The sequence below is a fragment of the Mycolicibacterium austroafricanum genome (genome assembly GCF_902705885.1).
GTDB lineage: Bacteria > Actinomycetota > Actinomycetes > Mycobacteriales > Mycobacteriaceae > Mycobacterium > Mycobacterium vanbaalenii_A.
The window spans coordinates 56,052-112,629 of sequence record NZ_CACSIP010000067.1 but is presented as its reverse complement, the minus strand read 5'-3'; the positions used below and the strand labels follow the sequence as shown (position 1 = coordinate 112,629).

Genomic DNA, 56,578 nt, shown 5'->3' with positions numbered 1-56,578 from the left:
CGCCTTCCCTCAGTCCGGCCACCGCAGCGCGCCTTTCGGGGGTCATCACCGCCTCGAGGCGTTCGCGGTAATCCTTGCGCAGCTGAATCTGGTCCGGCGTGTAGTCGAAGTCCATCAGAGACTCGCCCCCAGTCGTACCGGCATACTCTTGACGCCCGGCACCATGGTGGCGCGAAGGCGGGTGACATCCCCGGTCAGTTCGATGGTCGGATAGGTACCCAGTAGCACCTCGAACATGATCCTGGCTTCCAGCCGCGCCAGCTGGGCCCCGAGGCAGGCGTGCTCGCCGGCTCCGAAGGCGATGTGCGGATTGGGATTGCGGGTGATGTCGAACACTTCACTGGTGGGCCCGAAGATCTCCTCGTCCCGATTGGCCGAGCCGTACAGCATCACTACCGTGTCGCCCGCCTTGATCTGCTGGCCGCGGATCTCGACGTCCTGGGTGGCCTGCCGTGCCATGTGGGTGACCGGGCTCGTGAACCGCAACATCTCTTCGATGGCCGTCGGCATCAGGTCGGGATTTGACCGCAACAGCGCGAACTGGTCGGGGTGCTCGATCAGCGCGAGAGTGCCGAGTGCGATCAGATTGCGGGTGGTCTCGTTTCCCGCGACGAGCAGCAGGAACGAGAAGTTGAGCAGGTCCGCGTCAGTGAGGCGCTCACCGTCGACCTCGGCGGCGGCCAGGATTGACAGAAGGTCGTCCTGCCCTGTCACCTTGCCGGATCTACGCAGCGCAATGAGCTCGGTGAAGTACTCGTACAGTTCGCCGAGCGCGACAAGGTGGTCCATTTCGATATCTGGATCCGCCGTGCCGACAGCCGCGTCCGACCATGTCCGGAACTTCTCCCAGTCCTCGGGCCGGGCGCCCAGCATTTCGGCGATCATCCGAGTCGGCAGTGGAGCGGCGATCTCCTCGGCGAACTCATAGGGACGGGACGGGTCGACATCGTCGATGATGCCCTTGACGATCTCCCGCACCTTGGGCTCCAGCAACGTCACCTGGCGGCGGGTGAACCCGGAGTTGATCAACTTGCGGAGCTGCCGGTGCCGGGGCGGATCGGTGAAGATCAGGTTCCCCTCCTGGACCGGCTCGGGCTGCGACGGATCCGGGATGGTTATCCCCTTCGTCGACGAGAACAGCAGCGGATGCCCTGACACGTAGCGGACGTCCTCGTACTTGAGCAGAGCCCAGAATTCGGTGGTTTCGTTCCACACCACGGGAGTCGAATTTCGGAGCTCTTGGTAGGCCGGGTAGGGGTTGCCGGCGTAAAAGTCCGGTGAATGGAGGGGGACTGTGGTTATCGGCACCGCGCGCCTTCCGATTGTCATGAGCCAGATCGGACACATCAAGAAGATCTGTCCGGCTGCTTCTGTGTCTACCGCACGGCACGGGAGAGTGTCAATTTCTGTTTATACAGCTCAACAGCACTTACGTTGACTCCCTGATGTCGATAGGTGTACACACAGACTGGAAATGTAGGTTTGCATGTGTATCGCGGTGTGGTCTTGAGGCCGCGCTCGCAAACCAGGAAGGCGCGACACCTTGATGGCTGACACACGTCCACTCGCCGACACCTACGGCCTCTTCATCGACGGCCGCTGGGTCGAGCCCGATGCCGGCCGCTATGACGTGGTCAATCCCGCCACGGAGAAGCCGATCGCGTCCGCACCCGACGCCAGCGTCGGTCAGGTGCGGGACGCGATCGGGGCGGCGAGGTCGGCGTTCGACTCCGGTCGTTGGAGCGCACTCGATCCTGCGGAACGCGCGCGATGCATCCAGCAGCTCAGCGATGCAATGCTGACACGTGCCGACGAGATCAACGCGTTGGCGCAAGCCGAATGGGGCTGCACGGCAAACGAACGCATCATCCATGTGGAGGGTCCGGCCTTCATGGTCGGTCATGCCGCGGAGCTCGCCTTGGAGCCGGCCGAGGCGCCGATGGACGCCTGGGGCGCGGCGGGGACGACACTGCTTCGCTACGAGCCGCTCGGCGTGGTGAGCATCCTGACCCCGTGGAACTTCCCGCACACCCTCAACGCCATGAAGGTCGGGGCGGCGCTGGCAGCGGGCAACACCGTGGTGCTCAAGCCGTCGCCGCTCACGCCGCTGGCCGGGTTGGCGCTGGCACGGATCATCGATGAAGAGACCGACATCCCCGCCGGCGTCGTCAACGTGGTCACCCCGACCAGCGTGGAGGCCAGCCGAGCTCTGACCGTGGACCCGCAGGTGGACCTCGTCAGCTTCACGGGAAGCTCCGCGGTGGGACGAAGAGTGATGGCCGGCGCCGCCGAGACCATGAAGCGCATCCTGCTGGAATGCGGTGGAAAATCCGCGTCCGTCCTGCTCGACGACGTCAACGTCGACGACGAGCTGCTGCAGCGCCTGCTGTTTGAAGGCTGCACGCTGCATGCCGGACAAGCCTGCATCCTCAACAGCCGACTGCTCGTCCCCGACGCCTTGCACGACGACATCGTGGGTCGATTGGTCGAACTCGCCAACGGTGTCGTGGTCGGTGATCCCAGTGACCCTGAAGTGACGATGGGCCCGCTCATCAGCCGTGAACACCTGGAGGGGGTCGAGGGGTTCGTCGCACAGGCCGAACGAGACGGAGCCACGGTGGTAACGGGCGGCGGTCGGCCGAAGCATCTGAAGAACGGCTTCTATTTCGAGCCGACCATCCTCACCGGTGCCACCGCCGATTCGTACATCGCCCAGGAGGAGGTGTTCGGGCCGGTGTTGACGGTGCTCCGCTACCGCGACGACGACGATGCTGTCACTATCGCCAACAACTCTCAGTACGGCCTCGGCGGCGCGGTGTGGGGCGGCGACATCGACCGTGCGCTGGCCGTCGCCCGGCGGATCCGGACCGGCCAGGTCTCCATCAACGGAACCATCCCGGGAGACGCTCCATTCGGCGGCTTCAAGCAGAGCGGCATCGGCCGCGAAGGTGGTGTGTTGGGATTGCGGTCGTACATGGAGCCGAAGGCCATCGGGGTGCCAACGTGAGCGGGCCGCTGGCCGGGCTGAGGGTGGTCGAAGTCGGTAGTGAGATCACCGGACCCTATTGCACGAAGCTCCTGGCGGATCTCGGCGCCGATGTCTGCAAGGTCGAGTCGATCTCAGGCGACCCGATTCGCCGCTGGGGCGCATTGTTGCCCGGAGACGTCGGACACAGTGGCCTCTTTGAGTATCTCAATGCCGGAAAGCGAGGGGCCACTGTCGAACTCGCGGCAACGGCCGACCTCGCGGCGCTGCACGAGTTGGTGGCCGGGGCAGACCTCCTGGTCGAGAATCTGTCGCCGGGCTCTCAGCTGCGGTGGGACTGGGGGCTCGATCCGGACAATCTGGCGAGGCTCAATCCACGGCTGACGGTGGTACGGATCTCGAGCTTCGGCCAGCACGGGCCGTCGCGGGACCGGGAGACCACACCGCTGACATTGCAAGCCGCTTCGGGTTGGGTCAACGAGCGGGATCCCGGACGGCCACCGGTGCAGGCCGGTGCCCGGATTCCCGAATACATCGCGGGCTCCTATGCGGCCATGGGCGCGTTGACCGGGTTGCGGATCTCCGCCGCCGGGGTCGGCCGGCCGGTGGAGGTGGACGTCTCGGTGTTCGAAGCGCTGCTGTCCACGCTGCCATACCCGATGTTGCTGGCCGAACGACTCGTCAAGATGGGGTTGCCCGGCAATGCCAAGGGAGCACCCATGCTGGGTATCGTGCGGGCATCAGACGGGTGGGTGGGGATCAACTGCCTGACCGGCCAGCATTGGCTGGACGTGTGTGCGATGGTGGGGTTGCCCGAGTTCGGTGAACATCAGATCGCGATCATGATCGGCGGTCCGGAACGCGAGGAGTTCTTCGAAAAGGCCAGCCCCTGGCTGCAGTCGATGACCGTTGCCGATCTCGTGGAATTGAGTCAGGCGTTGCGGATCCCGGCGGCACCGGTGACGGACGGAGAATCGATCCTCAGTTGCCCACAATATGCGGAGCGCGGTTTCTTCATCGACACTCGCAACGATCCTGCAGCCCGAAGGTTTGTCAGGCCGGGTGCACCCTTCAGGTTGTCGAAAACTCCGGCGGCGGTGCCGCGGCCGGCGCCGCCGCTCGGGGAGGCTGTGGCGGCCTGGGACGCCGAGACCGAATCGGTTTCACCCCGTCGGCACGGTGCCTTCTCAGCGTTGCCGCCATCAGATGTGACCCAACCCTTTGCCGGATTGAAGGTCTTCGACCTGAGTACCTTCTGGGCCGGCGCGTACCTCACCTGCTATCTCGGCGCGTACGGCGCAGACGTCGTCAAGGTGGAGTCGATCCAGCGCCCTGACGGGCACCGCTACTCGGGATCGCTGTTACGCGAAGGCGACGACTGGTACGAACGTGGACCGCTTTGGCAGGGCACGAATCTCAACAAGCGCGACCTCACCCTCGACCTCTCTTCTGAGACGGGGCGCGAGCTCGCTCTACGGATGGCCGCCGAAGCTGACGTGGTGGTGGAGAACTTCTCGCCGCGCGTCGTCGAGCAGTTCGGCCTCGACTACGACTCTCTGGTCAAGGTCAACGCCGACGTGATCATGGTGCGGATGCCCGGATTCGGTCTCGAGGGTCCGTGGCGTGACTATGTGGGATGGGCATTGAACATCGAGCAGCTTTCCGGGATGTCCTCGACGACAGGGTATGTCGACGGGCCGCCGTGCAACCTGCAGGGTCCCGCCGATCCTATTGCCGGTGTGCATGCGACGGTCGCTTTGCTTGCGGCGCTCGAACATCGCGCCCGAACAGGTGAAGGCCAACTGATCGAAGTGGCTCAGATCGAAGTCGGCGCGGCGGTCGCGGCCGAACCCGTCATCGAGTACTCACTGACTGGCCGGGTGCGGGCCAGGGAAGGCAATCGCCATCGCACGTATGTGCAAGGCGTCTACCCCACGGCCACCGACGATGAGTGGGTGGCGGTCTCGGTGCGCAACGACGCCGACTGGGCAGCTCTCGCGGAAGCGGTGGCTCAGCCAGAGCTTCTCTCGGACATTCGATTCGCCACTGAGGAGGCTCGTCTCGGCAACCATGAGGCGTTCGATGAAGTGCTCACCGCCTGGACCCGGACACGCACCTCCGCGGAAGTGGCCGATGAACTCAGCATGCGTGGCGTACCTGCCGAGCAGATTCTTCGTGCTGATCGCATGTATGACGTCGAGCAACTCGACGCTCGCAGCTTTTACCAGGAGCTCGAGCATCCGATCACCGGCCCGCACCGCTTCCCTGGCTGGCCTTTCCACATCGCTCCAGGCCCGAAACGGCACCATCGCACGGTGTCACCGACACTCGGTCAGCACAACGACGAGGTGCTGGCAGAGGTCGGCTTGTCGGTCCAGGACATCGCGTCGCTGAGGGACCGTCAGATCATCGGCGAGCGCTTGTTGAACTCCTGACGGAGCTTGCCTTTTTGTGACGCGGCAAGTGTTATACGATCTGCTTAGCCAGATGTAAACGACCATTTTCGTTGAGGTTAAATATATGCTCTCAGATTCGAGAGATCGTCTTTGCGTAGGGCGGGGCCCGCGCTTGATGGCCTTCGGTATCCGGACGACGACGGCCTAGGGGAGGGGATGAGCGCCTCGGCGGTTCTGCAGACGCGCTTCCCGCGGCTGGTGGGTGATGCAGCCAGACTGGTTGTGCTGCTGTCCCGCATCAACTTCAACCTGTCGGCTTAGGGTGGGCGAAATGAGCAGTGAGTACGCTCGTCCGCTGGCCGGTCTGACCACGGTGATCGTGATCGGATCAATCATCGCTCTGACGATCGCAATGTTCCGAGGAGACTTCACGCGGACGGCACCGGTCACGGTGATCTCCGACCGGGCCGGGTTGGTGATGAATCCCGACGCGAAGGTCAAGATGCGCGGGGTTCAGATCGGCTCCGTCAAGTCGATCGAATACCGGCCCGACGGAACCGCCGCCCTGAATCTGGCCATCCTCCGGGGCGAGATGCGCAACATTCCCGAGAATGTCCTGGTGGACATCGCTTCGACCACCGTGTTCGGCGCGAAATCCGTTCAGTTCCAGCCTCCTCCAGATCCGTCTGCCGGATCACTCCGATCAGGCCAGGTGTTGGTCGGACAACACGTCACCGTCGAAACCAACACGATTTTCCAACAGCTCACGCAACTGTTGCGCGAACTCGAGCCCACGAAGGTGAATGCGATCCTGGGTGCGCTGTCGCGAGCCTTCAGTGGGCGCGGCGAGAAGCTGGGGCAGGCGGTGAGCGACCTGAACGAGTTCCTGGCCGCGCTCGAGCCGAATTTGTCTGATCTGGGTCGCGATCTCGAGTTACTTCCGCCGGTGCTGGCTGCCTACGCCGACGCCGCGCCCGATCTGGTGGCGACTGCCCGAAACATCACCGTCACCAGCCGGACTCTTGTCGACCGGCAAGCCGAACTCGACGCATTCCTGGTTGCGGCAATCGGACTGGCCGACACCGGCACCGACGTCATCGGCGCCAACAGTGAGCCGCTGAAAGACCTTGTCCATCTGATTGTCCCGACCACCGAAATGCTCAACCGCAATCATGAACTGCTGGCGTGCACGGCGAAGGGGTTGGTTCCGCTGACGAAGAACCCACCGCTTCCCGAACCGGGCGTCTATACGCTCGCGGGTCTCAGGCCGGGAATCGAGCGTTACCGCTACCCCTCGCACCTACCGAAGGTCAATGCCACGGGCAGCCCGCAGTTGTGTCAGATGCTCGGTCTGCCTGAACTCGCGGCAGGTGAAGTGCCGCCTTTCGTGGTCACCGACATCGGCGCAAACCCTTGGGAGTACGGCAACCAGGGCATCATCCTCAACTCCGACGGCATCAAGAGGTGGCTGTTCGGAGACATCGACGGCCCACCCCGGAACAGCGCACAGATCGGAATGCCCGGATGAGGCTCGGCGCTGCGCTCAAGTTCATGGTGTTCGCCGTGATCATGACCGTGCTCACCGGATGCCTGATCATGGTCTTCGGCAACTTCCGTGGCGGGTCCGACAGCGAGTACTCCGCAGTCTTCGCTGACACGTCGCGGTTGAAAGCGGGGGACAGTGTCCGGGTCGCGGGTGTTGTGGTCGGCGCAGTCGACGACGTCGCATTGCAACAGGACCACAAGGTCGTGGTCACGTTCGGGGTCGATCGCAGTATCGTTCTCACCGAAGGAACTCAGGCGGCGGTGCGTTACCTCAATCTGGTGGGCGACCGCTACCTCGAGCTTCAGGACGCTCCCGGGTCTGCACGCTTGCTGGCCGCCGGCGCTCAGATCCCCATCGAACGGACCAAGCCGGCGCTCGACCTCGATCTGCTTCTGGGTGGGCTGAAGCCGGTGCTCCGCAGCCTGAACGCCACCGACGTCGACGCGTTCAGCTTCGCCCTGGTGCAGATCCTGCAGGGGCAGGGCGGCACCCTCGAATCGCTGTTCTCGCGGACCTCGTCCTTCACGGCGGCGATCGCCGACAACAGTGCCGTGGTGGCGCAGGCCATCGAGAAGCTCAACAGCGTGACGACAACCCTTGCAGACAACGGCCAGCAGTTCTCCGACTCGGTTGATCGATTACAGCGCCTGGTCACCGAGTTGGCGGCTGAGCGTGATCCGATCGGCACCGCCATCGAGCAACTCAGCGCGGGAACCGCATCCGTTGCAGACCTTCTCGCTGACGGCCGGGCGCCACTGGCTGGGACCGTCGATCAGCTGTCTCGCCTGGCGCCACTGCTCGACCAGGACAAGGAACGCATCGATGTCGCGTTGCAGAAGGCGCCCGAGAATTACCGAAAGCTGGTGCGCATCGGCTCTTACGGCAGCTTCATCAACTACTACTTCTGCGCTGCGACCATCCGCCTCAGTGATCTTCAGGGCCGCACCGTGGTGGCGCCGTGGATTCGGAACCCCGGCGGAAGATGTGGTGAACCCTGATGCTCAAGTACCGCGGGTCCCAGCTGATACGCCCCGGCCTGATCGGCGTGGTGGTCGTCCTGTTGATCATCACCGTCGGCCTCAACCCGGAACGTCTCGAGACGTGGGCGACTTCGGTCCGCTACCAGGCGATATTCGTTGAGGCGGGCGGTCTGGCCGAAGGTGCGGACGTCACGCTTTCGGGAACAACCGTCGGCAAGGTCAGTCGGGTGAGGTTGTCCCGAGGAGCGGCCGAGGTCACCATGAATGTCGACGCGACGGTGCAGTTGGGCGTCCAGACCACCGCTCACATCCGCACCGGAACGCTGCTGGGTGAACGTGTGGTAACCCTCGAGTCGCAGGGCGCGGAGACACTGCGGCCGAACGCGGTCATCCCGGTGTCCCGGACATCGTCGCCGTACTCGCTGACCGCTGCTGTCGATGAATTCACCGCGAACACGGCAGCGACCAACACCGAGCAGGTGAACCAGTCGCTGGACACGCTCGCGGCCACCCTCGACCACATCGCACCTCAGGTGGGGCCGACGATGGACGGCCTGACCGGGCTGTCGCGCTCGTTGAACCAGCAGGATGAGGACCTTCGTCAGTTGCTGAGGAGCGCGAGCGAGGTCACTGGCGTCCTGGCCGAACGTAGCCAGCAGGTGAATCAGCTCATCCTCAACGCCAACGACCTACTCGCGGTGCTGACCGAGCGTCGACAGCAGATCGTCACCCTGCTGGCCAGTACGTCGGCGGTGTCGCAACAGCTCAGCGGGCTGGTCGCCGACAACGAGCAGGAACTCGCGCCCGCGCTGGAACGACTCAACGCGGTGGCCGCGATGCTCGAGAAGAACCGCGACAACATCGCCAAGGCGATTCCCGGTCTGGCCAAATTCCAGCTCACTCAGGGCGAGACGGTGTCGAACGGTTTCTACTACACGGCGAACATTCCGAACCTGCTACCAGGGCAGTTGCTTCAGCCCTTCCTCGACTACGCCTTCGGCTTCCGGCGCGGGGTGAACGCAGGACAGCCGCCCGACAACGCCGGCCCGCGAGCGGAACTCCCGTTCCCGGTCAACGGCATCCCCGGAGGCTCCCGATGACGCGTCGTCTACTGACCATGATCACGGCGGCGGCCCTGGTGGTGTCCGCCTTCGGCGCAGGATTGCTGCTGGTGCACAGCGCCTTCTTCGGCCCCACCACGATCACCGCGAACTTCTCCAGCGCGGTCGGTATCTATCCCGGCGACGAGGTTCGGGTAGCAGGCGTGAAAGTGGGTACTATCGAACGAATTCAAGGAGAGCCCGAGCAGGTGGCGATGACGTTGGCCGTCGACCGCGGCGTGTCGGTCCCCGCCGAGGCACACGCGGTGATCGTGCCCCAGAATCTGATTTCCGCTCGGTACGTCCAGCTCACTCCGGCCTATGTCGACAGCGGTCCCGTGCTGAGCGACGGTGCTGTGATCCCCGTCGAACGAACGGCGGTCCCGCTGGAATGGGACGAGGTCAAAGAGCAGCTCATGCGTCTGGTGACCGACCTGGGGCCCGAGGACACCCTGTCCGGCAGTGCGATCGGCAGACTGATCGACAGCGCGGCCGATGCCATGGGCGGCAACGGCGACAAATTGCGCGACACTCTTGCCGAACTCTCTCGTGCAGCAAGGATTTTCGCCGACGGAAGCGGCAACATCGTCGATGTCATCGCCAATCTGGACAAGGTGGTGGGCGCCCTCAAAGATTCGAACACTCAGATCGTCCAGTTCCAGAACCGCCTGGCCACTCTCACCGAGGTGATCAACGGCAGTCGATCCGATCTCGACGCCGCGCTTCGCGACATCGCCGTCGCAGTGGGTGAGGTGAAGCGGTTCGTCGCGGGAAGCCGCAACCAGGCATCCGAGCAGGTCCACCGTCTCGCGAACGTGACCCAGACACTCGTCGACCACCGGACGGATCTCGAGAATCTATTGCACGGCGCGCCTACGGCATTCGCCAACTTCTACAACATGTACAACCCCGACACGGGGGCGGTGGCGGGTGCCTTCGCGTTGCAGAACTTCGCCAACCCACTGCAGTTCATCTGTTCGGCGATCGGTTCTGTCGAGAACGCCACGGCACCGGAAACCGCCAAGCTGTGTGCTCAGTATCTGGGTCCCATGCTCAACACGATCGACTTCAACTATCTGCCCTTCCCCGTCAACCCGTTCCTCGGACCGTCCGCGTCACCGGAACACATCATCTACTCGCCGCCGCAGCTGGACCCCGCGACGGGGGGGCCGCCACGAGCTCCCGAAACCCCTCCGGCCGTGTCGGCCTACACCGGTTCCGGTGATGTGCCTCCGCCGCCGGGTCATGTCCCGTTGCCCGGCGGTCAGGCGACTCCGGGTGTCGGGGATCTGCTTCTGCCTGTGACCGACCGACCGGCCGATCCGGCAGTACCGCCACAGGACCAGGCGCCACAGCCGCCGCTGCCCGCGGAGGCGCCGGGACCGGGACCGGGACCGGGAGCACCTCTACCATGACGCGACACCGGACCCGAACCTCCGCCTCCTGCATCGCGCTGGGGATTGCCGTTGCCGCGACGGGATGTTCGTTCAGCGGGTTGAACTCGGTCCCCCTGCCCGGTGTTGTCGGGCGTGGTCCTGATGCACAGATTTTCCAGGTCGAGTTGGCCAATGTCGGTACGCTCGAACCGAACTCACCAGTGATGATGGATGACGTCGTGGTCGGGAGCGTCAGCACGATGAGTGCAAACGACTGGCACGCCGACGTCGAGGTCTCGGTGCGGGAGGGCGTCGTGGTACCCGCGAATGTTGTCGCTACCGTGGGGCAGACCAGCTTGCTCGGCTCGATGCACCTGGCACTGGACCCGCCCCCCGGCGAGCCTCCGCAAGGCCGGCTGCCCGCCGGCGCGACGATCGACCTGAACACCTCATCGACCTATCCCTCGACCGAAGAGACCCTGTCCACGTTGTCGGCCCTTGTCAACGGTGGTGGCTTGGGGCAGATCGGTGATGTCATCCGCAACACCGGCGGTGCGCTGACCGGACGTACCGATGAAACGCGCGAGCTGTTGGCCCGGCTCAACGATCTCGCCGGTGTACTCGCCACCAACCGGACACACGTTGTCGAGTCCATTCGGAATCTCGATCGGTTGGCAGGCACATTCGCGGCGCAGCGCGATGTCCTCGACCGTGCACTGAAGGAGATTCCGCCGGCCCTCGATGTACTGGTCCGCCAGCGCTCGAACATCACCGAGGCGTTGCGAACTCTCGGAGCGTTCAGCGGAGTGCTCACCGATGTCGTCACCGACGTCCACGACGATTTGGTCACCAACCTCGAGAATCTCGAGCCGGTGCTGCGTGTGCTCGCCGACGTGGGTCCGGACCTCGACGCTGTGCTCGCTTACATGACGACCTATCCGCTCAGCCAGGACATCATCGACCGGGGTGTGCGCGGCGACTACATGAATCTCTTCGCGGTGATCGATCTGACGGTACCGCGGCTGCGTCGAACGATGCTGTTGGGCACGAGGTTCGGTGTTCCGCAGAACCCCCTCGTGCCGGCTCCCGGGGATCCGTGGTACCGGAACTACACATACGATCCGCTCGCCGTGCCCGTCGCGCCGGCGACGCAAAACCCGGGCGACGGATCGGCTGCGGTGCCTCCTCCCGAGTTGTTCGCCGAGAGTGCACCGTCGATGGCGGTCAATCCGCCGCCGCTTCTCCCACCGACACAACTCGGCGGCCCGCAGGCCCCCGTCTTCGCGGGCCCGTACGGTGCCCCGGCGGCATCGGCCGAGGGGGGAAGCTGATGCTGACCCGTTTCGTTCGCGTTCAACTCGTGCTCTTCTCGATCGCATCCGTCGTCGGTGTCATCGCGATGGGCCTTTTCTACCTCCAGGTGCCCACGTTGCTCGGAATCGGCCGCACGACGGTCACCATGGAGCTACCGGTCAGCGGTGGGCTGTACCGTTTCAGCAACGTGACACTGCGTGGCGTGCAGGTCGGCAAAGTCACCGCTGTCGATCTCGAGCCGACGAAGGTGGTGGCGACGATCTCGCTGAGCTCCGACGCTCGGATCCCGGTGGACAGTCAGGCGAATGTGCGCAGCATGTCGGCGGTCGGGGAGCAGTACATCGACCTCGTGCCACGCAGTGCCGACGGCCCCTATCTGGCGGACGGCTCAGTGATCCCGGTGAGCAAGGTGTCCGTGCCCGAGCAGATCGGTCCGGTGCTCGACCAGGCCAGCGCCTTGCTGGCCACCATCCCGAAGGACCGGCTGGGCGATCTCGTCGACGAAACCTACCGTGGGCTGGCTGGCGCGGGATACGACCTCGGCTCGCTGATTGACTCGGGTGCCCAGCTCAGCGGCGACGTCAACAGCGTCGCCGACAACGCGCAGCGGCTGACCGAGAATTCGGTTCCGCTGTTGGACGGTCAGGAGCAGAGTGCCGACGCCATTCGCTCATGGGCCCGCAACCTGGCCGGTGTCACCGACCAGATCCAGCAGAACGACCCGGATATCCGTACTCTGCTCGACGGCGGACCTGGCTTCGCGCAGGAAGTCGCGGGACTGCTCGACCAGGTCAAGCCGACTCTGCCGGTGTTTCTGGCCAATCTGACCTCGGTCGGCCAGGTGACCGTCACGTACCGGGCCGGAATCGAGCAGCTCCTCCTGATGCTTCCGCTGACATCGTCCGGAATCCAGTCCTACGCGATGCCGACCAACAATCCGACAGGTATCGCGTTGTCGGATTTCGGGATCAGCATCGCCGATCCGCCGGTCTGCACCGTGGGGTTCCTGCCTCCCTCGCAGTGGCGCTCGCCGGTGGACGAATCCGTGATCGACACCCCGGATGGGTTGTACTGCAAGCTACCTCAAGATTCGCCGATCAGTGTTCGAGGTGCCCGAAACGCGCCGTGCATGGAACATCCCGGGAAGCGCGCGCCGACCGTCCAGATCTGCAACAGCGACAAGGAATACCAGCCGCTGGCGATGCGGCAGCACGCCACCGGGCCGTACCCGTTCGACCCCAATCTCATCGCGCAGGGTATTCCGTTGGACAACAGGGTTGATGAAGGAGAACGCCTTTACGCCCCGATCGAGGGCACGCCGCCGCCTAATACAGTGCCGCCACCACCGGACCCCGAAGCTGCTCTGCCGCGGGACGCGGGCACACCGCCTGCAGCACCGGCGGCGTTCCAAGCCCCCGCCGCGACGCCGGGTCCCTCTGTCGCGGTCGCCCCCTACAACGTCGTCACCGGCCAGTACACCTCCCCAGACGGCGCGATAGGTTCGCAGACCGATCTGGTCAGCCCGGCGGAAACCTGGCAGGAACTCATGCCCCGGTAACCACCGTGGCGGCCAGTCAGGAGAGTTTCGTCAGACGGAACGGGATCCGAATCTCTACCGGATAACCACGCCCGCATGCACCGGGCACGCCGGCGGTGATGTCCTCGCCGACCAGTGTCGTTGAGGCGATGTCGACTTCGTTTCCCGTGTAGGGATAGAAGATGAAGAGCTGATCGCCAGAACTGACGGTTCCGTCCGGGCACTGCTGCCAACCAGGAATCGTCCGGCGCACTCGCCATGATTGCGTCTGGAAGTACATGTCGGCAGTCCAGCCCTGGTCGCTGGTCACTCGACCAGTGCACGACTGATAATTTTCGCAGACGGATTCGATGGACCACGTCGAGATCACGGGCAGTTGGTCACGATAGACACCGTCGGTCCTGGCCCAGTCGCCTTTGGACACAGCCTGATAGGTGCCGTTGAGCGCCGGTCCGTCCGGCATCGCCCACGCCGGCGCCGCAACCAATCCGAGCGCAATCGACAGGCACCCGCCCATGGTCGTGAGCGACCGTACACCCATCGTGTCCCCTTACGTCAGGCGTCCACCATCGCGGCGATGGTGTCGACCACGCACGCCGGCCGATCGGACCCCTCGACCTCGACGGTGACGCGTACCGTCGCGCGACCGCCCTTGTCGTTGCGATCCACTTTGATGAGTTCGGCGCCCGCTCGGATCCGGGAGTCGACGGGCACCGGCGCCGGGAATCGGAGCTTGTCCACGCCGTAGTTCACCTGCATCGACAAACCAGTCACCTTGTAGATCTGTTGTACCAGAATCGGCACCAGCGACAACGTCAGGTATCCGTGTGCGATCGTCCTGCCATAGGGTCCGCGAGCAGCCTTGTCGGGGTCGACGTGGATCCACTGATGATCGCCGGTGGCCTGGGCGAAGAGGTCGATCTCCTGCTGGGTGACCTGCCGCCAATCGCTGTACCCGAGATGCTCGCCGACGTGGGCTTCGAAGCCGGCGATCCCCTCGTACGTCGTCGGCGTCGGAGGGGCCTGCGTCATACCTTGACCTTCAGCCTCAACTGTTCGATGGCGTTGCCGCCCATGATCTTCGCCTTGGCTTCCTCGGAGATGCCGTCGAGTCGGTCGACGAAGCTGAGCGGATCACCGATGCCCTCCGGGTGCGGGAAGTCCGAGCCGAACATGACGTGGTCCTCGCCCATGATCTCGACGATGGACGCGACGTCGTCCTCGAGGAACGGATGGATGTAGACGTTGCGTTTGAACACCTCGACGGGATGCTCTTCGAACTCCTTGGGCATGACCCGGTAGGCCTTCTCCAGCTGGCGGAGCAGGTTCTTCACCCAGCCGCTGCCGTTCTCGACGACGAGTACCCGCAGATCGGGGAATCGGGAGAGCACACCGTGGCAGATCAGCGCCGCCAGTGTGTCCTCCATGGCCCGGAAGCCCATGACGACCTCACGCAGTGCACTTGGCTTGAAGGACAGGTACTCGTCTCCGCCCTCCCACTCCATGAGGTGCTTCTGATAGCCGCTGTCGGAGGCGTGGAACGTGACCGGGATGTCGGCCTTGACGACTTCGGCCCAGAACGGGTCGAACTCCGGCAGTCCCATGGAACGTGACCCGCCGAACCGGCTCGGCACCGGTGCAGGTCGGACGAGGAACGTCTTCATGCCGCGCTCGAGGGCCCAGTGAAACTCTTTGATCGCTTCGTCCACCAGAGGCAGGCAGATGACGGGAGTGGCGAAGATCCTGTCTTCGTAATTGAAGGTCCAGTGCTCGTGCATCCATTCGTTGAGCGCGTGGATGATCGCGTGGGTGAGCACGACGTCATCGGTGGTGCGCTCCTCGATGAGGCTGGCGAGCGTCGGATACATCACGCACTGGTCGATGCCCAGTTCGTCCATCAGCTCGAGTCGGGGTGCCGGCGACTGGTAGGCCGGGATGACATTCATTGCCTCGCCGATGAACTCGCGGAAGTTGAGGCCTTCGGGGTTGTTGCCGAGGAAGTAATCCTCGGCGCTGCCGGGGCGCGCTACTCGCTCGAACGTGGGGTTCGGGATCATGTGGCTGATGTGGTCTTTGACGACGAGCTTGGGTCGACCGTTGACCTCGACATAGCCGACCTTGCCTCTGTGCTGCTTCGGCAGGTACTTCAGTAGAGCGTCGGTCGTCTCGTACATGTGGTTGTCGATGTCGAACACGGGGTACGGGAGCCTACGGGTCATGGGCTGATTCCTCCTCGGAGCAGCGAATATCAGCATTTACGCTTTATGGAAACGACGTTATCACTTGGCCGCGGCAACCTCCATATCAGGGGGTCAAGTTGCCGTGAAACCGCGCCAGGTCGCTGCGACATCGCTTGTGGTGGTGACGGTGGCCAGCAGCGACAGGGTGTTGTCGATGACCGTGTCCGCGTACTCCCGGGGATAACCTGCGACTGCATCACGGGGCAGCACGAACTGGTATCCGCGGTTGACCGCGTCCATCACGAAGTTCGTGATGGCGACATTGACCGAAACGCCGACACCGACAATCGTGGTGATGTTCAAGTTGCGCAGCACCGCATCAAGATCGGTCCCGGTCATCGGTCCGACGCCGTGTGTGCGCGTCAGGACCAGATCGCTGTCCTGCTGCCCGAGTTCGGGTATCACCGAAGCTCCGGGGCCACCCGGCGTGAGGTCGGCGGTGAACGATTTCCCAGCGGCGAACAGGCGGGCGTTGGTATTGGAACCTCGTCCGTCGGGCCGGCGCTGGATCAGGCAGTGGACCACGGTCACGCCCGCGGTTCTTGCCGCGGACAGCAGCGCAACGATGTTCGGAACCGCTTCACGTCGGGCCTCCTCGGCAAGTAGCGGCAGGCCGGCCTGAGGGCCGATGACGCCACCCTGACATTCTTGTGTCACCAGCGCTGTGGTGGTGGGGTCCAGGAGGTCGGCGAGCACCGGTGCAGGCATGAGAACACACGTTATCGTGTGCTGGAGCCGGAATTCCAGAGGAGCAGTCATGCAGATGTGGGAGCTTGAGACCCGAGAGTCGGTGCGCCAGACGCTGGCCGACTACACCGCCGCCACCGATCGGTTCGACCTCGGTGCGCTGGCTGCGTGTTTCGGCGCCGAAGGCGTTCTCGAGTTTACCGGCGGGCAGCTACCGCTCACCGGTCCGGAGGCCATCGAGGCCGGACTCGGCGCGGCCATGGGCGGGCCTCGCGACTCCGGGCGGCCTGCGCCCTCCTTTGTTCGCCACCACGTCGCGAGCGTGCGTTTCGAGTCGGTCGCGGCAGACCGGGTGCACACCAGCAGCTACTTCGCGGTGTACACCGACGTCGGGTTGGACCACTGGGGACGTTACCGCGATGTGCTGGTGCCGGTGGGACAGCGGTGGCTGTTCGCGTCGCGCAAGGTCAGCGTCGACGGATTCTCGAAGGAAAGCCTGATGGCGCAGTGAGCGAGGTCAATCGGTGACGATGAATTCCTTGGCGAACACCTGTGCGCGCTCGATGACCTCGCTGCGATCACGCCCGGGATGTGCGACCGGCAACCACGTCACCCCAGCAGAGGTCAGGCGATCGATGACGGCATGGCGCTCGTCAGCGGACTTGCTGTCGTCCAACAGGTTCCCGGCCGAGAAGCAGATGTCCAGCGGTGCGGTGCGTCCGATCTCGGCTGCGTAGGACTTGGCCCACCTGATCGCCGATTCCAGCTCGTCGACCGTGGAGATTTCGGCGGTGCGCGACGCTGTCGCGTAGCCGAATGTGTTGAACGGGGCCCAGCCCTGGCCGCGCGACACCGCGCGCCGCACCGCGGGTTTGCTGTTGCCACCGATCCAGATCGGCGGTGGTGACGAAGGAACCGGCCGAAGGCGAACACCGCGGGTCTGGAAGTTCACACCTTGGTAGGCGACGTCCTCACCGGAGAGCACCTGGCCGAGGACGTCGAGCGCCTCGTCGAGCAACGCACCGCGATTGTCGAAGTCGACACCGAGGGAGCGGAATTCGGGTTTGAGGTAGCCCGCAGCCGTGCCGATGATCAGCCGACCCTCGGAGAGCACCTGCAGACTCTGGATCGATTTCGCGCCCAGCAGGGGATTGCGGTAGGCCGCGATGTAGACATTGGTGAGCAGCTTGATCGTCGAGGTGGCCGCAGCCGCGAACGACAGCGCGACGAACGGGTCCAGCGCGTGGTGTCCGCCGTGGTCGAGCCACTTGGTGTCCGGTGCGGGGTGGTCGGTGACATGCACCGCGGCGTACCCGGCGGCCTCGGCAGCCTGCGCGACCTCGGCGATCGCCGTCGCGGAGACGAACTCCGCCGGGTCCTCCACCCGCTGAGTGGGGAGTTCAAGAGAATAAGACAGGGTCACAGTGATCCTTCCGGCTGCTGATGTGACGTCGGGATGAGTTCTGCCAGGCGGGCGAGATGATGGTCAGGGCCGCCGAACATCAGCTCGGTCGCCTTGGCGCGCCGCACGTAGAGGTGCGCATCGTGTTCCCAGGTGAAGCCGATGCCGCCATGGATGCGCATGCTGTCGAGTGAGATCTGCAACAGCGCTTCCGAGCACGCCAGCTTCGCCACCGAGGCGGCCACCGCACGTTCGCCGTCGTCGGTGGTCTCCGACGCATGGAACACCGCCGATCGCGCACCCTCGACGAGCACCAACATGTCGGCGCACCGGTGCTTGATGGCCTGGAAGCTGCCGATGGCGCGGCCGAATTGGATGCGCTCCTTGGCGTAGGCCACCGCGGTGTCCAAGCAGCGTTGCGCCGCGCCCAGCTGCTCGGAGGCCAGTGCCACCAACGCGAGATCCGAAGTGCGGGCGAGGCCCGCAGCGGCCTGCCCATCGGTGCCGATCAACCGGCCGGTGACCCCATCGAAGCGCAGTCGCGCAACTTTGCGGGTGCGGTCGAGCGTGCTCAATGGCTCGCGAACGAGCCCGTCCGCGGTCGCATCGACCGCAAACAACGACACGCCGTCTGCGGAGTTGGCGGCAACCAGGATGATGTCTGCGGTGTGGCCGTCGAGCACCAGCGCGGCGTCACCGGAGAGTCGGTAATTCGCCCCACCGTCGCGGTGTGCCGCAATCGTCACGGCGCCGGGGTCCCACGCATCGAGGGTGCCGTTGAGAATCAGGGTCGCCACCCGGCTGCCGTCGAGCAGGTCCGGCGCCAACTCCTCGATGGCGGGCTCATCGCCGCTGTCCAGGAGTGCCTGTAATGCCAGAGCGACGGTCGCGAAGAACGGCGAGCACAACAGGGCTGCGCCCATTTCCTCGAAGACGACCGCCAGTTCCGGCATGCCGGCGCCGGCGCCGCCCCATCGCTCCGGCACAGCGATGCCGTGCAGCCCTAGCTCATTGGCCATCTGGCGCCATACCGCATGGTCATAGCCCTGGTCCGTGTCCATCAGAGTCCGCACCGCCGAACTGGACGACGTCTGGTCCAGAAAATCGCGTACCGCTGATCGGACCGAATCCAGCTCGCTCATGCCTGCGGCCCGTCCGCCGGTTCGGCCTGGGGCGTTGGTGGTGTCATATCTCCCTCGAGTACAGAAGTGTCGGCGCGTTGCAGCGACCGCAGGTGCACGAAAGCCTCACCGACCCCGGGATGGGCATTTGCGGACAAGGATAGTATGTTTTCTGAAAACAGAGAATAATCATTCTCACCGGAAGGGGAAACTCGGTGACGACAAGACTCGACTACGGGATCTTTGACTGCGACACCCACTGCTACGAGACGCGGGACGCTTTCACCCGCTATCTGCCCAGCGAGTTTCACGACAGGGCGATCGCTCCGGTACGTGCGGCCGACGGCAAGGAAGTCATCCTGGCAGGGCACCGCGTGGCCACCTTCAACAGTGAAGCAGGCCTCGGCTTCGACCTGGCCTACCGGCCTGGTTCACTCAAGGAGATGCTCAAGCAGATGGGCTCGGGCAATCCGGACGAGACCTACGAGCCGCAACCGATGCAGCCGGAGTGGCTGGAACGCGAGCCCCGACTGAAGGTGATGGCCGAGCAGAACGTCGAGCGCGCGGTCATCTTCCCGGCGGGCATGGCGCTGGCCGCAGAACACTACGTTGACGACACCGCGGCGCTCTACGCCAACCTGCGCTCGTTCAATCGATGGTTCGACGAGACGTGGGGTTTCAACTACCAGGACAAGATCTATGCCACGGCGCTGCTGTCGCTGCGCGACCTGGAATCGTCGATCGCCGAGACCGAGGCCATCATCGAGCAGGGGGCGAAGATGGTGCTGCTGCCCACCGGCCCCGCCCACGGCCGCTCGCCCGGCGACCCCTACTTCGACCCGATCTACGCACGGCTGCAGGAAGCCGGCTGCACGCTGGTCTTCCACATCCAACCGTTCTGGTACTTCGATGCCATCTCCCCGGCGTGGGGCCACAACCCCGATCCGGCTGCCTGGCACATGTCGGCCTGGCAGTGGATGAACATCTACGGGCAGCGTCCGATCGAGGACACCCTGTCGGCGCTGATCTTCGACAACCTCTTCGGCCGGTTCCCGGATTTGAAGGTGCTGGTGGCCGAGCACGGCGCGGAGTGGGTGCCGCAATTCGTCATCCACATGGACAAGAGCCGCGGCATGGGCCGCAACGGGCCCTGGATCGGCGGGAAGCTGACCGAGAAGCCGTCGGAGATCTTCCGCAGGCACGTCGGCGTGGTGCCCTATCCGGAAGACGACGTCCCCGGGATCGTGAGCCGGCTCGGCTACGACGAATGCCTTTTGATGGGCTCTGACTACCCGCACGCCGAGGGGCTGGCCGAACCGGCGGACTTCGTCAAGCTGCTCGACCCGCTCGACGACGCGGCCAAGAAGCGCATCATGGTCGACAACGCCGACCAGCTGCTGCGCAGAGGCTAGTGCTCGGTGGTGCCGGACAACGTGGCCGACTCCGCCGACGTCGACCTGGATCTGTTGAGGTCCTCGGCGCGGGAATTCCTGGCCGAACGAGGCGAGAAGGACTCCGTCGAGGATCTCGCCCGGATGGATTGGACCGGTCTACTGGTCGATGAGTCGCTCGGCGGTGCGGGCTGGTTACCCGTCGAAACCGTGGTGATCGCCGAGGAGATCGGCCGAGCCGGTGACCGGTCGGCGTGGTTCGGTACCACGATGGCCGCCGCGGCGTTGGCATCCGCCCCCGGCGATATCCGCGATCGCTGGTTGCCCTCGGTGCTCGACGGAAACGTCTCGGCCGGGCTGGCGCTGGCCGGGGACACAGTACGGGTGACCAACGCCGGAGCGTTGCGCTTGCTGGTCACATTGGGCCGCAACGGAATCCACGTGTTCGAGCTATCCGACACGACGCCCAGAAGCCGCGATGACGAGTTGCTGGATATCAGCCGTCCGGCGTGGCGGGTCGGGCTGTCGGGGACCGAGGGCGTGCCCGTCGGCGGGACGGAGCGTGCGGCGCAGTTACACGCGGTGGCCAGGGTGCTGCTCAGCGCCGACTCACTGGGTGCTTTCTCGGCGACCTTCGAGAGGCTGGTCGCCTACCTCAAAGAACGGATCGCCTTCGGAGCGCCCATCGCCAGTTTCCAGTCGGTGCAACACCGACTCGTCGACCTGCTGGTCCTGGAGACGAAAGCCCGAGCAATCATCATGAAAGCAGCCCGTGCGTTGATGCCCGCCGAACTCACCGGCGAGGCCGTCGAACTGTCGGCTGCGGCACACGCGTTCGTGACGTCGAAGTCAGCAGCGGCCGTCGACGAGTGCATGCAGTTGTCCGGCGGAATCGGATTCACCTGGGAGTATCCCTTGCACCACGAGTTGCGCCGGGTGTTCACCAACGGTCATCTGCTCGGCACGGCCCGTTCGAGCCGTGCCGCCTACGCGGATATGGCCGACTGGTGAGCGGCGCCGGCCGGCGGCCCGGCGAAGAGCAGCTGGCCCAGTTCAGGGAGCGTGTGCGTACTCACATCGCCGAACACGCACCATCTTTCGTCGCACGCGAAGGCCGCCGCGCTCCGGAGAACGCCGAACAGGAGGCAGCGCTGCGCAGCTGGTTCGCCGGGCTGTTCGACGCCGGCTTCGTCGGCGCCGACTGGCCCGTCGAGTACGGCGGCAGGGTCGACCACCATCCGCTGCACGATCGCATCGTCAGCGAGGAACTCCTGCGTGCCCGTGCCCCCCGTCCGGTCGATCAGGTCAACCTGGCGGCCCACGTGCTCCTGCATTTCGGTTCGGAGGAACAGAAGGCCGCGCTGCTTCCGCCGATCAGGAGTAGCGAGCACGTGTGGTGCCAGTTGCTCAGTGAGCCCGACGCCGGCAGCGATATCGCCGGGGTGCGGTGCCGCGGCGTTCGCAACGCCGACGGCAGCTGGGTGCTCGACGGGCAGAAGACGTGGATCACCGACGGACACTGGGCCGATATGGGACTCGCCCTGATCAGGACCGACCCCGCATCGACGCGCCACCACGGCCTCTCGGCTTTCATCGTGCCGCTATCGGCGCCCGGCGTCGAAGTGCGCCCCATCCGGACGATCAACGAAGCCATCGAGGTCAACGAGGTTTTCCTCGACAGCGTGCCAATTGCTGCGGACGGTCTGATCGGAGAGGTCGGCCAGGGTTGGTCGATCATCATGGCGGGCTTGGACTTCGAGCGGTTCGGCATCGGCGGCAACGTGATCCTGCTGGAACTGTTGATCGACGACCTCGTCACGGTCGCGCGCCACGCCACGCTGGAGGGCAAACCTGCCTTCGACCACGAAGACATCCGGCAGACGGTGGCGGAATTGGCGGTCGAGGTCGAGGTCGCCAAGGCGTTCATCGACGATCATGTCGAACGGATGACCGTCGGTGCCGACAAGGTGGGGGACGGGTCGATCGCCAAACTGAGTTTCGCCGAGACTTACCATCGGGTTTCGGCGTATGGCACCGAACTCGGTGCGACAGTGTGTACCGTAGCCGCCGATGCAAGCGTCGAGCAGGCCAAGCGGCGCCTGCGTGAATGCTGGTTGTGGTCGCGGGCTTACACGGTGTCAGGCGGGAGCTCGGAGATGATGCGCAATATCCTGGCGAAGCGTCGGCTCGCCCTGCCGAGCCGGTGACCTCCGAAACCTTCTGGGGCCTGGTTGATACCGCGGCTCGACAACACCCCGACCGGGTGATCCTCGTCGACGACTTCGGCCGCAGTCTCACCAACGCGCAGCTCCACGCCGCGGCGCTGAACACCGCCGCGGTTCTTGCGGAACGCGGGGTCAGCACCGGCACGGTCGTGTCCTGGCAACTGCCCACCACGCTGGAGACAATGGTCGTCATGGCGGCGCTGGCGCGGCTCGGGGCGGTACAGAATCCCATCCTCCCGATCTGGCGGGAGAGTGAGGTGCGCTTCGTCACCGGCCAACTGAATACCGAGATGCTCATCGTTCCGGGGGTGTGGCGCGGATTCGACCATCTCGCACTTGCCGATGATCTGGCTCGCGAACGTGACATGTCGATTGTGTTGGTCGATCACGCCGCACCGATCGCCGACGGTCTGCGATTGCCCGTCGGCGACCCCGCCACGCTGCTTCCGCCACCTGCCTCGGGCGAGGAGGCGCGCTGGGTGTACTACTCATCGGGCACGACTTCCGCGCCCAAGGGAGTTCGGCACTGTGATCGCTCGGTCATCGCCGGGTCAGCAGGTGTCGTCGGGATGGTGGGGGCGTCCAGCGCCGACGTGAATCCGATCGCCTTCCCGGTGACGCACATCGGCGGCGCGGCGATGCTGGCCGCAAGCCTGTTGACCGGCATGCGTCTGGTGCTGTTCGACGTCTTCGACCCCATGCACACTCCGAAAGCGGTCGCCGACCACGGCGCCACCCTTCTGGGTTCGGCCACCCCCTTCTTCGTCGCCTACCTGGCCGCTCAGCGAAGTCATGGGCCCGAGCCGCTGTTCCGGAGCCTTCGTGGCTGCGTCGGCGGTGGCGCGCCTATCACCGCCGAGTTGGGGCGGCAGGTGCGTGAGACGCTGTCGGTGCCGGGGATCGCGAATGCCTGGGGACTCACCGAGTTCCCGGTCGCAACGTCGCCACCACCGGATAGCGCCCCCGGCGTCCTGGATCACACCGTCGGGCGACCCGTGCCGGGCGTGAGCGTGCGGGTTGTCGACGACTCGGAGCGAGAAGTCGCCGTCGGTGAGGTCGGCGAGTTGCGGCTCAAGGGGCCGCAGTGTTTTCTCGGTTACGTCGACGCGTCGCTCGACGACGCGGCTTTCGACGCTGATGGTTGGTTTCGCAGCGGAGATCAGGGCCGGCTGGACAGCGATGGCAACGTCATTGTCACCGGCCGCCTGAAGGACGCCATCATCCGCAATGCCGAGAACATCTCGGCGCTCGAGGTCGAAGAGGTGCTCGCCAGCCACCCCGCGGTCGCGGACGTGGCGGTGATCGGAGTGCCCGACGCGCGCACCGGCGAACGCGTCTGTGCCGTCCTGGTCGTGCAGCGCGATGAGACGGTGACGCTCCAGTCGCTGTTCGAGCACTGCCAGAACAGCGGACTCAGCAAGCACAAGTCGCCCGAGCGCATCGAGTTCGTGGATGTCCTGCCGCGAAACCTCACCGGCAAGGTGCTCAAGACCGAACTGCGAAAACGGTTCTGCCCGCAATGACCATAGGAGAATCATGACAGGAAGACTCGACGGCAAGGTCGCGTTCATCACCGGAGCGGCTCGGGGCCAGGGCCGCGCACATGCGCTTGCGATGGCGCGCGAGGGTGCCGACATCGTCGCGGTGGACATCTGCGCGGACATCGCGTCGAACCCGTATCCCCTCGCCACACCGGACGACCTAGGTGAGACCGAGCGGGCGGTCAAGGAGCTCGGCCGACGCGTACATACCAGGGTGGCCGATGTCCGCGAACGGTCCGCCCTGCGGGAGACGCTGGACTCGGCACTGGCGGACCTCGGGCGCCTCGACATCGTGGTTGCCAACGCCGGCATCCTTCCGATGGCCATGGGCTCGCCCGACCCGCAACATTTTGTCGATGCCACGGACGTGGACCTGGTCGGTGTCCTGAACACGGTGGCGGTGTCGCTGCCGCACCTGTCGGACGGTTCGTCGATCGTCATCACGGGGTCCACCGCGGGAATGATGCCCGGAAACGCCGACAGCCCGGAGATGGGCCCCGGTGGCGCAGGCTACGCATGGAGCAAGAAGACTCTGATGGAGTACGCCGAGCAGATGGCGATTCATCTGGCGCCCAGATTCATTCGCGTCAACGTCGTGCACCCGACCAATGTCAACACCCACCTGCTGCACAACGACGGGATCTACGGGGTGTTCCGGCCGGACCTGGTGGCCGAGGGAAAGAAGCCCACCCGCGAGGACGCCGATCTGGCGTTCACCTACTTTCAAGCCATGCCGATTCCCTACGTCGAGCCGGAGGACATCGCGAACCTCGCCGTTTTCCTGGCGAGTGACGACAGCCGGTACATCACCGGACAACAGATCCGGGTCGATGCGGGCTCCTACCTCAAGTTCCCGAACGGGCCGGGACAGTAATGATTCGCGACATCAGAGACCTCACCTCAGAACCCGCCGCGTATGCCGCGGAGCTGCAACGCCGGTGGGGCGGGTTGCTGAGTTACCGCTACATCGGGCGGCATCACGCCTCCATGAATGTCGGGCCGGTGGATGACACAGTGACCGTCCGCCGCGACATGCTCGACGGCGCCGGGGGAGTCCTTTTGAGTGTCTTCGGTATCGCGGCTCCCGAGGGAGGCCTGGTGTCAGACCTGGAGGCCGTTCCGAACCCGGTGGTGCACTCGTGTCAGGTCCTTGATCCGGGTGTGGGCGTGAAGCGATTCGAGGTGCGCAGCGAAGACCTCAAGCGCGGACAGCGGATGTCCTACAGCAGATCGTTGATCGTCGACGCCGACAATCCCAGCCGGGTGTTGGCCCTCACCGAGGGGCAGGGCGTATCGATCGGTGTACCCCCCGACGGTTTGCAGAAGATGACCGTCGAGCCGCTGGAAGTCGTCGATTCTCCTGACCTGCCGCCGCTGTGGCAGGTGTTCGGTGGGCGTCAGGTGGATGCGAGGACGTGGACCCTGCCGGAACTGACAGCGGAGGTTGCATCTCCCGATGCGGCCCTGCACGTAGGGCCGCAGTTCGTGTTGACCGAGACCGCGGCGCGCAGCAGCGTCACAGCACTCATCGGTGAGACTGCGATTTCGGGCGCGTCGTCTCACACCATGTTCCTCGCGAGGGCGAAATCGGGCCCGTTCACATTTGTGGCAGAGCCAATACTCGGGTCCGATACAGTGATCGCGGCGCGAACGCATGTCTACGACGAGGGCGCCGACCGGAAACTGGTCACCGCCGCCACCCACGTCTTTCGACGCGTAGCAGAGAGTCGCACCTGACCTCTTCGATGGGCTGGTCAGTCCCCGGTGTCCGATACGAGCGTGCGGATTTCTCGCAGGAGTTGCTGCGCAACTTGCTCGATATCGGGGGTTGTCATGGGAAGCATCGGATGCACTCCGAGAATCAGCCTCGTGTGGCCGGCGTCGTCGAGGGCCGGCGCCGAGATGGAGGCGACGGTTCGACCCTCGCCGGTGACCTCCTCGTCGACGATCCCAGATGTCAACTCGACTCGAAACTGGTCGATGATCGGGCGCAGCCCCGCTGGTAGCGTATCCGCGGAAACGGCGCCCAGTGCGTGCGCGATCTGCGCCAAAGCTGGTGTCATCCAGTCGACGTCATAGCCGCGGTCGCGGGTTCGTGCCAGCACAGCGAGAAGACGATGTTCGAGATCGATGTCGCCGGCGCTGCCACGGGTGATCCAATCCCGCTGTGCGTCGGAAGTGTCCCACGCCGCGAACGCCACCCCGAAGGGAGGCAGGTAGGGAATGCGATCGGTCACCGCCTCCCGCAGCGGATTGTGCGCTGGACTCTCGAACGCCGTGATCAGCAGCTCGTCGCCCGCGACCTCGACGACCGAGACGGGCATGTCGAGCTTGCGGGAGAGTCGTCGCGCGGCCTCTCGAGCAACGTGCGCCAGGGGGCGGGCGGTGTTCAGGCTTGCGGCGATCAGCGACAACATGGGACCAAGCTCGAAGCTCTTGCCGGCGGGATCGCGCGTGACCCAGCCACGATCGGACAGCGTCTTGAGGATGGCGTGCGCGGTGCCTTGCGTCTGTCCGAGTTCCTCCGCGATGTCAGAGAAGCGCATCCGCCGATTCCTTGGCTGGCTCAGCAACTCGACGATGTCGACGACCCGCTCGGTGGGGGCCGAACTCGAACCGCGCACCCTTGACTCCTTCGGTTGCCGCGACATACGGTCAATCGGATAACCGAGAACAATATCTCGAATAGTTGAGAAAGACAATGAACGGCGAGGTGGCCGGTGCGCGCGGTAGTGCTGAGAAGCGGACGACTTGAGGTGCGCGAAACCGCCGATCCCGTTCCGGGACATGGTGATCTGCTGCTGAGGACCCTCAGTACCGCCATCTGCGCCTCGGACGTGCACTTCATGGATCACCCCGAAGCCGGAATCGACGACCCAACGGGCAGGTCGCTCTACGACGCAGACCGCGACATCGTCATGGGGCACGAGTTCGTCGGCGAAGTCGTGGCGCACGGCCCGGGCTGCTCCGGCGAGTTCCCGCTCGGCGCCCGAGTGACGTCCATGCCGATCCGACTGGTCGACGGAGGTGCCGGCGGGTTGCGAATCATCGGACAGCATCCAGAAGCGCAGGGCAGCTTCGGCGAGTTGCTCGTCGTGCCAGAGGCCATGGCGAAGGCGGTCGATTCCGCCGTGTCGAGTGATGCGATCGCTGTCGTCGACGCGTTCGCGGTCGGCGAGTTCTATGTGCGATGCGCGAACATGCAACCTGGCGAGATTCCGATCGTCGTCGGCGCAGGGGCGGTCGGATTGTCGGCCGTCGCCGCACTGTCGAACCGCGGGATCGCGCCGATCATCGTGTCGGATCTCAATGCAGAGCGACGTGATCTGGCGATCGCCAGCTTCGGTGCACACATCGGCGTCGATCCGGCAACGGAGTCGGAATTCGACGTGTTCCGTCGAGCCCGGGCCGAGCATCACCTGGGTGGCGCCGCAGTGGTTTTCGAATGCGTCGGTGCGAAAGGGCTGATTGATCGCATCGCTGCGAACGCTGAGTTCTACACCCGGATCTACTGTGCAGGCGGCTGGTATTCGGGCGACACCCTGAACATCACCCAGGCCACCCAGCAGGGGCTGGCGTTCCAGTTCGGCGGTGGCCCGATGCCGCAGGACTGGTACGGCGTGCTCGATGCCGTTGTCCAAGGACGGCTCGATCCGCTGCCGAGCATCGGCAAGATCATCGGCCTCGACGAGGTGCCCGACGCGATTGACCAGGTGCGTAGGTCGGACGGTCCGCCGCGGATCGTCGTACACCCGAACGGAGACATCGCATGACAGGCCGTGACGACATCGTCGCGTTGACGATTCGCTATGCCACCGCCATCGACTCCCAGCAGTACGCGCTGTTACAGGACGTCTTCACCGACGACGCTACCGTCGACTATGGCGAGGTCGGGCGCTGGACGGGTGGAGCTGCGGTCGCGCAGTTCATGGAGCAGGCACACGTGATGGCCGCCGCGACCATGCACCGGATGACGAATCAAGCGATCGCCATCGACGGCGACGTCGCGACGGTACGCACGTACGTCGATGCACTGATCCTGCTCGAGGATGGTTCAGGGGCGAATCCGGTCGGCTACTACGACGACGTCGTCGTCCGGACATCATCCGGCTGGCGGATCAGCAACCGCACGTACACCTCGATTCGATTGGTGGCGGTACAGGGCTGATGGCAGAAGATTTCGCAGCCAGGTACGGACCCTGGGGGATCGTCGCCGGCGCCTCTGACGGCTGTGGTGCAGTCTTCGCTGAACGCCTCGGTTCGCAGGGCTTGAACATAGTCCTGGTGGCTCGCCGCCAGCACCTGCTGGACGAAGTCGCCGCAGACATTCGTCGGCGCACCGGTGCGGAAACGCGCACGGTCGCCATCGATATGACAGACGCCGATGCAGCTCAGGTAATCTTCGATGCCACCGCTGACATCGAGGTCGGCATGCTCGTGAACTGTGCCGGAGGTGACCCGAATTTTCGGGGTTTCCTGAGCAGCCCGGTCTCGGCGGCGGAAGCGCTGGTGCTCCGCAACTGCCTGATGTTGGTGCGGTTGTGCCATCACTATGCGGCCCCCATGGTGGAACGCGGCAGAGGCGGCATCGTGAATTTCACCTCTGGGGCAGCGATCTGCGGTGGCCGGAACCTGGTCACCTACGGCGGCACCAAAGCCTTCGACATGGTGTTCACCGAAGGGCTGTGGGTGGAACTGCACGGTAGCGGCGTAGACGTTCTCGGGTTGGTTCTCGGAATGACCGACACGCCGGCGCTGCGCAAGCTGGAGTTCGAGCGTGGGCGGCTGCATTCACCCGACGATGCCCCGGAGGGTGCCGTCACCGCGGAGAGCGTGGTCGACGTAGCGCTCGACAATCTCGGCAGGGGGCCCACTGTTGCCACGGGCGACGACGTCCAGATGGGTCTGGACCTGTTCAGATCCATGTCCCGAAACGAGGCGGTTCGGCTGATCATGAAAGCAAGTAGCGAGCTCATGGGTACCGACGCACGGCAGGACGATTAGGCACCGCGATGTTCACTCTTCGATTCGACATGCGGGCGCCCTCCATCGGCGCGCCGGCGACGGAGCTCTACTCCGCGGCGACTGAGATGTCCGCGTGGGCTGAGACCCGTGGATGCCTCGCCGTGGTCCTGTGTGAACACCACTGCGCGGACGACGGCTATCTGCCGTCGCCGTTGCTGCTCGGTGCGGCGATTGCTGCCCGCACCGAGCAGTTGATGCTGAATCTGACCATTCTGCTGCCCTTCTACGATGTGGCTCGACTGGCAGAGGACATCTGCGTTCTCGACCACATCAGCGCGGGCCGGGCCAGTTATGTCTTCGGGATCGGCTACCGTGTCGAAGAATTCGACCATTTCGGGTTGTCACTGCGTGATCGCGGTCGCCTCGCCGACGAGAAGCTTCCACTGCTGCGGCGCCTGTTGGCCGGAGAACTAGTCGAGCACCGAGGCAGGCGGATGAAGGTGACTCCGAGACCGCGAGACCCGAACGGGCCGATGCTGAATTGGGGCGGGTCCAGCCTCGCGGCGGCGCGGCGGGCCGGAAGCAACGGCCTGGGCTTACTGGCCAACGGTGGAGTTCCCGGGATGCAGGCGGCCTACGAAGAGGCATGCCGCGAGAACGGCTTCGAGCCCGGCTTCGTTCTCATTCCGGAACGCGATGCGGTGGCGAACCTCTTCGTCGCCGAGGACGTCGACGCCGCGTGGGACGAGATCGGCGACTATCTGCTTCACGACGCAATGGCGTATTCGGCATGGAATCCGAACAACGAGGTTTCGGCCAATCTGAGCACCGCCACGACCGTCGAGGAACTCCGGCGTACGTCGCTGTCACACGTGATCCTGTCGGTCGACGAAGCGAGGCTGCGCATTGCCGGCGGCGAGATGTTCAACCTCTCACCATTGTGCGGAGGCATTCCTCCGGAGATCGCGTGGAACTACCTCGAGAGATTCGTCGAGCTGACCTAGCGGAAAGGGAAACCAACATGCCCATCGACCGGGTCGCTTTGCACGAGAAGATCGCCTTCGACAAATGGGAGGGCTACGCCAAGGCCGTCGAGCGCGATCGCCGTGTCACGTTCGGCGACAAGTTCATCTGGGCGCCGAACTCCGTGATGATGAGTCCTCTGTTCAACGACGGTGTCCCACAGACAGCCACCGACATGTTCTCCGACGAGGTCGCGAAAGCCATCGAGAAGTACGCGCCGGACGGAGACATCCTCACCCCCGAGTGGCGCATGTGGTGGAAGCACATGCCCGACTACCGGCTCGTCAGCCCGTTCGCGTGTGTGGCCGGCGAGTGGGGCTTCTCGTCCTGCGACACCTACGCGGGGACGCTCGCCGACGGCACGGTGTTGGAACTGCGCGAGTGGGACTACATCTGGACCAACGAGGACGGGCAGATCGCTCGTTGGGACTGGTTTGTCGACTCCGCGGATTGGGCGCGTCTGATGGCGGTCATCGGGCTCGACCCGCGCGGATTGCGGGGCCAGGACTACACCGTCCACTTCCTGCGTGAAGGCGGAGTCGAAGGCTGATGTCCGATCAAAGCGGGGCTTCAGAAGAGGTCGTTCACTTCGACCCGTTTTCGGACGAGTTCTTCAACGACCCGTTCGAGACGTACCGGCGGCTCCGTGATCATGCACCGGTGTACCACAGTGCGCAGTACGAGTTCTGGGCGCTTTCCCGGTACGAAGACGTCGCACCTGCGATGCGCGACCACGAGACGTACTCATCGGCGAAGGGCGTCACGCTCGATCACTTCATCGACCCGAATGCCATGATCCCCGAAGGGGTCATCATCATGATGGATCCGCCTCAGCACACCCGCATGCGGGCATTGGTGAACAAAGTCTTCACGCCTCGTGCCATCGCGAAACTCGAACCGATGATCCGGAACGTCGTCGAGGCGACGGCACGGCACGTCGACGTCAGCTCGTTCGACTTGGTCGAAGATTTCTCCGCAGTGTTTCCGGTCGAGATCATCACCACGATGCTGGGCGTTCCGCCGGACGGACGCCAGCAAATCCGCCATTGGCTCGACGCGCTGTTGGAACGCGAACCCGGAAACGTGAGCATCACCGCGGCCGGCCGGGAAGCGGCCGTGGACATGTGGAGGTACTACTACGACCTCGTCATCGACAAACGGGCCAACCCCGCGGACGACATGATCACCCGGTTGACCGAAGTGGAGGTGGAACGAGAAGACGGCACCCACACCCGCCTCGATGACATGGAGATAGCCGCCTTCGCCTCGCTGCTCGGAGGGGCCGGAGCGGAGACGGTGACGAAGCTGATCGCCAGTGCGGGAGTCTTGTTCGCGCGCCACCAGGACCAGTGGCGGATGCTCCGAGAGGACAGGAGCCTCATCCCGGCCGCATTCGAAGAGCTGCTGCGCTACGAGGGTCCGTCCCAATACGACATCCGGTGGAGCAATACCGAGGTCGAGCTCCACGGCAAGGTCATTCCCCGACACAAGCCGGTCATGCTCATCAACGGGTCGGCGACCAGGGATGAGCGCGTCTTCGCCGATCCGGACCGTTTCGACATCACCCGCGCGCATTCTGGACACAATCTCGGATTCGGGTACGGGATACACAGCTGCCTGGGGGCGGCACTGGCGCGTATGGAAGGTCGGGTTGCCCTCGATGTCCTTCTCGATCTGATTCCCGAGTTCGACGTCGATGTCACTGGCCTGCGAAGGGTCAAGATGCCCAACGTTTTCGGGTGGGGGAGCGTGCCCATCCGTGCCGCGCCGCGATGAGCCCACTTCATCGTCAATGCAGAAGTATGCCGGAGGAAAAGGAATGATGGTGGACGGATCAACTCGCCAGGTTCAACGTGTGGCACATGTCGGCACCGGCTTGACCGGTGCGCAGGCTCTCCGAGCTGTTATCGACGACCCTGCCCTCGAACTCGTGGGGCTCAAAGTGTCGACGGCGGAGAAGGTAGGCGTGGACGCGGGCCGACTTTCCGGCGGCGCCGACGTCGGGATACCGGCGACCGATGATCCGGACACGATCATGGCGCTCGCGCCGGACTGCGTTCTCTACTGTGCCAGCGCCGTTCGGCGCGAGGAAGCGGCCATTGCAGATATCGTCAGGTATCTGGAGGCGGGCATCAACGTCGTCACGATTTCGACGATCCCGATGGTGTATCCGCCGGCCGCACCACCCGAATGGCGAGAGGCCCTGCAAGCGGCGGCCGTGAGAGGCAACTCCACGTTCTACGCCACCGGTGCCGAGCCGGGATTCATCAGTCTCAACATCCCGACGGCACTGCTGACCGGTGCGGGCGCTGTCGATTCGTACCGGATGGACGAGTACGCCATCGACTTGGACAAGTCCTACCCGATCTGGGATGTTCTGCACGAATCCATGGGGTTCGGTAAGCCGGATGGGCACGTGCCCGCCCGCATCGCTGCGGGGAAGGTCAACCACGACTGGGAGACAGTTGTTCGCTACATCGCCGACATCCTCGGGCTGGCGCTCGACAGCGTCGAACTGGACTGGGAAACCCTGCTGGCCCCCGACGATCTGACGACTGCGATCGGGGTGATCCCGCAAGGCACGATCTGCGGGCACCGGTGGCAGCTCGCAGGCATGGTCGACGGGCGCCCGGCCGTTGCGGTGCAGTACTTCGCGACGGTCAGTTCCACGCCATGGCCGCAGCGCTGGCCTCGACCGTCGCGGCACGACCAAGGCGGGATGGTCATCCGGGTCGAGGGCCGGCCCAGCATGTGCGCGGAACTGTACTTCGAGCAGTCGCCCACTGATCGAGTCAACCCCGGCGTCGCGGCGACCGCGATGGCCGCGGTCAATGCGATACCTGCAGTCGTCGAGGCGCCGGCCGGCGTGCTCACCAATCCCTTGGCGGGCCCGTCGATCGTGACCAGACAGTCACGAAAGACGGGCGCATAGTGCACCATTCTTGGTGCTCGCTGAGCGCGATCACGGAGTGGTGATCGAGCCTATGAGTTCGTCTAGGGTTACGGGGAATTCGTCGGCCAAGGGCCAAAGATCCGGGACCAGGTCCGGGCTGGAGATCATTCCGAAGCTCAACCGGCCGTTGTAGGACATCGCGGTGATGTTGAGACCGGCACCGGCGAGTATCGGTCCGAATGGATACACCGCCTCGATGCGGTAGCGCGCCAGGTAAAGGGGAATCTGGGGACCCGGGACATTCGAGAGGATGAGGTTGAACGGCGGGCTCGCCGGCCTGGGCACGTGGGGCACGAGGCGCTTGATCGCTCCCATCGTGTACTGGCCGATGAACTGCGTCCAGTCCTGCAACAGCGTGGGTCCGAGTTCGGTGCTGTGCGCCTTGGCCGCCGTGGTGGCCTCGGCCATTTGATGCAGGCGCTGCACCGGGTCGGTGATCGGCGACTGCAGGCGACAGAACATCCACGTCGTCTGGTTGCGGCCAGATCGGTCCGACTTGCCGTGCACCGACACGGGGACCGCGGCCACCAGCGGCGTATCGGGCAGTTCGTGATGCCGCTCCAAGAAGCTGCGCAACGCCCCCGCGCACAACGCCATCACGACATCGTTGACCGTCACTCCGTAGTGGTCTTTGACGGCCTTGACTTCGTCAAGCGAGAGCTCGACGAACGCAATGTTTCGGCGGCCGGAATGTGGCCTGTTGAACACCGTCTTCGGCGCGGTGAATGGCGCCGCCATCGTGTGCCCGACTCGGGCGCGGCGCAGGGTGCGCACCACGGTCTGAAGCGTCGTGGGTAGCAGACTGGTCAACCGCCACGAGCGGGCAGCCACACCGATGACGCCGGAGGCGGCGATCTGCAGCGTGGTGGCGGTGGGCACGGGACCCGCGGGACCGGGCGGGGCCGGCAGATCGGGCTCGAGACTGCACAGTTGCGCCATGATGTTGGCACCACCCACCCCGTCGACCAGCGCGTGGTGGGCTTTCACGACCAATGTCAGCAGCTTTGGCGCCGAGGGGTTCTCGACCGCCCATACTTCCCACAGCGGGTAGTCGCGATCTAGGGGCAGCGCGGCGATGTGGGCGCACACCTCACCCACTTCGACTCGGCTACCCGGGGCTGGCACTGCGATGCGCTTCAGGTGGCGGGAGATGTCGATATCGGTGCTCTCGACCCAGACCGGGTGATCGATGTTCAGCTGTCCGTCTGCGAGCTTCTTGCGGAATTCCGGTGTCGCGAGCAAGCGTGGCTCCAACGCCGAACGGAGTTGTTCGAAGCTGTAGCCGCCGGGCATTCCGGCGACTTCCAGTTCCAAGACACAGCAGACGTTCAGTGGCTGTGACGGTGTCTCCAAGTAGAGATACATGGCGTCGAGGCCACTGAGTCGCTCCACAGTTACTCGCTGGTGCCGGCCAGAGCCGCCAATTCGCGCTTGACGACCTTGCCGACATCGTTGCGGGGAAGTCGATCGACAAAGACGATCCGGGCGGGGATCCGGTACGGCGTCAGTCGTTCCCGGCACCACGTAGTGAGCAGTTCCTCCGTCACCGCGTCATCGCTTCGGGACACGAACGCCCATGGAACTTCTCCCACGCGCTCATCGGGAATGCCCACCACCGCGGCCTCCCGCACGCCGTCCGCGGACAGCAGGACGTCCTCCACTGTTCCCGGGAACACCTTCAGTCCGCCGCGGTTGATCATGTCGGACACCCGGCCGTCCAGCCAGAGGAAGCCGTCGTCGTCGAACCAGCCGAGGTCGCCGGTGCGGAACCAGCCATCGTCGGACAGCCGGTCCAGGAACGCCGGATCGATTTTGCGGGCCGCGGTGGTCGGCGTCCGCACCATCACCTCGTCGTCGGCGATGCTGACGTCGATGCCGGGAAGCGGCCGTCCCACCGACCCCAGCTTCGTCTCGCCCCATTCTCTGGCGTCGGCGGCAGACCAGCCGACGACTTCGCCGCCGAGTTCGGTCTGGCCGTACGAGTTGAGGACCAAAACACCGAACTTGTCGCGGAACCTGGCTGCCTGCACTGGTGACAGCGGTGCGGTGATGGAGCGGACGATCTTCAGCGGCGACAGATCGGTGACGGCTTCGTCGTGCAGCACCATCGTCAGTGCTGCCGGCGGGAGCACCGTCGACCGCAGCTGATGCCGCTTCACCAGGACAGCGAAGTCGGTGGGGGAGAACCGGTCCATCAGTACGACGCCGGACCCGGCGCGGAAGGCGAACAGCACCTGGTAGATGCCCGCCCACAGGGACAGCGAAAGCGGCACCAGGTTCGGCATCGGCGGGCGCTTGGGCTTGCCGGTGTCGGGCTTGGCGCCACGCAGCTTGGCCAGCAGGCGATCGATCAGATCGAGCACGGTCGCGTGGCGCAACGGAACGGGTTTGGGCGCGCCGGTGGTACCTGAGGTGAACTGCAACAACGCGACATCTTCGTCGTACTGACGGGGATCGTCGGGCGGGGAGCCCGTCGCGGCGAGCTCCCAATGTCGGCCCGTGCCGGTGACGACCGGCAGAGAGAACGTCGAGAACCTTTGCGCAAGTTCGGGAGTGGTGATCACAGCGACGGGACGAAGGGTGGCTAGCTGACTGGCGACCTCGGTGTCGGCGGCGCGGGGGTTCAGCGGCGTGTAGACGCCGCCGGCGCGCCAGGTGCCGAACAGCGCGGCAATCGTGGCCGCGTCGTTCGGCAACATCGCGGCTACCACCTGGCCGGTTCGCAGGCCGGCGGTGGTGAGCAGCTCGCCGACCCGAGCGGCGTCGGCGGCAAGGTCGGCGGCGGAGACTTCTGTGTCCACGGTGTACACGGCGACGGGAGGCAGGCCGTCGACAAGTTGGGCCAAGCTCACCTGTCAACCTCCAGAGGAAGCCAATTCGGGGTCCGTTTGTCGGCGAATGCGCGCGGGCCCTCGTCCTGGTCGGGGTGTCCCCATACCGACGTCAGGTGTGTGGCGCCCTCCCGGCAGGCGTCGGTCAGGCCGTGCTCCAAGGCTCCCCACAGCGCACGCTTGGTCGCGCGCATCGCCACCGGAGAATTTCTGGCGATCTTCTCACCCAATTCCTGTGCGACGTCTCGCAACTGTTCGGGCGGGTCGACGATCTGGCTGATCATCCCCAGCTCGTAGGCGCGCTGGGCGGTCAACCTCTCGTGGCTGCCGACCAGCGCCATCCGCAGCACCGCCTCGGCGGGCATCTTTCGCATCAGTGCGATGGTCTCGAGCGCGCTCACCTGACCGATGGAGACGTGTGGGTCGACGAACGTCGCATCCGCGGCGGCGATCACGATGTCTGCGTCGGCGACCCAGTGCAGGCCGCCGCCCGCGCAGACACCGTTGACAGCGGTGATGACGGGTTTGCCGACATTGCAGTGCCACGCGGTCAGTTTGAGATCGAGGGTGCGCATCGTCTCCTGGAACTGCTGGACCGCATCGCCGTCGAGTTCCTCGACATCGGCACCAACCTGAAATGCCCGTCCGTTGCCGGTGTGCGCGATGACGCGGACCTCGGGGTCGGCGTCGAGTTCGGCCCAGGCCCTGGGAAACTCCTCGCGCATCACGCGGTCATACGCGTTGAGCCGGTCGGGCCTGTTGTTGATGATCCAGCCCACCGGACCGCGTCGCTCGACGATGAGCCGTTGGTAGGTGGTTTTTTCCTCGGTCGTCACGGTGCCTCCGCTGTCGCTGTCGACTGCCAATTGGGTGGCCGCTTTTCCAGCCAGGCCCGCACCCCTTCGTCCTGATCGGGATGGCCGGCGAGCCGGTCGATCTGTGCCGCAGCCTCCGCGCGGGCGGTACTCAGACCCACCTCCAATGACCGCCACAGTGCCTTCTTGGTGGCGCGCATCGCCACGGGGGAGTTGGCAGCAACGGCGGTGGCGAGTGCGGTGGCCGCTGCACGCAGGGTGTCACCGGGAACCACCTCGGAGATGATGCCGAGCTCGTAGGCCCGCTGTGCGGAGATCCGCTCGTTTCTGCCGCTCAGTGCCATCCGGAGGATCGCCTCCATCGGTGACTTGCGAAGCAGCGTGATGGCCTCGTAGGCGACAGCCTGACCCACCGACACGTGTGGGTCGACGAACGACGCGTTCTCGGCGGCGATGACGATGTCCGCATCGGCGACGAGATGTAGGCCGCCGCCCGCACACACGCCGTTGACGGCCGCGATGACCGGCTTCCACACCGCGCAGTGCCAGGACGAGATCTTCAGCTCGGCGTCACGGGTCCGGCGAGAGTGCTTGCGCATGGCGTTCTTGTCCCGGGCCACCTGGACGACGTCCATGCCGGTGCAGAACGACTTGCCGTTAGCGGTGTTGACGATGACCCGGACCTGCGGGTCGGCATCCAGTTCGGCCCAGGCCCGCTCGAGTTCGTCGAGCATCGTGGCATCGAACGCGTTGCCGGCGTCCGGGCGGTTCAGGATGAGCCAGCCGACGCCGTCGGACCTCTCGACGATCAGTCGCTCGTAATCACTCACGAACGCGGAATATCCTTCCAGGGCTTGCCCTTCCACAAGTCGGGTTCCCTCGGGAGGCCGAGCACCCGTTCACCCAGAATGTTCTTGTTGATGTCGGTGGTACCGCCCTCGGTGCTGTTCGCGAGGCTGCGCATCCATCCCTGGACTTCCCGCGGCAACGCGTCGCGGTCGTCGCCCGCCGGCCAGGCGAGTGCGTCCGTGCCCAGCAGATCGACCATCAGATCCTGGATCTGTTGGTTGAGGGTGGCCTGGTGCACTTTGCCGATCGAGGACGCTGCACCGGGTGACTGGCCGGCCGAGAGCGCAGCGCGCACGCGCGTGTTCGTCCACCCGCGGATCTGCTCCTGCGCCCACAGCCGCATGACCTTCGCCCGGACCACCGGATCGGACCACCGGCCGGTCTCCTGTGCCAGCGTGATCAGACGCTCGGCACTGGAGCCGCCGAGCCGTCCCATCCCGCCGGAGCCCGATCCCGAGACCATTTGTCGCTCGCTGGACAACGTCGATGCGCTGACGCGCCACCCGTCGTTGAGCTCGCCGACTCGATGGGCATCGGGCACCGTGGCGCCGTCGATGAACACTTCGTTGAATTCGCTCTCACCGGTGATCTGACGCAGCGGGCGCACCTCGACCCCGCGCTGATGCATGTCCAGCAGGAAGTAGGTGATGCCCTTGTGCTTCGGTTGATCGGGGTCGGTTCGCGCCAGCAGGATTCCGTAATCGGCCTCATCTGCCCAGGTCGTCCAGACCTTCTGGCCGGTCACCACCCACTGGTCACCGTCCCGCACCGCCTTGGTGGCCAGCGAGGCGAGGTCGGATCCCGCGCCGGGCTCGCTGAACAGCTGGCACCACTTCTCTTCGTTGCGCACGATCGGCGGCAGAAACCGTAGCCGCTGCTCTTCGGTACCGTGAGCGAACAGCGCGGCCGCCGCGTTGTTGAGGCCGAGGGGATTCAGCCTGGTCAGCCGCAGAGGACCCAGTACGGCCTCGATCGCACGGGCGACTTCATTGCTGACGTCCAGGCCACCATGCTCGCGACGCCAGGTGGGTACCACCAGCCCGGAGTCGGCGAACACCGGGTACCACCGTCGGTACTCCTCGTGGCTGCGGGCGGCACGAAGCGCCTTGGGGCCCGCGGCCGCGGCTTCGCGCCAGTGCTCCGGCACTTCGGCGGCGACCCATTGCTCAATGACAGTGACGGCGTCGGCGGCACTGGTGGTGTCGGTGATCGGTAGTCGTGTCATGGCGCCCACTACCGGCCCGTGAATTCTGCGTCGCGCTTGTCGCGGAAGGCGCGCAGGCCTTCTTTGAAATCCTCACTGCGACTGGATAGTTCGAGGGCCATGGCTTCGTTCTGCAGATGCCTGTCGAGATCGAGGCCGTTTCCGGACTGCAGGAGCCATTTGGTCAGGCCGAGCGCGACGGTGGGGGAGGACGCCAGCCGACCGACGAGTTCGGCGGCCGCGGCGTCGAGGTCACCGTCGGGGTGGGAGCCGTGGATGACGCCCCATTCGGTGGCTTTCGCCCCTGAGAGCTCCTCGCCCAGCATCAGCAGCTGCCGGGTGCGCACCATCCCGATCAGCCGGGGCAGCAGCCAGGCGGCACCACTGTCCGGAGTGAAACCGCGCGCCATGAACGGCTCCCAGAATCGGGCGTCGTCGGCCGCGACACAGAAGTCGGAAGCCATCGCTATGTGGAATCCCAGGCCTGCGGCCCAGCCACGGACCACCGCGACGACCGGAACCTGGGTCTCGAGCATCAGCGGGATCAGCCTGTTGGCCTTGTTGGGCAGCCGGCGTTGCGTGCTGCCCACCCTCGGCTTGCGCTCCGAGAGGGTGTTGTTGGCGACCAGGTCGGATCCGGCGCAGAAATCCGGGCCGGCGGCGTCGATGCGGATGACACGAACGGATTCGTCGATGCCGGCCGCGGCGAAATGGCCGATCATCGCATCGAGCATCTCGTCGTTGACTGCATTGCGCCGATCGGCCCTGTCCAGGGTCAGCGCGAGTACGGGGCCGTCCTGTTCGGCACACAGGCCGGAGACGCTCGGGTAGTCCATTGCCGTCAGCGTTCCGCGAACTGCGCCGACACGGCGGTCAGCAGCTCCGAAAGGTCAGTGGCCCCGCCGGGCGGATCAGGCAGCCGGACCGGGCCCCGCTCTCGGCTGGGCAGCAGGATCGTGGCGCGCCCGGGCGCGGTGACCTGCCCGCGCTGGCTGGTCGCGGCGAGTTCGATGTCGACTGCCGGCCGGTCACCGTCGGCAAGGTATTTACGCACCACGGTCCCGGTGATGGTGTGCAGATCCCCGACGTAGTTGAAGAGCCGGAACTCGCAGTCCAGTTTCCACAGCCAGGCGTCGTCACCCATCCAGTCCGTGCAGAGGTGAATCAGCCACGTCTCACGCATCCGGCCGTAGTCGAAGGTGGTGGGGTTGCCGGCGTTACGTGCGGCATCGGGCTCCCAGTGCACCCGCTGCTGCACGTCGGGGACACCGTGCTCGTTGGGGGTGTAGAAACGCGGAATCCGCTGACGGTTACGCCATGCCAGCCCCAGCGGACGCACCCCGTACATTCCGGTGCCCATCCCGACATGCCAGCAGACCATGTCGGTGACCGTCAGCGGGCCCTTGGTCAGCGGGCCAACCGGGTCTCCCTCGCGAACGTCCTCCCACCACCGCGGTTCGGGGCCGCGGGGGGCCTCGCGCGCATACCGCGCGTCGATCTCGGCGATCTCGTCTTCGGTCCAGGTCTTCAGCTCGACGTCCTTGTACTTCTTCTGGCCGCGGGCTTTGCTGCGCTCGGTGCGGATCATGTTGCGGTACTGGCCGCCGAGGATGACGCCCTCGTCGTCGCGGAACACCTGCGCCGACCACTCGTGGATGGCACGGCCGGCGAACTCGCTGCTCTTGTCGAGCGCCGCGACCAGGGCGTTGCGGCGGAATACCCGATGATTGGCGCGCAACGGCGCCCACCACTCACGCGACGACGACGCGTAGAAAGCGTGCACCCCGCGGAGGGGATCACCCTTGGTCAGGGCGCGGTCCTCGTCGGAGAGCGTGGAAACCTCGTCCTCGCCGATGAGGGTGTCACCGCCGACGAGGGAGGGCGGGGCCACCGGCTCGCCCCAGACGGACTTGGCCGCGTACTCGGGGTCGGACCACAGCGGGTTGGCGTCGCCGTAGCTCTCGGCGACATGCCGGAAGCAGTCCTCGTTCGGGCGGACGTAATGCGGTGGCTGCGTGTGTGGCACCGCGATGCCGATGGTGGCGCGCAACCGGGCGAGTCCTTCGTCGGTGATCTGGCCGCTCACAGAAGTAGTGGCAGAGGAAGAGGGTTGAGTCATTCAGCGCCTCCTCGTTGGGGCCCGCGATATCGTCGGCATGGTTGCGGAAATTAAGATACCCGAAAAACGGAAACGGCGTTAACGCAGGGTGGAGAAGAGCATGACGGAACCGACCGGTATCGATATCGAGCACGGCGAAGACGGAGTGCTGCGCATCGTCATCAATAGAGCTGACGTAGGTAACTCGTTGTCGCCCAACGCTCGTGATGCTCTGGCCGAAGCATTTATCGAGGCTCACTCGAACCCGGCAGTGCGGGCGGTGCTCCTCGGCGCGGCGGGTTCGCGTCACTTCTGCGCCGGGGCCGGGCTACCGTCCAAAGGCGACAATCCGGTGCCGCAGGCGCTTGCCGAGAAGCGTCCCGGTGACATCGCGCGGATGCTCGCCCAGGGTTGGCAACGGTTGGTGGCGTCGGTGCTGGACTGCGACAAGCCGGTGGTCGCGGCGGTCAACGGCGTCGCGGTCGGTGCGGGTGCCAGCCTGGTGCTGGCCTGCGATCTGGTGGTGATGTCGTCAGAGGCCAAGCTGATCGAGGCATTCGTTCACCGCGGAATCCTGCCCGACTCCGGTGCCATCCATCTGCTCACCCGGATCGTCGGACTACGCAAGGCGACCGAGCTGCTGATGCTTGGCGAGCCCGTCGACGCACCGACTTGTGAGCGCCTCGGTCTGGTCAACACGGTGGTCGCACCCGAGTCGGTGGCCGGCACGGCTGAGGAGCTGGCCGGCCGCCTTGCGGCGGGGCCGACGGTGATGCTCTCGCTGACCAAGCGTCTGCTGGCGGTGTCGTCGGAATCCAGCAGGGACCGGGCGTTCGAACAGGAAGCCTGGGCCGCCGAAATGATTTCGCACACCTCCGACCTGCGGGAGGGGCTGCGTGCCTTCACAGAACGGCGTACCCCGGATTTCCAGGGTCGCTGAGCTCAGCCCGCGGTGGGTCCGCCGCGGATGGTGAAGGTGGCCGGGTCGTCGATCTCATCGATCGCCGCGGCAACAGACTCCGCCGTCAGCTGGGTGTTCTCCACGCCCTTGGTGACGCCGATGAATACCCGGGAGACCTTTCCGGCACCGACCGAGTAGATGTGTGCGGTGCGGTCGCAGTCACGGTGAGCCAGGTACACCACCACCGGGGTGACAAGTTCGGGATCCATCGCCTTGCCGGCCTCGCCCATGATGTCTTCGGTCATTCGGGTCCGGGCGATGGGTGCGATCGCATTGATCGTGATGCCGTTGCGGGCGCCCTCGATGGCGAGCACGTGCATCATGCCGACCAGCCCCATCTTCGCCGCGCCGTAATTGGCTTGCCCGAAGTTACCGAACAGTCCTGTGCCAGAAGTTGTCTGGATGATACGTCCGTAATTCTGCTCACGCATGACCGGCCATACGGCCCTGGTGACGTTGAACGCGCCGGCCAAGTGGACGGCGATCACGGCGTCGACCTGGTCGGCCGTCATGTTCTTGAATGCGGCGTCGCGCAGGATTCCGGCGTTGTTCACCAGGATGTCGACCCGGCCGAACGCGTCTTTGGCCGCAGCGACGATCGCGGCGCCACCGGCCTCGGTGGCCACCGAGTCGCCGTTGGCTATCGCAGTCCCACCTGCGGCAGTGATCTCGTCGACCACGGCCTGCGCCGCCGACGTCGAGGCTCCGCTGCCGTCGACGGCGCTGCCGAGGTCGTTCACCACCACTCGCGCTCCGCGTCGGGCGAGTTCGATTGCGTGACAGCGTCCGAGCCCCCCTCCGGCGCCAGTCACAATGGCCACCTGGTTGTCGAAAGTTAATGAAGTCATGCATGAGAGGTTACATTTGCTTTGCAGAGAATAGTCATTTGCATCGGAGGATCACCATGAACCGCTCGACGGAGCTGCTGGCACCGGCACACCAACGAGCCGCATCGCTGCGGGATCGCTACCGTGCTGCCGGATTCTGGTCGCCGCAGCCACTCGACATGGTCCGGACCGCCGCGGCCGGCCATCCCGACCGTCTGGCCCTGAAGGACCGACAGGGCGAGCTGACGTTCGCCGAGCTGGACGACCGGGTCGAGGCGGCAGCGCGGGCGATGATCGACGCGGGACTGACGGCATCGGTTCCGGTCGTCCTCGTGGTCGGTAACGATGTCGACTCGCTGGTCGCTGTCCATGCGGCGCTGCGGATCGACGCTGTCCTGCTGTTGGTGCCACGCAGCGCGGGAGCAGCGCAGGTCGTCGATATCGCCACCCGCACTCAGGCGCAGTTCGGAGCCGCGCCGAACTGGGCGCCCGCCGACGGCGGCGAGCTGTCCGAACTGCTGCGCTGGATCGACGTCAGACAGATTGCGGTCCCTTCCGGGGGCGGCCTGTTGCGCTCAGCGCGGGCTGCCGACGAGCCGTCCTTCGTGCTGTTCACCTCCGGGACGACATCGGCTCCCAAGGGCGTTGTCCATTCGCTGAGCACCTTGTCGAAGGCGTCGTCGAACTATGTCGCCGCGGCCGGACTGACCGGCGAGGACCGGATTTTCCTCATCAGCCCGTTGGCCTCGGTCACCGGTGTCCTCCAGGCGGTTTTCATCGGCCCCATGCTCGCGGTCCCCGTCGTGCTGGAGGATCGCTGGGACCCGGCTGCGACATGCGAGCTGCTCCTGGAGTCGGGTGCGACATGGTACGGGGGGCCGGATCGGTTGCTGGACAGGCTTCTCGACGAGGCCGTCGCCCGCAACGCGAGCGTGCCGTTGCGCGCGGTCTACCTCGGCGGCACGATGCTGGACCGGCGCATCGTCGAACGGATCGAGGACGATTTCGGCATTATCGTGATGCGGGCCTACGGCTCGTCGGAGGTGCCGGTCAGCACGTCGGGCCTGCGAAGCGAATCGCGCGAGGCCCGGCATGCCGACGACGGCGTCGCGCTGGATGACGTCGAGGTGAAGGTCGGTTCGGCCGGGGAGCCGACCGAGTGCTGTCTGCGCGGTCCGCACACGTTCCTCGGCTACACCGGAGGCGAGGGCGACGCCAGCGCGTTCGACGGGGATTGGTTCCGCACCGGAGACGTCGCCGAACTCCTCGACGGCCGCGTACGCATTGTCGGCCGGATCAAGGACATCGTCATTCGTAACGGCCTGAAGATCCCGGCCGCGGAGGTCGAAGAGGCCGTCGCCCAGATCCCCGGCGTGAAGGAGTGCGCGGCCTACTCCGTCTCCGACGCCGTCACCGGCGAGCGGGTGGCGGTGGCGGTACGACTGGACACCGATGCCGCGCTGTCCCTGACCGACGTCGCGGACGCTCTGGTCTCGGCCGGGCTGCCGAAGTACAAGCTCCCGGAAGAACTGGTGTTCTGGGATGAGCCATTACCGCTGAACGCGAACGGAAAGGTGGAGCGCAACACCCTGGACCGTCGTTCGCACGGACGGTCCAGGGTGTTGGCACCTCGTTTGGTCGCCGCCACCTGAATGCTGCGGCGAACCCGGGTCGCTACTTGTTGCCGCTGACGTTGACGGTGGCCTTGCTCATCTGCGACTGCCAGTCCGACGAACCGGCGCTGTGCTCGCGCTTGGACAGCGCCTGAATCGTGACGTCGTGACCCTCTGCCGCTTTGCGCAAGGCGCCGACGGTGGCTTGTTCTTTGGAGATGTGGCTGAACGGATCCCAGTGGTACCAGCGCATCGCGTTCTCGAAGGTCATCTTGTTGATCTCGTCGTCGGGCACATTGTTTTCCGTGAGGACCTCGTCGAGTTGCTCGGGGGCGCCGGGCCACATCGAGTCGCTGTGCGGGTAGTCGGCCTCCCAACAGATGTTGTCGATGCCGATCTGGTTGCGCAGTTGTATCCCGACCGGGTCGGAGATGAAGCAGGTCAGGAAGTGGTCCCGGAACACCTCGGAGGGTTTCTTGCCACCGAAGTCCTGGCCGGTCCAGGTCGAGTGCATCTCGTAGGTGCGATCAACGCGGTCGAGGAAGTACGGAATCCAGCCCGTGCCACCCTCGGACAGGGCGATCTTCAGATCGGGGTAGGCCTTGATCGGATTCGACCACAGCAGATCGGCGGCCGCTTGCACGATGTTCATCGGCTGCAGCGTGATCATCACGTCCATCGGTGCGTCGGGGGCTGTGATGGCCAGGCGCCCGGATGAGCCGATGTGCACGTTGAGCACGGTGTCGGTGTCGACGAGTGCGTCCCACATGGGCTTCCAGTACTCCAGATCGTGGAAGCTGGGATAGCCCATCGCCGAGGGGTTCTCGGTGAACGTCAAGCTGTGTACGCCGCGCTTGGCGTTGCGGCGGATCTCCTTGGCGCATTCCTCGGCGTCCCAGATCACCGGCAGCGTCATCGGGATGAACCGGGCGGGATACGCACCGCACCACTCCTCGACGTGCCAGTCGTTGTATGCCTGAACGAGCGCGAGTGAGAAGTCGCGGTCTTCGGTGGCGAACAACCGCCCGGCGAAACCCGGGAACGAGGGGAAGCACATCGACCCGAGAATGCCGCCGGCGTTCATGTCCATCACACGCTCGTCGACTTTGTAACACCCGGGCCGGATCTCGTCCAACCCCTGGGGTTCCAGGCCGTACTCCTCTTTCGGCCGTCCCGCCACCGCATTCAAGGCGACATTCGGGATCACCACGTCACGGAACTGCCAGGTGTCACTGCCGTCGGCATTGTGGACCAGCCGTGGCGCCTCATCCAGATACTTCTTCGGCAGATGGTTTCTGAACATGTCCGGCGGCTCGACGATGTGGTCATCAACGCTGACCAGGATCATGTCTTCCTTGTTCATCGGGAGGTCCTTTCGCTCTTGGGTACTAGTGAATCTCGGTTGGTTGAGGGTGGAAAACGGGAACGACGAAGCCGTCGTCGTCGGTGCGGAAATCGGCTACGAGTGGAAGGTCGGCTCGTAGCTGTTCTACCGAGCACTGCTCGATCAGCGTCATCAGTCGCGGACCTTCTTCGAGGTCCACCATCGCCAGGATGTAGGGCGTACTGGCATCGAATGGCGCGCCGTTCTGGTGTACGACACTCCAAGTGTAAAGCCGCGCACGCCCGCTGGCCGGTCGCAGGGCGATGTCATCGCTCCAGCAATGTGGGCAGAAGGGGCGGACATACAAAGACGTGCGCCCGCACGACCCGCAGGCATTGACCATCAGCTCCCGGTTCTGGACGGCGGCCCACCACCGCTCGGTGTCGGAATCCGTGGTCGGCCGGTGCGGCCCCGTCGGTGCGCTGGTGCTCATCACTGCCTCCCCAGGATCATGGTGGCGCTGTGACTGAAGAAGCCGCCCATCGCGTGCACGCACGCCAGTTCGGCGGCATCAACCTGTCTGGGCCCACACTCGCCCCGCAGTTGCCGCACCGCCTCGACCATGAGGAACATCCCGCGCATCCCCGGGTGGCACGAGGCCAGCCCGCCGCCGTCGGTGTTGGTGGGCAACGCACCGCCCGGCCGCAGTGCCCCGGATTCGATGAACTTGCCGCCTTCACCCTTGGCGCAGAAACCCAGGTCTTCGACCGTCAGCAGCACGGTGGCAGTGAACGAGTCATAGAATTGGCAGACGTCGATGTCGGCGGGCCCGACGCCGGCCTGCGCGAACGCGCGCGGCCCCGAGATGGAGGCGGCGGAAGTGGTGAAGTCGCCCCACTCGCTCATGCTGACGTGCGAAGTGGCGTCGGCGGCGCCAAGGATCCAGACCGGGTCCTTGGCGCAGTCCCGTGCGACGTTCTCGCTGGCGAGCACGACGGCGCCGCCCCCGTCGGTCCGGAGACAGACATGCTTGGTGGTGAACGGATCGGCGAGCAGCGGGGCGGCCGCGACGTCGGCCGCGGTGATGCGGTCACGCTCGAAGGCGTTCTCGTTCATGGCAGCCCATTCGTGAGCAGCGACTGCGACTTCGGCGAGCTGCTCGACGGTGGTGCCGTACTCGATCATGTGCCGCCTGGCGGCCATCGCGTACTTGGCGATCAGCGTCGCGCCGTACGGTGCCTCGAACTGCAGGGCGCCACCGGTGCTCATCGCCGCAGCCGACGCCCGGGTTCGCCGTTTGACGTCAGAACGCGCAGTGGAACCGTAGGTCAACAAGACCACGTCGGCGTGTCCAGCGGCGATCGCGTCGGCGGCGTGGCGCGCCATCACCTCCCATGACGATCCGCCGACATTGGTGGCGTCGACCCAGGTGGGTCTCAGGCCCAGGTATTCGCTGACCTCGATCGGTGGCAGGAGGGTGCCGTGCCCACCGAACCCGTCGATGTCGTTCTTGGTGAGGCCGGCATCGGTCACCGCTCGTTGGGAGGCCTGGGCCATCAAGCCCATTGCGGTCTTGTCGGGCACTCTGCCGCAATCCGACAGGCCCGCCCCCACGATGGCGACGCGGTTCGATGGCATACCCCATGTTAATCACATCGATAACGCCGTTTACGAATCAGTGGAATATGCGTTCTCATTCCGCTACCGTGAGCGGGTGCCTGGTTCGTTGCGGGACGCGTTGCGCGGCGACAGTCTGGTGTTGTGCCTGGCGTTGATGAATTCCCGCACGCCCGATGTGCCCGCTATCGCGGCAGCGGCCGGGTACGACGCCGTTTACGTCGATCTCGAGCACACTTCCACCTCCCTGGAGACCGTGGCGATGCTGTGCGGGAGCGCGATCGGCGCGGGCATTTCGGCACTGGTGCGCGTCCCGTCTCAGGACCCGAGTTTGATCGCCCGGGTGCTCGACAGCGGAGCTGCAGGAATCATTGTGCCCCACGTTAATACAGCGTTACAGGCGCAGGCGGTGGTGAATGCCGCGCGCTTCCCGCCCGCTGGACACCGGTCCGTATCCGGCCCCAACGCGCTGAGCGGCTTCGCCGCCCGTCCGGCCACCGAACTGGTCGAAGTCCTGGAAGCGCGAACCGTGGTGGCCGTGATGGTCGAAACGCCGGAAGCGGTGCGCAATGCCGATGCCATCGCCTCAGTGGAGGGCGTGGACATGGTGCTCATCGGTCCCAGCGACCTGACCGCCGAGATGGGCATCCATGGCCTCTATGAGAATGAACGTTTCCGCGATGCAGTAGACTCTGTCGCAGCGGCATGTCGTACCCACGGCGTAGCGCTCGGAGTGGCCGGGATCAAGTCCCTTGACCTGCTGAAAAGGTTCGTCGGTCTAGGCCTGCGATTCATCTCGGCAGGGACCGACGTAGGCATGATGACGGAGGCGGCCACCGCCAGGGCGCAAGCGCTCCGAGGGCTCGACGGACCCGCGACGATGTCACCAGAACTCTGACCGGACCGAATATCCCGCGACCCCAGGAGGACGGATGCCCACCGCGATCTACACCGAAAAAGTGACCGATCCGATGTCGTGGACAGGTGCCGATTTCACGAGCAAGGAAGATTTCACCTTCGATCTGTCGTCGCGCAACGTCGCTGCGCTGGAGTCGATCATGGCCAAGACAGCCAAGAAGGATCGCGACGACATCACGCTCGACGACGTGCACCATCCCGATCTGGATGACGATCTGGCCCGGCTCTACCAGGACCTGATGTTCGGCAAGGGGCTGGCGTGCGTGCGTGGCTTCCCCGTCGAGCAGCACTCGATCGAGGATCTCGAGCGCATCTACTGGGCATTCTGCTGGCACCTCGGCTACCCGGTGTCGAACAACTCGTTCGGCCACCGCCTGGTGCGTGTGCAGGAGGAGATCCTGCCCGACGGCGTGCAGCCGGCCCGCGGCACCAAATCCCGCGCCGAACTCGCGATGCACAACGACGCTGCCGACATCTTGTCGCTGCTGTGTGTCTACCCGGCGTTCGAGGGCGGCGAGAGCCAGTTCGCCAGCGGACCTGCCGCCCACAACAGGATTCTGGCCGAGCGACCGGACCTGCTCGAGGTGCTCTACCAGGGGTTCCCCCACCACCGTCGAAGCGAACAACCCGACGACCAGCCAGACGTGACACCGTATGACGTGCCGGTGTTCTCGCAGATCGACGGCCGAATCTGCATCAACTTCACCTACAGCAGCATCCTGCCCGCCATGAAGACCCTCGGGCGCGAATTCACACCGATCCAGGAAGAGGCCATCGAACTGTTGCGCAATATCCTGGTCGATCAGCAGGTCGAATTCCGGCTGGAATCCGGTGAGGCAGCGGTGGCGAACAACTTCGCGATGTGCCACTCGCGGTCGGACTTCGTCAGCAGCAACGACCCCAAGAAGGCGCGCTGCTTCCTGCGGGCCTGGATGGAGGTACCCCGCAAGGACCGCCGGCTGCCGCTCGGCAGGGAGTACTTCCACATGGAAAACAAGGATCTCCGGTTGGGATATGACCCCGTCGACGGCCGCGACGGCGCGATCGCCCGAAACGATTACAAGAACGTCGACCCCGCACTCGCCGATATGTTCAAGGCTGCCCAGGCGAAGCCCAAGCTGAACCGGTGATGAGTCTGCGGCCCCGTCCGCGGTTGGTTTACGAGCGCTGGACCGACCCCGTCGCGGGAGACATCCTCGAGCTCTCCGATGTTGATGTGGTCAAGCTCGAGCTGAATCGCCCGGATGGAGAGGTTTGGTCCGCACTCGAATCCGCCCACGGATACCAGGTGGCTACTCGCACCGACGTTGCGGGTGTCGCAGGCGGTGCGCAGTGGCTGGCGGGACCGGCGTTACTCGAACGGTGCGAGAATCTGCTTGCGGTGTGCTCCGCGGGTGCGGGTTACGACGTCATCGACGTCGACGCGTGCACCCGCGCCGGCATCGCAGTATGCAACAACTCCGGACCCGGCGCCGAAGCCGTCGCCGAGCACGCGCTCGGTTTCATGCTCGACCTGGCGAAGAAGATCACCGTGGCCGACCGGGCGCTGCGCAGCGGTTCGCTCGGGGATCGGCTGCGACTGCAGGGGAGTCAGCTCCTCGGAAAGACCCTCGGTGTGGTCGGACTCGGTGCCATCGGTGGCCGTCTGGTCGAGCTGTGCGCTCCGTTCGGCATGGAGGTCCTGGTGTTCGATCCGTACCTCGACGACGTGTCCGCCGAGGCTCGCGGCGTTCAACGGGTGTCGCTGGCCGCGCTGGTCGAGCGTGCCGATTTCGTCCAGGTGACCTGTCCGCTGACCGCCGAGACGCGGGGTCTCATCGGCGCGCAGGAGTTCGCCGCGATGAAGCGGACGGCATTCTTCATCACCACTGCTCGTGGACCGGTCCATGACGAGGTCGCGCTGCTGGAGGCGCTCGTGCGCGGCGAAATTGCGGGCGCCGGCCTGGATGTCTTCCACGAGGAGCCGCCCCGGCAGGACAACCCGCTGCTCCGACTCGACAATGTCGTCGCGACCCCGCACACCGCGGGCATCACCGTGGAGGCGGCCCGGGACATCGCCGTGGCGACGGCCACCCAGTGGCAGGACATCTTCGCCGGGCACGTGCCGCCACGGCTGCTGAATCCGGACGTGTGGCCGCGTTACTGCGAGCGGTTCCAGGAGATCTTGGGTGTTCGCCCCACGACGTCCCTCGGTGCAGAGGGGTTGGAAGAGGTTCAAACATGACCGACAAGGATGGCCGGTAGTGGGTTACGACACCATCGAGCTCGAGGTGCGCGGGCACACCGCGTGCGTGACTCTGAATCGGCCCGAAGTGCTCAACGCGATCAACGACGAGATGATTGCCGAACTCGCCGAGGCCTATGCCGAGATCGAGCGCTCGCAGGACATCTGGACGGTCATCATCACCGGAGCCGGCCGGGCGCTGTGCGTGGGTGCGGACGTCAACAAGGCTGCCGATCATGACATGCAGAACGCGGCGGGCATCGACAACCAGGGCGAGCCCATCCTGAGCTCGATGCGGCAGTGGGATGCGCCGCAGGAGGCCACGCCCCCTTGGCTGCAGATGACCAAGCCGATCATCTGCGCGGTCAACGGAATCGCTTGCGGCGCCGGAATGGATCTCGTCACCACCGCTGACATCACCCTCGCCTCGGATCGGGCGTCGCTGATGGACCCGCACGTCAGCATCGGAGTCACCTCGGGCCGTGAGGCGGTTCGGCTGGCAAGGATCTTGCCCCTCCCAGTCGCCATGCGCCTGGTACTCATGGGCAAGCACGAGCGGCTCGATGCGCAGAGGGCATACGACCTCGGTGTCTTCACGGAAGTGGTACCTCATGAGTCGCTCATGGCGCGCGCCTGGGAGATCGCCGAAGTGGTCAATTCGAATGCACCGCTGGCAGTTCGGGGTTCGCGGATGGCGGTGCGTAAGGGTTTGACCCTGCCCATTTACGAAGCCGAACTTCTGGCAGAGAACTACCGGATGAAAGTTGCCCTGACCAAGGATGCCGTTGAGGGGCCGCGAGCATTTCTGGAGAAGCGCACACCGGACTGGCGGGCGCTGTAGCACCGACGCTGCAGAATGCGGGAAGCGGTAATCGCTGAAACGACAATCAACATGCGCGTGTAGGTAGATCGCCCATTCTCGCCTGCGGAGAGTATCCTTATTCGCACTATGACTGCGAAGAAGAAACCGGCCGACGATCTCGAGATCGTCGACGCCGAATTGGAGATGCCGACGTCCTGGCAGGAACGGTCGATCGAGCGCCGATTGAGTTCGGCCAGAGCGCGTGCGCTGGCGCGCAGCTCACGGTTCCTGGCCACTGCTCTCGAACTGGTCGAGGAATCGGGGCGCGCCGATTTCACCATCCAGACGCTCATCGACAGATCGAATCTCAGCCTGCGAGCGTTCTATCAGCATTTCGCCGGCAAAGATGAACTGCTCTTGGCCCTCTATGAGAACGTCACGAGCCAGTTCACCGAGAACATCCGTCAAGAGGTGTCGGCGGCGGAGGGGCCGATGGAACAGCTGGAGGCATTCTGCCGCGGTGTGCTGTCGCGGGCCGAATCCTCTGAGGCGGTGGGTGGTCGAGTGATGACGATCTACAACCTGAGCCTGGAGATCGAGCGGCCCGACGATTTCGCCAAGGTCTGGGAACCGCATCTTCGGCTGCTGACGAAGATCCTCACCTCCTGCGCCCGAGCCGGGTTGGTACGCGACGACCTCACCCCGGCTCAGTTGACCACCCTGCTCAACACCACGTTGACCGCGCTGGCCCAGATCGGCGTGTTCCACCTCGGGGGCAAGAGCACCAAACTCGCCGAAGACCAGTTGTGGGCCTGGTGCAAGCAAGCGGTGAGTCCGCCGAATCCGACAACCGGGGCCACCAAGGCGACGCCGCGCCGGACGTCGACCCGACGGTCCAAGAACCTAGCGGGGTAGGCCGAGACCGCGTTGCGCGATGATCGTGCGCTGCACCTCGCTGGTGCCGGCGTAGATCGTGGTCCCCAGCGAGAACCGCAGGGTGTGGTCGAACCTGCCGTGTTCAGGTGCTGTGGGCTCCAGGTAACTGCGCAGGGCGTCCGGGCCCACCATCTCCACGATGTCCTGGCTGGCACGCTCGAGTGCCTCGGTACTGAAGACCTTGGACATGGGTCCCTCGGCGACCGGTACCTGGCCCTGTTCGGCCATCCACACGCAGCGTCGCTGGAGCAACGTGGACACCTCGGTCTCCATCGCGGCACGGGCGATCCGTCGGCGCACGTCGGGGTTGTCGATGTGCTTGCTGCCATTGGGCAACCTGGTGGTCGTCGCCCAACTTTCGGCGTGCTCCAGCAGACGCGCGAGATGCGGACCCCACCCCGACGCGTGCTCATCCTGCAGTGACAGGCCGAGTACCTGCCAACCGCCGTCCACCTCACCGATGCGCCACTCGTCGCCGATCCGGACATCGCTGAAGAACGTGATATTGGTGCGTTCGCCGGACAACGTCCACACCGCCTGCGCCTCGAATCCCTCCGTAGCACACGGCACCAGGAACATCGTGAGCCCTTTGTGTTTCGGCTTGTCCGGATCGGTGCGGGCGAGCAGGAAGATGTAGTCGGCGATGTGTCCGTTCGTCGTGAACATCTTGGAACCATTGATCACCCAGGTGTTGTCCTCGCGAACCGCCTTGGTCGCCGCGGCGGCGACGTCGGATCCGCACTCGGGTTCGGTGAAGCCGAGTGCGATCGTGATATCGCCCTTCAACGCCCCGCCGAGAATGCGATCCTTCATCTCCGACGTGCCGATCTGGCGGATGATGGACGCGACCATCCGGGTCGTCTCCGAGAGATACACAGGTGCGTCGAAGAGCATCATCTGCTCTTTGACTACCTGGTCATCCCAGGCATTTCGGTTCTGACCGCCGAATTCCTCCGGCCAGCTCGGCGCGAAGTAACCCTTGTCGACCAGCCCGAGTGCGAAGTCGTGATCGTGGGCGACTCCGCTGCGGTACACCCGTTCCTCGACCTCCGGGGGCAGTGCCTGCGCGAGATGTGCGCGCACCTCGTCGCGGTAGGCGACGGTTTGCGGCTCGAGCTGAAAGTGCATGTGATCAACCAATCTTTGTCCGGCGAGCGTACCGCCGCGCCGAGGGTCGCTTGAATAATGCTAATCTCACTTGCGAGAATCATCATATCCGCACATGATGGGACCGATGTCGTGGACCTGACCCTTTCCGCCGAGCAGAAACAGCTCGTCGAGTCATTCGCCGGGCTCTATGCGCGCGAGTCGTCATCGGAGCGGGTGCGTGCTGCCGAGCCGCTGGGTTTCGATCCCAAACTCTGGAAGGCGCTTCGCGACACCGGCGTGCTCGAGATGGCAGTCCCCGAGCAGGCCGGGGGATGGGGGTCGTCAGTCGCCGAACTCGCGCTCACCGCAGAGCAGTTCGGCCGCGCCGTTGCGTCGGCCCCGGTCATCGAAGCTCAGGTCGCGGTGCGGCTGCTCGCGACTGTCGGTGACCCGGCGGCTGACCTGCTCGGCTCGGCGCTTGAGGGGGAGTTGCTCGTCGTCTTTGCGCCGCGGTCCTACGCCGACGAGGCGCTGGAGTTGGTTCCGGCTGGTGCCGTGGCCGACGTCGTGTTGGCGATGGTGGACGGGGAGCTGCTCGCGATCCCGGCGGGTGGCCCGCGACAAGTGGAGAATCTCGGGTCGTTACCGCTTGCAGACATCCGTGCCGGGGAGGACGCCACGGTGTTGGCGCACGGACCTCTTGCGGCGCGGATGCACTCCGATGCCGTCGACGTGTGGCTGACTCTCACCGCGGCGGCGCTGGTCGGGGCGGCGGCCGAAGCGGTTCAGGCCGGAGTGCAGTACGCCAAAGAGCGACACGCATTCGGGAGCCCGATCGGCGCATTCCAGGCGGTATCTCATCCGCTGGCGGACAGCGCGACCGCAGTGGACGGGGCTCGGCTGCTGGCGCTCGAGGCGGCGTGTGCGTTCGACGACGAACCCGGACGAGTCACCGAACTCGCGGCGATGGCCTTCGCCTTCGCCTACGAATCAGCACGCGACGCCACTCGGCGTAGTCTGCACATCCACGGCGGCTACGGATTCGGCATGGAGGGCGACATTCAGCTCTACTACCGCCGCGTTCGGGCCTGGGCGCTGGTGTACGGCGAGTCGAACGCCGCGCTCGACCGGGTGGCCGATGCGCGTTATGGAGTCGTCGCCGGCTGAACGGTGCGGGGAAACAGCACCGCAAAGCTCAGCGTTGCGCGGGCCGCAATCCGGTTCCCGCCGACATCGAAGACGTCGACGCCGACCACTACGGTTCGGGTGCCTCGCCGGACAAGCTTTGCCACAGCGCGCGCTGGGCCGGTCATCACCGGCGCCAGGAAGTGGATCGTCATATCCGCCGTGCTGACCCCGCTGCCCAAATCGGCGACCGCAACGGCGAGTCGGCCCGCCGCCACGTCGATCAGAGTGGCCACGAGACCGCCCTGCAACGCGCCCCGCACGTTCATGATGTCGGGCCGGTTGTGAAGGTCGACGATGACGGTGTCTTCGGTTTCGAGAACGTCGTAGAACGGTAATTCCCCGAACAAGTGCCCGGGGATCGTGACCGGCATGCGTCGCGGCTCAGGCAGTTGCGTAGTCGTGTCACTCGTCGTGTCCGTCACGGTTGCGCCCGCACCTGATCCTTGACCGCCAGCACGACGGGCGGGGCATCACGCCAGTCGGGCACCCCGTTCTCTGGTCCCGCGGTGGCACGCTTGTCTTCGCGGACCTGAGACCAGTGTGAGTGGTTGAGCTGATGCAACGTGAAGCAGGATTGCAGCGAGTTGTAGAAACCCATGTTGTCCTGGGTCTGGTTGACGGACTCCTTGATGAGCAGCGCAGCCATCGTGGGGACCTCGGCAATGCGCCGTGCCATCTCGAGCGTCCGGTCGGCGAGTTCGTCTCGAGTGAACACCTTGCTGACCATGCCGAGTCGATGCGCCTCGTGGATGTCGATGGCATCACCGGTGAGCATGAGTTCTTTCGCCTTTCGCGGCCCGAACTCCCAGGGATGGCCGAAATATTCCATGCCGCACATACCCAACCGCGTCCCGACGACGTCGGCGAAGCGGACGTCGTCACTGCCGACGATCAGATCACACGCCCACATCAGCATCAGGCCGGCCGAGAACACCTCGCCATGCACCTGGGCGATGGTGATCTTCCGCAAATTGCGCCACCGCAGGGTGTTCTGAAAGAAATAGTGCCACTCCTGCAGCATGCACTTTTCAGCACCCTCGCGGCTTCCGCCGTTGATCGACGCTGTTGGATGCTGGTCGGGTCCGGGCAGGTACTCGCTGATCGCCTGTTTGGAACCGATGTCGTGACCAGAGGAGAACATTTTTCCTTCGCCCGCCAGGATCACCACGCGGACGTTGTCGTCGGCCTCGGCGGCGCCGAACGCCTCGTCGAGCTCCACGAGCATGCCCCGGTTCTGCGCATTGCGCTGTTCGGGTCGGTTGAGCGAGATGCGCACGATCTGTCCGTCGTCGTACGTCTGCCACTTGAGAAACCTGTAATCGCTCACCGGTGCCGCTCCCTTGACGTAGTCGAACAATAGTGTTCTCTTTTATCGAGAATACATATTCTCACAAGGCCGCTGAAGAAGGGGTGCCCGACCTTGAACGCCCAACCCCGCGAGATCTGGGACGCAGACAACCACCTGTATGAACCGCCCGATGCCTACACCCGGCACCTGCCGAAGAAGTACCGGAGCGCGGTCAAATGGATACAGGTCGACGGTCAGACGAAGCTCATGATCAAGGGCAAGCTGACCGACACCATTCCCAACCCCACCTACGACGTCGTCGCATCGCCGGGCGCCTGGGCGGACTATTTTCGCGGCGTCAACCCGGACGGCAAATCGCTTCGGGAGCTGGCCAACCCGATTGCCTGTCCCGACTCATTCCGACGTGCGCAGGAACGCCTGGAGTTGCTCGACGCCCAGCGCATCCAGGCCTGTGTCATGTTCCCCACCACGGGAGGCATGCTGGAGGAGCGGATGACAGACGACATCGAGCTCGCCCACGCCGTCGTCCACGCCTACAACGAATGGCTCTACGAGGAGTGGACCTTCGACTATCGCGGAAGGATCTTCGCGACCCCGGTGATCACGTTGCCCGACGTGCACAAGGCAGTTGCCGAACTCGACTGGTGTGTGGAGCGGGGCGCCCGGGCGGTGCTGGTCAACCCGCGACCGGTGGCCACGGTGTCCGGGCACACCACGTCGATGGGCCAGCGCTACTTCGACCCGTTCTGGGCCAGGGTCGAGCAGCACGGCATCCCGGTTCTCATGCACGCCTGTGACTCCGGCTATGACCGCTACAGCAGGGACTGGGAGGGTGCAGGATCGGAATACCTGCCGTTCAAGCCGGACGCCTTCAAGACGATCATCTACGAGGATGCCCGCTCGATCCTGGACACCTGCGCGGCACTGGTGGCCCACGGTGTCTTCACCCGCCATCCGGGGGTGCGGGTCGGCGTGGTGGAAAACGGCGGCAACTGGGTGCCCAGATTGCTCGAACTCTTCGACCGGGTGTATCGAAAGATGCCGGCGGAATTCACCGAACACCCGGTGGCACAGTTCAAACGGCACGTCTGGGTCAACCCGTTCCATGAGGAGGACATGACGGGGCTGATCGATCTCATCGGAGCTGATCGAGTGTTGTTCGGGTCGGACTATCCGCACCCCGAGGGCCT

Annotated in this window: 54 protein-coding genes (2 of these 54 only partly in view); 31 read left to right on the top strand and 23 right to left on the bottom strand. The window is 65.0% G+C overall.

The genetic code is table 11. From position 1 onward, the window contains the following. Positions 1-115, bottom strand: the 5' portion of a protein-coding gene (locus BEMPMBAN_RS30390; RefSeq protein WP_159235173.1) for an acyl-CoA dehydrogenase family protein. The gene continues 1,067 nt to the left of window position 1, outside the view; 115 of the gene's 1,182 nt are visible here — the first part of the coding sequence; its start codon is at positions 113-115; its stop codon lies beyond the left edge, outside the window. Beyond that, on the bottom strand, positions 115-1,329 hold the full coding sequence (locus BEMPMBAN_RS30385) for a cytochrome P450 (protein ID WP_159235172.1): 1,215 nt from the start codon (positions 1,327-1,329) through the stop codon (positions 115-117). The genes BEMPMBAN_RS30390 and BEMPMBAN_RS30385 overlap by 1 nt, the downstream gene beginning before the upstream one ends. A 217-nt stretch (positions 1,330-1,546) precedes the next feature. On the opposite strand from BEMPMBAN_RS30385, the gene BEMPMBAN_RS30380 reads away from it, so the two are divergent. The 8 genes from BEMPMBAN_RS30380 to BEMPMBAN_RS30345 all read left to right on the top strand — a co-directional run bounded on the left by BEMPMBAN_RS30380 (position 1,547) and on the right by BEMPMBAN_RS30345 (position 13,256). Further along, positions 1,547-3,007, top strand: coding sequence for an aldehyde dehydrogenase family protein (locus BEMPMBAN_RS30380; RefSeq protein ID WP_159235171.1), 1,461 nt, complete (start codon positions 1,547-1,549; stop codon positions 3,005-3,007). Next, positions 3,004-5,421: a CaiB/BaiF CoA transferase family protein gene (locus BEMPMBAN_RS30375; RefSeq protein WP_159235170.1), complete on the top strand. Its 2,418-nt coding sequence runs from the start codon at positions 3,004-3,006 to the stop codon at positions 5,419-5,421. The genes BEMPMBAN_RS30380 and BEMPMBAN_RS30375 overlap by 4 nt, the downstream gene beginning before the upstream one ends. A gap of 292 nt (positions 5,422-5,713) precedes the next feature. Beyond that, positions 5,714-6,910, top strand: coding sequence for an MCE family protein (locus BEMPMBAN_RS30370; protein ID WP_159235169.1), 1,197 nt, complete (start codon positions 5,714-5,716; stop codon positions 6,908-6,910). Next, a complete protein-coding gene (locus BEMPMBAN_RS30365) occupies positions 6,907-7,926 on the top strand; it encodes an MCE family protein (RefSeq protein WP_159235168.1) in 1,020 nt (339 codons plus the stop codon). The genes BEMPMBAN_RS30370 and BEMPMBAN_RS30365 overlap by 4 nt, the downstream gene beginning before the upstream one ends. Further along, complete coding sequence (locus tag BEMPMBAN_RS30360) at positions 7,926-9,008, top strand: MCE family protein (RefSeq protein WP_159235167.1); 1,083 nt, start codon at positions 7,926-7,928, stop codon at positions 9,006-9,008. Before BEMPMBAN_RS30365 ends, BEMPMBAN_RS30360 begins: the two co-directional genes overlap by 1 nt. Then, complete coding sequence (locus BEMPMBAN_RS30355; RefSeq protein WP_159235166.1) at positions 9,005-10,423, top strand: MCE family protein; 1,419 nt, start codon at positions 9,005-9,007, stop codon at positions 10,421-10,423. The genes BEMPMBAN_RS30360 and BEMPMBAN_RS30355 overlap by 4 nt, the downstream gene beginning before the upstream one ends. Next, positions 10,420-11,715 carry an MCE family protein gene (locus BEMPMBAN_RS30350; RefSeq protein ID WP_159235165.1) on the top strand — a complete coding sequence of 432 codons (1,296 nt, stop codon included), beginning with the start codon at positions 10,420-10,422 and terminating at the stop codon, positions 11,713-11,715. Before BEMPMBAN_RS30355 ends, BEMPMBAN_RS30350 begins: the two co-directional genes overlap by 4 nt. Next, the gene (locus tag BEMPMBAN_RS30345) at positions 11,715-13,256 is read left to right on the top strand and encodes an MCE family protein (protein ID WP_159235164.1); all 1,542 of its coding nucleotides are present in this window, start codon (positions 11,715-11,717) and stop codon (positions 13,254-13,256) included. Before BEMPMBAN_RS30350 ends, BEMPMBAN_RS30345 begins: the two co-directional genes overlap by 1 nt. 16 nt (positions 13,257-13,272) lie before the next feature. Here BEMPMBAN_RS30345 and BEMPMBAN_RS30340 read toward each other — a convergent pair whose 3' ends face one another. From BEMPMBAN_RS30340 to BEMPMBAN_RS30325, 4 genes are all read right to left on the bottom strand, one after another. Then, complete coding sequence (locus BEMPMBAN_RS30340; protein WP_159235163.1) at positions 13,273-13,776, bottom strand: Rv2253/PknI dimerization domain-containing protein; 504 nt, start codon at positions 13,774-13,776, stop codon at positions 13,273-13,275. Positions 13,777-13,790: 14 nt separating this feature from the next. Further along, a complete protein-coding gene (locus BEMPMBAN_RS30335; protein WP_159235162.1) occupies positions 13,791-14,267 on the bottom strand; it encodes a MaoC family dehydratase in 477 nt (158 codons plus the stop codon). After that, complete coding sequence (locus BEMPMBAN_RS30330; protein WP_159235161.1) at positions 14,264-15,454, bottom strand: amidohydrolase family protein; 1,191 nt, start codon at positions 15,452-15,454, stop codon at positions 14,264-14,266. Before BEMPMBAN_RS30330 ends, BEMPMBAN_RS30335 begins: the two co-directional genes overlap by 4 nt. 93 nt (positions 15,455-15,547) lie before the next feature. Beyond that, entirely contained in the window at positions 15,548-16,183 is a 636-nt protein-coding gene (locus BEMPMBAN_RS30325; RefSeq protein WP_159235160.1) for a cysteine hydrolase family protein, read from the bottom strand. Between the two features lie 49 nt (positions 16,184-16,232). On the opposite strand from BEMPMBAN_RS30325, the gene BEMPMBAN_RS30320 reads away from it, so the two are divergent. Further along, positions 16,233-16,673, top strand: coding sequence for a nuclear transport factor 2 family protein (locus tag BEMPMBAN_RS30320; RefSeq protein ID WP_159235159.1), 441 nt, complete (start codon positions 16,233-16,235; stop codon positions 16,671-16,673). A gap of 6 nt (positions 16,674-16,679) precedes the next feature. Here the strand turns inward: BEMPMBAN_RS30320 and BEMPMBAN_RS30315 are convergent, their stop codons facing one another. Continuing rightward, positions 16,680-17,585, bottom strand: coding sequence for a TIGR03619 family F420-dependent LLM class oxidoreductase (locus tag BEMPMBAN_RS30315; RefSeq protein WP_159235158.1), 906 nt, complete (start codon positions 17,583-17,585; stop codon positions 16,680-16,682). Then, positions 17,582-18,706 carry an acyl-CoA dehydrogenase family protein gene (locus BEMPMBAN_RS30310; RefSeq protein WP_159235157.1) on the bottom strand — a complete coding sequence of 375 codons (1,125 nt, stop codon included), beginning with the start codon at positions 18,704-18,706 and terminating at the stop codon, positions 17,582-17,584. The genes BEMPMBAN_RS30315 and BEMPMBAN_RS30310 overlap by 4 nt, the downstream gene beginning before the upstream one ends. A 194-nt stretch (positions 18,707-18,900) precedes the next feature. Between BEMPMBAN_RS30310 and BEMPMBAN_RS30305 the strand changes: the two genes are divergently transcribed. Genes BEMPMBAN_RS30305 through BEMPMBAN_RS30280 form a run of 6 tightly spaced genes read left to right on the top strand, consistent with a single transcriptional unit; the run spans position 18,901 to position 25,579 of the window. Then, entirely contained in the window at positions 18,901-20,097 is a 1,197-nt protein-coding gene (locus BEMPMBAN_RS30305; RefSeq protein WP_159235156.1) for an amidohydrolase family protein, read from the top strand. 9 nt (positions 20,098-20,106) lie between these two features. Then, entirely contained in the window at positions 20,107-21,087 is a 981-nt protein-coding gene (locus BEMPMBAN_RS30300; RefSeq protein WP_234897778.1) for an acyl-CoA dehydrogenase family protein, read from the top strand. Next, complete coding sequence (locus BEMPMBAN_RS30295; protein WP_159235155.1) at positions 21,084-22,283, top strand: acyl-CoA dehydrogenase family protein; 1,200 nt, start codon at positions 21,084-21,086, stop codon at positions 22,281-22,283. The genes BEMPMBAN_RS30300 and BEMPMBAN_RS30295 overlap by 4 nt, the downstream gene beginning before the upstream one ends. Continuing rightward, a complete protein-coding gene (locus tag BEMPMBAN_RS30290; protein ID WP_234897777.1) occupies positions 22,280-23,824 on the top strand; it encodes a class I adenylate-forming enzyme family protein in 1,545 nt (514 codons plus the stop codon). Before BEMPMBAN_RS30295 ends, BEMPMBAN_RS30290 begins: the two co-directional genes overlap by 4 nt. Before the next feature lie 13 nt (positions 23,825-23,837). Then, positions 23,838-24,716: a mycofactocin-coupled SDR family oxidoreductase gene (locus BEMPMBAN_RS30285; RefSeq protein WP_159235153.1), complete on the top strand. Its 879-nt coding sequence runs from the start codon at positions 23,838-23,840 to the stop codon at positions 24,714-24,716. Then, the gene (locus BEMPMBAN_RS30280) at positions 24,716-25,579 is read left to right on the top strand and encodes a hypothetical protein (RefSeq protein ID WP_159235152.1); all 864 of its coding nucleotides are present in this window, start codon (positions 24,716-24,718) and stop codon (positions 25,577-25,579) included. Before BEMPMBAN_RS30285 ends, BEMPMBAN_RS30280 begins: the two co-directional genes overlap by 1 nt. A 17-nt stretch (positions 25,580-25,596) precedes the next feature. Here BEMPMBAN_RS30280 and BEMPMBAN_RS30275 read toward each other — a convergent pair whose 3' ends face one another. After that, positions 25,597-26,631, bottom strand: coding sequence for a helix-turn-helix domain-containing protein (locus BEMPMBAN_RS30275; protein ID WP_234897776.1), 1,035 nt, complete (start codon positions 26,629-26,631; stop codon positions 25,597-25,599). Here BEMPMBAN_RS30275 and BEMPMBAN_RS30270 point away from each other — a divergent pair. The 7 genes from BEMPMBAN_RS30270 (at position 26,563) to BEMPMBAN_RS30240 (ending at position 32,762) form a co-directional block, all read left to right on the top strand. Continuing rightward, complete coding sequence (locus tag BEMPMBAN_RS30270) at positions 26,563-27,615, top strand: zinc-binding dehydrogenase (RefSeq protein WP_159235151.1); 1,053 nt, start codon at positions 26,563-26,565, stop codon at positions 27,613-27,615. The two genes, BEMPMBAN_RS30275 and BEMPMBAN_RS30270, sit on opposite strands and share 69 nt — an antisense overlap. Further along, positions 27,612-28,010, top strand: coding sequence for a nuclear transport factor 2 family protein (locus BEMPMBAN_RS30265; protein ID WP_159235150.1), 399 nt, complete (start codon positions 27,612-27,614; stop codon positions 28,008-28,010). The genes BEMPMBAN_RS30270 and BEMPMBAN_RS30265 overlap by 4 nt, the downstream gene beginning before the upstream one ends. After that, positions 28,010-28,846: an SDR family NAD(P)-dependent oxidoreductase gene (locus BEMPMBAN_RS30260; protein ID WP_159235149.1), complete on the top strand. Its 837-nt coding sequence runs from the start codon at positions 28,010-28,012 to the stop codon at positions 28,844-28,846. Before BEMPMBAN_RS30265 ends, BEMPMBAN_RS30260 begins: the two co-directional genes overlap by 1 nt. A gap of 8 nt (positions 28,847-28,854) precedes the next feature. Then, positions 28,855-29,811, top strand: coding sequence for an LLM class flavin-dependent oxidoreductase (locus BEMPMBAN_RS30255; RefSeq protein WP_159235148.1), 957 nt, complete (start codon positions 28,855-28,857; stop codon positions 29,809-29,811). Positions 29,812-29,828: 17 nt separating this feature from the next. Then, positions 29,829-30,380, top strand: a complete 552-nt coding sequence (locus tag BEMPMBAN_RS30250) for a nuclear transport factor 2-like protein (protein WP_159235147.1) — start codon at positions 29,829-29,831, stop codon at positions 30,378-30,380. Continuing rightward, the gene (locus tag BEMPMBAN_RS30245; RefSeq protein ID WP_159235146.1) at positions 30,380-31,606 is read left to right on the top strand and encodes a cytochrome P450; all 1,227 of its coding nucleotides are present in this window, start codon (positions 30,380-30,382) and stop codon (positions 31,604-31,606) included. The genes BEMPMBAN_RS30250 and BEMPMBAN_RS30245 overlap by 1 nt, the downstream gene beginning before the upstream one ends. A 229-nt stretch (positions 31,607-31,835) precedes the next feature. Continuing rightward, positions 31,836-32,762 (top strand): dihydrodipicolinate reductase, encoded by a 927-nt coding sequence (locus BEMPMBAN_RS30240; RefSeq protein ID WP_159235264.1) that lies wholly within the window; start codon positions 31,836-31,838, stop codon positions 32,760-32,762. 30 nt (positions 32,763-32,792) lie between these two features. On the opposite strand, the gene BEMPMBAN_RS30235 is transcribed toward BEMPMBAN_RS30240, so the two are convergent. Genes BEMPMBAN_RS30235 through BEMPMBAN_RS30205 form a run of 7 tightly spaced genes read right to left on the bottom strand, consistent with a single transcriptional unit; the run spans position 32,793 to position 40,601 of the window. Then, positions 32,793-34,175: a WS/DGAT/MGAT family O-acyltransferase gene (locus BEMPMBAN_RS30235; RefSeq protein ID WP_159235145.1), complete on the bottom strand. Its 1,383-nt coding sequence runs from the start codon at positions 34,173-34,175 to the stop codon at positions 32,793-32,795. 2 nt (positions 34,176-34,177) lie between these two features. Beyond that, the gene (locus tag BEMPMBAN_RS30230) at positions 34,178-35,635 is read right to left on the bottom strand and encodes a class I adenylate-forming enzyme family protein (RefSeq protein ID WP_159235144.1); all 1,458 of its coding nucleotides are present in this window, start codon (positions 35,633-35,635) and stop codon (positions 34,178-34,180) included. Beyond that, a complete protein-coding gene (locus BEMPMBAN_RS30225) occupies positions 35,632-36,450 on the bottom strand; it encodes an enoyl-CoA hydratase/isomerase family protein (protein ID WP_159235143.1) in 819 nt (272 codons plus the stop codon). The genes BEMPMBAN_RS30230 and BEMPMBAN_RS30225 overlap by 4 nt, the downstream gene beginning before the upstream one ends. Next, a complete protein-coding gene (locus tag BEMPMBAN_RS30220; RefSeq protein ID WP_159235142.1) occupies positions 36,447-37,259 on the bottom strand; it encodes an enoyl-CoA hydratase/isomerase family protein in 813 nt (270 codons plus the stop codon). The genes BEMPMBAN_RS30225 and BEMPMBAN_RS30220 overlap by 4 nt, the downstream gene beginning before the upstream one ends. Further along, positions 37,256-38,503 carry an acyl-CoA dehydrogenase family protein gene (locus BEMPMBAN_RS30215; protein WP_159235141.1) on the bottom strand — a complete coding sequence of 416 codons (1,248 nt, stop codon included), beginning with the start codon at positions 38,501-38,503 and terminating at the stop codon, positions 37,256-37,258. Before BEMPMBAN_RS30215 ends, BEMPMBAN_RS30220 begins: the two co-directional genes overlap by 4 nt. Positions 38,504-38,511: 8 nt before the next feature. Then, a complete protein-coding gene (locus BEMPMBAN_RS30210; protein ID WP_159235140.1) occupies positions 38,512-39,318 on the bottom strand; it encodes an enoyl-CoA hydratase/isomerase family protein in 807 nt (268 codons plus the stop codon). 5 nt (positions 39,319-39,323) lie between these two features. Further along, positions 39,324-40,601, bottom strand: coding sequence for a hotdog family protein (locus tag BEMPMBAN_RS30205; protein WP_159235139.1), 1,278 nt, complete (start codon positions 40,599-40,601; stop codon positions 39,324-39,326). A 100-nt stretch (positions 40,602-40,701) separates the two neighbouring features. On the opposite strand from BEMPMBAN_RS30205, the gene BEMPMBAN_RS30200 reads away from it, so the two are divergent. Beyond that, a complete protein-coding gene (locus tag BEMPMBAN_RS30200; RefSeq protein ID WP_159235138.1) occupies positions 40,702-41,520 on the top strand; it encodes an enoyl-CoA hydratase/isomerase family protein in 819 nt (272 codons plus the stop codon). Positions 41,521-41,522: 2 nt separating this feature from the next. On the opposite strand, the gene BEMPMBAN_RS30195 is transcribed toward BEMPMBAN_RS30200, so the two are convergent. Beyond that, positions 41,523-42,389 carry an SDR family NAD(P)-dependent oxidoreductase gene (locus tag BEMPMBAN_RS30195; RefSeq protein WP_159235137.1) on the bottom strand — a complete coding sequence of 289 codons (867 nt, stop codon included), beginning with the start codon at positions 42,387-42,389 and terminating at the stop codon, positions 41,523-41,525. A gap of 56 nt (positions 42,390-42,445) precedes the next feature. Here BEMPMBAN_RS30195 and BEMPMBAN_RS30190 point away from each other — a divergent pair, with 56 nt between their 5' ends. After that, a complete protein-coding gene (locus BEMPMBAN_RS30190) occupies positions 42,446-44,020 on the top strand; it encodes a class I adenylate-forming enzyme family protein (RefSeq protein ID WP_159235136.1) in 1,575 nt (524 codons plus the stop codon). Positions 44,021-44,042: 22 nt separating this feature from the next. Here the strand turns inward: BEMPMBAN_RS30190 and BEMPMBAN_RS30185 are convergent, their stop codons facing one another. Genes BEMPMBAN_RS30185 through BEMPMBAN_RS30175 form a run of 3 tightly spaced genes read right to left on the bottom strand, consistent with a single transcriptional unit; the run spans position 44,043 to position 46,943 of the window. Further along, the gene (locus tag BEMPMBAN_RS30185) at positions 44,043-45,344 is read right to left on the bottom strand and encodes an amidohydrolase family protein (protein WP_159235135.1); all 1,302 of its coding nucleotides are present in this window, start codon (positions 45,342-45,344) and stop codon (positions 44,043-44,045) included. Positions 45,345-45,369: 25 nt separating this feature from the next. Further along, positions 45,370-45,798, bottom strand: coding sequence for a Zn-ribbon domain-containing OB-fold protein (locus tag BEMPMBAN_RS30180; RefSeq protein ID WP_159235134.1), 429 nt, complete (start codon positions 45,796-45,798; stop codon positions 45,370-45,372). Continuing rightward, on the bottom strand, positions 45,798-46,943 hold the full coding sequence (locus BEMPMBAN_RS30175) for an acetyl-CoA acetyltransferase (RefSeq protein WP_159235133.1): 1,146 nt from the start codon (positions 46,941-46,943) through the stop codon (positions 45,798-45,800). Before BEMPMBAN_RS30175 ends, BEMPMBAN_RS30180 begins: the two co-directional genes overlap by 1 nt. 40 nt (positions 46,944-46,983) lie before the next feature. On the opposite strand from BEMPMBAN_RS30175, the gene BEMPMBAN_RS30170 reads away from it, so the two are divergent. The 5 genes from BEMPMBAN_RS30170 to BEMPMBAN_RS30150 all read left to right on the top strand — a co-directional run bounded on the left by BEMPMBAN_RS30170 (position 46,984) and on the right by BEMPMBAN_RS30150 (position 51,781). Then, the gene (locus BEMPMBAN_RS30170; RefSeq protein WP_425295025.1) at positions 46,984-47,820 is read left to right on the top strand and encodes an HpcH/HpaI aldolase family protein; all 837 of its coding nucleotides are present in this window, start codon (positions 46,984-46,986) and stop codon (positions 47,818-47,820) included. A gap of 34 nt (positions 47,821-47,854) precedes the next feature. Continuing rightward, positions 47,855-48,970: a TauD/TfdA family dioxygenase gene (locus tag BEMPMBAN_RS30165; protein WP_159235131.1), complete on the top strand. Its 1,116-nt coding sequence runs from the start codon at positions 47,855-47,857 to the stop codon at positions 48,968-48,970. Continuing rightward, positions 48,970-50,064 carry a hydroxyacid dehydrogenase gene (locus BEMPMBAN_RS30160; protein WP_159235130.1) on the top strand — a complete coding sequence of 365 codons (1,095 nt, stop codon included), beginning with the start codon at positions 48,970-48,972 and terminating at the stop codon, positions 50,062-50,064. The genes BEMPMBAN_RS30165 and BEMPMBAN_RS30160 overlap by 1 nt, the downstream gene beginning before the upstream one ends. Positions 50,065-50,083: 19 nt before the next feature. Further along, complete coding sequence (locus tag BEMPMBAN_RS30155) at positions 50,084-50,905, top strand: enoyl-CoA hydratase/isomerase family protein (RefSeq protein WP_159235129.1); 822 nt, start codon at positions 50,084-50,086, stop codon at positions 50,903-50,905. A 108-nt stretch (positions 50,906-51,013) separates the two neighbouring features. Beyond that, positions 51,014-51,781 (top strand): TetR/AcrR family transcriptional regulator, encoded by a 768-nt coding sequence (locus BEMPMBAN_RS30150; RefSeq protein WP_159235128.1) that lies wholly within the window; start codon positions 51,014-51,016, stop codon positions 51,779-51,781. Here BEMPMBAN_RS30150 and BEMPMBAN_RS30145 read toward each other — a convergent pair. Then, entirely contained in the window at positions 51,770-52,930 is a 1,161-nt protein-coding gene (locus tag BEMPMBAN_RS30145; protein ID WP_159235127.1) for an acyl-CoA dehydrogenase family protein, read from the bottom strand. The genes BEMPMBAN_RS30150 and BEMPMBAN_RS30145 overlap by 12 nt on opposite strands. Before the next feature lie 111 nt (positions 52,931-53,041). Between BEMPMBAN_RS30145 and BEMPMBAN_RS30140 the strand changes: the two genes are divergently transcribed. Next, the gene (locus tag BEMPMBAN_RS30140) at positions 53,042-54,058 is read left to right on the top strand and encodes an acyl-CoA dehydrogenase family protein (protein WP_159235126.1); all 1,017 of its coding nucleotides are present in this window, start codon (positions 53,042-53,044) and stop codon (positions 54,056-54,058) included. Here the strand turns inward: BEMPMBAN_RS30140 and BEMPMBAN_RS30135 are convergent. Together BEMPMBAN_RS30135 and BEMPMBAN_RS30130 are read right to left on the bottom strand one after the other, a co-directional pair. Beyond that, positions 54,037-54,450 carry a PaaI family thioesterase gene (locus BEMPMBAN_RS30135; RefSeq protein ID WP_159235125.1) on the bottom strand — a complete coding sequence of 138 codons (414 nt, stop codon included), beginning with the start codon at positions 54,448-54,450 and terminating at the stop codon, positions 54,037-54,039. The two genes, BEMPMBAN_RS30140 and BEMPMBAN_RS30135, sit on opposite strands and share 22 nt — an antisense overlap. Positions 54,451-54,497: 47 nt before the next feature. Further along, positions 54,498-55,406: an enoyl-CoA hydratase gene (locus BEMPMBAN_RS30130; protein ID WP_159235124.1), complete on the bottom strand. Its 909-nt coding sequence runs from the start codon at positions 55,404-55,406 to the stop codon at positions 54,498-54,500. A 93-nt stretch (positions 55,407-55,499) separates the two neighbouring features. Between BEMPMBAN_RS30130 and BEMPMBAN_RS30125 the strand changes: the two genes are divergently transcribed. Then, positions 55,500-56,578, top strand: the 5' portion of a protein-coding gene (locus BEMPMBAN_RS30125; protein WP_159235123.1) for an amidohydrolase family protein. 115 nt of this gene lie beyond the right edge of the window; only the first 1,079 of its 1,194 coding nucleotides appear in the window; its start codon is at positions 55,500-55,502; the stop codon falls past the right edge of the window.

Bases quoted from the DNA above. Each gene is read 5' to 3' on its own strand.
- BEMPMBAN_RS30385 (WP_159235172.1), bottom strand. From the start codon at position 1,329: ATGACAATCGGAAGGCGCGCGGTGCCGATAACCACAGTCCCCCTCCAT.
- BEMPMBAN_RS30380 (WP_159235171.1), top strand. From the start codon at position 1,547: ATGGCTGACACACGTCCACTCGCCGACACCTACGGCCTCTTCATCGAC.
- BEMPMBAN_RS30370 (WP_159235169.1), top strand. From the start codon at position 5,714: ATGAGCAGTGAGTACGCTCGTCCGCTGGCCGGTCTGACCACGGTGATC.
- BEMPMBAN_RS30365 (WP_159235168.1), top strand. From the start codon at position 6,907: ATGAGGCTCGGCGCTGCGCTCAAGTTCATGGTGTTCGCCGTGATCATG.
- BEMPMBAN_RS30360 (WP_159235167.1), top strand. From the start codon at position 7,926: ATGCTCAAGTACCGCGGGTCCCAGCTGATACGCCCCGGCCTGATCGGC.
- BEMPMBAN_RS30355 (WP_159235166.1), top strand. From the start codon at position 9,005: ATGACGCGTCGTCTACTGACCATGATCACGGCGGCGGCCCTGGTGGTG.
- BEMPMBAN_RS30350 (WP_159235165.1), top strand. From the start codon at position 10,420: ATGACGCGACACCGGACCCGAACCTCCGCCTCCTGCATCGCGCTGGGG.
- BEMPMBAN_RS30345 (WP_159235164.1), top strand. From the start codon at position 11,715: ATGCTGACCCGTTTCGTTCGCGTTCAACTCGTGCTCTTCTCGATCGCA.
- BEMPMBAN_RS30340 (WP_159235163.1), bottom strand. From the start codon at position 13,776: ATGGGTGTACGGTCGCTCACGACCATGGGCGGGTGCCTGTCGATTGCG.
- BEMPMBAN_RS30335 (WP_159235162.1), bottom strand. From the start codon at position 14,267: ATGACGCAGGCCCCTCCGACGCCGACGACGTACGAGGGGATCGCCGGC.
- BEMPMBAN_RS30330 (WP_159235161.1), bottom strand. From the start codon at position 15,454: ATGACCCGTAGGCTCCCGTACCCCGTGTTCGACATCGACAACCACATG.
- BEMPMBAN_RS30325 (WP_159235160.1), bottom strand. From the start codon at position 16,183: ATGCCTGCACCGGTGCTCGCCGACCTCCTGGACCCCACCACCACAGCG.
- BEMPMBAN_RS30320 (WP_159235159.1), top strand. From the start codon at position 16,233: ATGCAGATGTGGGAGCTTGAGACCCGAGAGTCGGTGCGCCAGACGCTG.
- BEMPMBAN_RS30310 (WP_159235157.1), bottom strand. From the start codon at position 18,706: ATGAGCGAGCTGGATTCGGTCCGATCAGCGGTACGCGATTTTCTGGAC.
- BEMPMBAN_RS30285 (WP_159235153.1), top strand. From the start codon at position 23,838: ATGACAGGAAGACTCGACGGCAAGGTCGCGTTCATCACCGGAGCGGCT.
- BEMPMBAN_RS30280 (WP_159235152.1), top strand. From the start codon at position 24,716: ATGATTCGCGACATCAGAGACCTCACCTCAGAACCCGCCGCGTATGCC.
- BEMPMBAN_RS30275 (WP_234897776.1), bottom strand. From the start codon at position 26,631: ATGTCCCGGAACGGGATCGGCGGTTTCGCGCACCTCAAGTCGTCCGCT.
- BEMPMBAN_RS30265 (WP_159235150.1), top strand. From the start codon at position 27,612: ATGACAGGCCGTGACGACATCGTCGCGTTGACGATTCGCTATGCCACC.
- BEMPMBAN_RS30260 (WP_159235149.1), top strand. From the start codon at position 28,010: ATGGCAGAAGATTTCGCAGCCAGGTACGGACCCTGGGGGATCGTCGCC.
- BEMPMBAN_RS30255 (WP_159235148.1), top strand. From the start codon at position 28,855: ATGTTCACTCTTCGATTCGACATGCGGGCGCCCTCCATCGGCGCGCCG.
- BEMPMBAN_RS30250 (WP_159235147.1), top strand. From the start codon at position 29,829: ATGCCCATCGACCGGGTCGCTTTGCACGAGAAGATCGCCTTCGACAAA.
- BEMPMBAN_RS30245 (WP_159235146.1), top strand. From the start codon at position 30,380: ATGTCCGATCAAAGCGGGGCTTCAGAAGAGGTCGTTCACTTCGACCCG.
- BEMPMBAN_RS30215 (WP_159235141.1), bottom strand. From the start codon at position 38,503: ATGACACGACTACCGATCACCGACACCACCAGTGCCGCCGACGCCGTC.
- BEMPMBAN_RS30210 (WP_159235140.1), bottom strand. From the start codon at position 39,318: ATGGACTACCCGAGCGTCTCCGGCCTGTGTGCCGAACAGGACGGCCCC.
- BEMPMBAN_RS30205 (WP_159235139.1), bottom strand. From the start codon at position 40,601: ATGACTCAACCCTCTTCCTCTGCCACTACTTCTGTGAGCGGCCAGATC.
- BEMPMBAN_RS30200 (WP_159235138.1), top strand. From the start codon at position 40,702: ATGACGGAACCGACCGGTATCGATATCGAGCACGGCGAAGACGGAGTG.
- BEMPMBAN_RS30195 (WP_159235137.1), bottom strand. From the start codon at position 42,389: ATGACTTCATTAACTTTCGACAACCAGGTGGCCATTGTGACTGGCGCC.
- BEMPMBAN_RS30190 (WP_159235136.1), top strand. From the start codon at position 42,446: ATGAACCGCTCGACGGAGCTGCTGGCACCGGCACACCAACGAGCCGCA.
- BEMPMBAN_RS30185 (WP_159235135.1), bottom strand. From the start codon at position 45,344: ATGAACAAGGAAGACATGATCCTGGTCAGCGTTGATGACCACATCGTC.
- BEMPMBAN_RS30180 (WP_159235134.1), bottom strand. From the start codon at position 45,798: ATGAGCACCAGCGCACCGACGGGGCCGCACCGGCCGACCACGGATTCC.
- BEMPMBAN_RS30175 (WP_159235133.1), bottom strand. From the start codon at position 46,943: ATGCCATCGAACCGCGTCGCCATCGTGGGGGCGGGCCTGTCGGATTGC.
- BEMPMBAN_RS30165 (WP_159235131.1), top strand. From the start codon at position 47,855: ATGCCCACCGCGATCTACACCGAAAAAGTGACCGATCCGATGTCGTGG.
- BEMPMBAN_RS30160 (WP_159235130.1), top strand. From the start codon at position 48,970: ATGAGTCTGCGGCCCCGTCCGCGGTTGGTTTACGAGCGCTGGACCGAC.
- BEMPMBAN_RS30150 (WP_159235128.1), top strand. From the start codon at position 51,014: ATGACTGCGAAGAAGAAACCGGCCGACGATCTCGAGATCGTCGACGCC.
- BEMPMBAN_RS30145 (WP_159235127.1), bottom strand. From the start codon at position 52,930: ATGCACTTTCAGCTCGAGCCGCAAACCGTCGCCTACCGCGACGAGGTG.
- BEMPMBAN_RS30135 (WP_159235125.1), bottom strand. From the start codon at position 54,450: ATGCCGGTCACGATCCCCGGGCACTTGTTCGGGGAATTACCGTTCTAC.